At 65.9% G+C, this 55,434-nt stretch carries 60 protein-coding genes, 1 tRNA gene and 1 pseudogene (1 of these 62 only partly in view); 45 read left to right on the top strand and 17 right to left on the bottom strand.

The window, feature by feature from the left end; all coding sequences use genetic code 11:
* Positions 1 to 765: 765 nt before the first annotated feature.
* A complete protein-coding gene (locus E3N94_RS12690) occupies positions 766 to 1,515 on the bottom strand; it encodes a hypothetical protein (protein ID WP_134570350.1) in 750 nt (249 codons plus the stop codon).
* A 102-nt stretch (positions 1,516 to 1,617) separates the two neighbouring features.
* Here E3N94_RS12690 and E3N94_RS12695 point away from each other — a divergent pair, with 102 nt between their 5' ends.
* The 9 genes from E3N94_RS12695 to xerD all read left to right on the top strand — a co-directional run bounded on the left by E3N94_RS12695 (position 1,618) and on the right by xerD (position 10,914).
* Complete coding sequence (locus E3N94_RS12695) at positions 1,618 to 2,706, top strand: hypothetical protein (RefSeq protein WP_241987124.1); 1,089 nt, start codon at positions 1,618 to 1,620, stop codon at positions 2,704 to 2,706.
* Positions 2,681 to 3,712 carry an HAD-IIA family hydrolase gene (locus tag E3N94_RS12700; RefSeq protein ID WP_134401395.1) on the top strand — a complete coding sequence of 344 codons (1,032 nt, stop codon included), beginning with the start codon at positions 2,681 to 2,683 and terminating at the stop codon, positions 3,710 to 3,712. Before E3N94_RS12695 ends, E3N94_RS12700 begins: the two co-directional genes overlap by 26 nt.
* A gap of 10 nt (positions 3,713 to 3,722) precedes the next feature.
* Complete coding sequence (locus E3N94_RS16640; protein WP_158250237.1) at positions 3,723 to 3,893, top strand: hypothetical protein; 171 nt, start codon at positions 3,723 to 3,725, stop codon at positions 3,891 to 3,893.
* Positions 3,894 to 3,988: 95 nt separating this feature from the next.
* Positions 3,989 to 4,795, top strand: a complete 807-nt coding sequence (locus E3N94_RS12705; RefSeq protein WP_134570379.1) for a TlyA family RNA methyltransferase — start codon at positions 3,989 to 3,991, stop codon at positions 4,793 to 4,795.
* Complete coding sequence (locus E3N94_RS12710) at positions 4,792 to 5,712, top strand: NAD kinase (protein ID WP_104100385.1); 921 nt, start codon at positions 4,792 to 4,794, stop codon at positions 5,710 to 5,712. The genes E3N94_RS12705 and E3N94_RS12710 overlap by 4 nt, the downstream gene beginning before the upstream one ends.
* 9 nt (positions 5,713 to 5,721) lie before the next feature.
* Entirely contained in the window at positions 5,722 to 7,419 is a 1,698-nt protein-coding gene (recN, locus tag E3N94_RS12715) for a DNA repair protein RecN (protein ID WP_134570351.1), read from the top strand.
* Positions 7,420 to 7,430: 11 nt separating this feature from the next.
* A complete protein-coding gene (locus E3N94_RS12720; RefSeq protein WP_104194538.1) occupies positions 7,431 to 9,152 on the top strand; it encodes a CTP synthase in 1,722 nt (573 codons plus the stop codon).
* Positions 9,153 to 9,236: 84 nt separating this feature from the next.
* Positions 9,237 to 9,860: an NUDIX hydrolase gene (locus tag E3N94_RS12725; RefSeq protein WP_174720203.1), complete on the top strand. Its 624-nt coding sequence runs from the start codon at positions 9,237 to 9,239 to the stop codon at positions 9,858 to 9,860.
* A 67-nt stretch (positions 9,861 to 9,927) separates the two neighbouring features.
* Positions 9,928 to 10,914 carry a site-specific tyrosine recombinase XerD gene (xerD, locus tag E3N94_RS12730; protein WP_241987125.1) on the top strand — a complete coding sequence of 329 codons (987 nt, stop codon included), beginning with the start codon at positions 9,928 to 9,930 and terminating at the stop codon, positions 10,912 to 10,914.
* Positions 10,915 to 11,696: 782 nt separating this feature from the next.
* Here xerD and E3N94_RS12735 read toward each other — a convergent pair.
* Both E3N94_RS12735 and E3N94_RS12740 read right to left on the bottom strand, forming a co-directional pair.
* Entirely contained in the window at positions 11,697 to 12,488 is a 792-nt protein-coding gene (locus E3N94_RS12735) for a PIG-L family deacetylase (RefSeq protein ID WP_134570353.1), read from the bottom strand.
* Positions 12,485 to 13,756, bottom strand: coding sequence for a glycosyltransferase (locus tag E3N94_RS12740; protein WP_233191335.1), 1,272 nt, complete (start codon positions 13,754 to 13,756; stop codon positions 12,485 to 12,487). The genes E3N94_RS12735 and E3N94_RS12740 overlap by 4 nt, the downstream gene beginning before the upstream one ends.
* Before the next feature lie 207 nt (positions 13,757 to 13,963).
* On the opposite strand from E3N94_RS12740, the gene E3N94_RS12745 reads away from it, so the two are divergent.
* From E3N94_RS12745 to der, 7 genes are read left to right on the top strand one after another with little or no spacing between them, the layout of a single operon-like run.
* The gene (locus E3N94_RS12745) at positions 13,964 to 14,851 is read left to right on the top strand and encodes a ParA family protein (protein ID WP_233191344.1); all 888 of its coding nucleotides are present in this window, start codon (positions 13,964 to 13,966) and stop codon (positions 14,849 to 14,851) included.
* Positions 14,835 to 15,644 carry a ScpA family protein gene (locus tag E3N94_RS12750; RefSeq protein WP_134401390.1) on the top strand — a complete coding sequence of 270 codons (810 nt, stop codon included), beginning with the start codon at positions 14,835 to 14,837 and terminating at the stop codon, positions 15,642 to 15,644. The genes E3N94_RS12745 and E3N94_RS12750 overlap by 17 nt, the downstream gene beginning before the upstream one ends.
* Positions 15,634 to 16,275, top strand: coding sequence for an SMC-Scp complex subunit ScpB (locus E3N94_RS12755; RefSeq protein ID WP_134570354.1), 642 nt, complete (start codon positions 15,634 to 15,636; stop codon positions 16,273 to 16,275). Before E3N94_RS12750 ends, E3N94_RS12755 begins: the two co-directional genes overlap by 11 nt.
* Positions 16,272 to 17,069: a pseudouridine synthase gene (locus tag E3N94_RS12760; protein WP_134570355.1), complete on the top strand. Its 798-nt coding sequence runs from the start codon at positions 16,272 to 16,274 to the stop codon at positions 17,067 to 17,069. Before E3N94_RS12755 ends, E3N94_RS12760 begins: the two co-directional genes overlap by 4 nt.
* Positions 17,070 to 17,088: 19 nt before the next feature.
* Complete coding sequence (locus E3N94_RS12765; protein WP_134570356.1) at positions 17,089 to 18,171, top strand: prephenate dehydrogenase; 1,083 nt, start codon at positions 17,089 to 17,091, stop codon at positions 18,169 to 18,171.
* Between the two features lie 2 nt (positions 18,172 to 18,173).
* Entirely contained in the window at positions 18,174 to 18,860 is a 687-nt protein-coding gene (gene cmk, locus E3N94_RS12770; protein WP_134416729.1) for a (d)CMP kinase, read from the top strand.
* Positions 18,857 to 20,374 carry a ribosome biogenesis GTPase Der gene (gene der / locus E3N94_RS12775; RefSeq protein WP_104100397.1) on the top strand — a complete coding sequence of 506 codons (1,518 nt, stop codon included), beginning with the start codon at positions 18,857 to 18,859 and terminating at the stop codon, positions 20,372 to 20,374. Before cmk ends, der begins: the two co-directional genes overlap by 4 nt.
* A 12-nt stretch (positions 20,375 to 20,386) precedes the next feature.
* Here the strand turns inward: der and E3N94_RS12780 are convergent, their stop codons facing one another.
* Positions 20,387 to 20,923 (bottom strand): hypothetical protein, encoded by a 537-nt coding sequence (locus E3N94_RS12780; protein ID WP_134570357.1) that lies wholly within the window; start codon positions 20,921 to 20,923, stop codon positions 20,387 to 20,389.
* Positions 20,924 to 21,097: 174 nt separating this feature from the next.
* Between E3N94_RS12780 and E3N94_RS12785 the strand changes: the two genes are divergently transcribed.
* The 3 genes from E3N94_RS12785 to E3N94_RS12795 all read left to right on the top strand — a co-directional run bounded on the left by E3N94_RS12785 (position 21,098) and on the right by E3N94_RS12795 (position 22,809).
* Positions 21,098 to 21,174, top strand: a tRNA-Pro gene (locus tag E3N94_RS12785).
* 177 nt (positions 21,175 to 21,351) lie between these two features.
* Positions 21,352 to 21,615, top strand: a complete 264-nt coding sequence (locus tag E3N94_RS12790; protein ID WP_241987126.1) for a helix-turn-helix domain-containing protein — start codon at positions 21,352 to 21,354, stop codon at positions 21,613 to 21,615.
* Between the two features lie 21 nt (positions 21,616 to 21,636).
* Entirely contained in the window at positions 21,637 to 22,809 is a 1,173-nt protein-coding gene (locus E3N94_RS12795) for a tyrosine-type recombinase/integrase (RefSeq protein WP_241987127.1), read from the top strand.
* A 315-nt stretch (positions 22,810 to 23,124) separates the two neighbouring features.
* Here the strand turns inward: E3N94_RS12795 and E3N94_RS12800 are convergent, their stop codons facing one another.
* The 5 genes from E3N94_RS12800 to E3N94_RS12820 all read right to left on the bottom strand — a co-directional run bounded on the left by E3N94_RS12800 (position 23,125) and on the right by E3N94_RS12820 (position 25,820).
* The gene (locus E3N94_RS12800; protein WP_134570359.1) at positions 23,125 to 23,505 is read right to left on the bottom strand and encodes a hypothetical protein; all 381 of its coding nucleotides are present in this window, start codon (positions 23,503 to 23,505) and stop codon (positions 23,125 to 23,127) included.
* Positions 23,506 to 23,669: 164 nt separating this feature from the next.
* Positions 23,670 to 24,221 carry a hypothetical protein gene (locus tag E3N94_RS12805; protein ID WP_134570360.1) on the bottom strand — a complete coding sequence of 184 codons (552 nt, stop codon included), beginning with the start codon at positions 24,219 to 24,221 and terminating at the stop codon, positions 23,670 to 23,672.
* Between the two features lie 257 nt (positions 24,222 to 24,478).
* On the bottom strand, positions 24,479 to 24,724 hold the full coding sequence (locus E3N94_RS12810; protein ID WP_134570361.1) for a hypothetical protein: 246 nt from the start codon (positions 24,722 to 24,724) through the stop codon (positions 24,479 to 24,481).
* A gap of 91 nt (positions 24,725 to 24,815) precedes the next feature.
* On the bottom strand, positions 24,816 to 25,316 hold the full coding sequence (locus tag E3N94_RS12815) for a hypothetical protein (protein WP_134570362.1): 501 nt from the start codon (positions 25,314 to 25,316) through the stop codon (positions 24,816 to 24,818).
* A gap of 54 nt (positions 25,317 to 25,370) precedes the next feature.
* On the bottom strand, positions 25,371 to 25,820 hold the full coding sequence (locus tag E3N94_RS12820; protein WP_134570363.1) for a hypothetical protein: 450 nt from the start codon (positions 25,818 to 25,820) through the stop codon (positions 25,371 to 25,373).
* 259 nt (positions 25,821 to 26,079) lie between these two features.
* Here E3N94_RS12820 and E3N94_RS12825 point away from each other — a divergent pair, with 259 nt between their 5' ends.
* The 7 genes from E3N94_RS12825 (at position 26,080) to E3N94_RS12855 (ending at position 31,248) form a co-directional block, all read left to right on the top strand.
* Positions 26,080 to 26,940 (top strand): hypothetical protein, encoded by an 861-nt coding sequence (locus E3N94_RS12825; protein ID WP_134570364.1) that lies wholly within the window; start codon positions 26,080 to 26,082, stop codon positions 26,938 to 26,940.
* On the top strand, positions 26,937 to 27,203 hold the full coding sequence (locus E3N94_RS12830) for a hypothetical protein (protein ID WP_134570365.1): 267 nt from the start codon (positions 26,937 to 26,939) through the stop codon (positions 27,201 to 27,203). The genes E3N94_RS12825 and E3N94_RS12830 overlap by 4 nt, the downstream gene beginning before the upstream one ends.
* A 296-nt stretch (positions 27,204 to 27,499) precedes the next feature.
* Positions 27,500 to 27,760: a hypothetical protein gene (locus E3N94_RS12835; protein WP_134570366.1), complete on the top strand. Its 261-nt coding sequence runs from the start codon at positions 27,500 to 27,502 to the stop codon at positions 27,758 to 27,760.
* Between the two features lie 224 nt (positions 27,761 to 27,984).
* The gene (locus E3N94_RS12840) at positions 27,985 to 28,413 is read left to right on the top strand and encodes a hypothetical protein (protein ID WP_134570367.1); all 429 of its coding nucleotides are present in this window, start codon (positions 27,985 to 27,987) and stop codon (positions 28,411 to 28,413) included.
* Between the two features lie 66 nt (positions 28,414 to 28,479).
* A complete protein-coding gene (locus E3N94_RS12845) occupies positions 28,480 to 28,929 on the top strand; it encodes a hypothetical protein (RefSeq protein ID WP_134570368.1) in 450 nt (149 codons plus the stop codon).
* A 433-nt stretch (positions 28,930 to 29,362) separates the two neighbouring features.
* Positions 29,363 to 29,884 (top strand): sigma-70 family RNA polymerase sigma factor, encoded by a 522-nt coding sequence (locus E3N94_RS12850; RefSeq protein WP_134570369.1) that lies wholly within the window; start codon positions 29,363 to 29,365, stop codon positions 29,882 to 29,884.
* 68 nt (positions 29,885 to 29,952) lie between these two features.
* Positions 29,953 to 31,248, top strand: a complete 1,296-nt coding sequence (locus E3N94_RS12855) for a hypothetical protein (RefSeq protein WP_134570370.1) — start codon at positions 29,953 to 29,955, stop codon at positions 31,246 to 31,248.
* Between the two features lie 75 nt (positions 31,249 to 31,323).
* Here E3N94_RS12855 and E3N94_RS12860 read toward each other — a convergent pair whose 3' ends face one another.
* A complete protein-coding gene (locus tag E3N94_RS12860) occupies positions 31,324 to 33,048 on the bottom strand; it encodes a formate--tetrahydrofolate ligase (RefSeq protein ID WP_198416291.1) in 1,725 nt (574 codons plus the stop codon).
* Between the two features lie 141 nt (positions 33,049 to 33,189).
* The gene (locus tag E3N94_RS12865) at positions 33,190 to 35,091 is read right to left on the bottom strand and encodes an ABC transporter ATP-binding protein (RefSeq protein WP_104100417.1); all 1,902 of its coding nucleotides are present in this window, start codon (positions 35,089 to 35,091) and stop codon (positions 33,190 to 33,192) included.
* 330 nt (positions 35,092 to 35,421) lie between these two features.
* Here E3N94_RS12865 and E3N94_RS12870 point away from each other — a divergent pair, with 330 nt between their 5' ends.
* The 6 genes from E3N94_RS12870 (at position 35,422) to E3N94_RS12895 (ending at position 39,732) form a co-directional block, all read left to right on the top strand.
* Positions 35,422 to 36,066: a helix-turn-helix domain-containing protein gene (locus tag E3N94_RS12870; protein WP_104194499.1), complete on the top strand. Its 645-nt coding sequence runs from the start codon at positions 35,422 to 35,424 to the stop codon at positions 36,064 to 36,066.
* Entirely contained in the window at positions 36,063 to 36,575 is a 513-nt protein-coding gene (locus E3N94_RS12875; protein ID WP_104194498.1) for a hypothetical protein, read from the top strand. Before E3N94_RS12870 ends, E3N94_RS12875 begins: the two co-directional genes overlap by 4 nt.
* Before the next feature lie 79 nt (positions 36,576 to 36,654).
* Positions 36,655 to 37,239, top strand: coding sequence for a chlorite dismutase family protein (locus E3N94_RS12880; protein WP_134570371.1), 585 nt, complete (start codon positions 36,655 to 36,657; stop codon positions 37,237 to 37,239).
* A 245-nt stretch (positions 37,240 to 37,484) separates the two neighbouring features.
* Positions 37,485 to 37,748, top strand: coding sequence for a hypothetical protein (locus E3N94_RS12885; RefSeq protein WP_104100428.1), 264 nt, complete (start codon positions 37,485 to 37,487; stop codon positions 37,746 to 37,748).
* 331 nt (positions 37,749 to 38,079) lie between these two features.
* The gene (locus E3N94_RS12890; protein WP_104100429.1) at positions 38,080 to 38,736 is read left to right on the top strand and encodes a histidine phosphatase family protein; all 657 of its coding nucleotides are present in this window, start codon (positions 38,080 to 38,082) and stop codon (positions 38,734 to 38,736) included.
* A gap of 705 nt (positions 38,737 to 39,441) precedes the next feature.
* On the top strand, positions 39,442 to 39,732 hold the full coding sequence (locus E3N94_RS12895; RefSeq protein ID WP_174721920.1) for a hypothetical protein: 291 nt from the start codon (positions 39,442 to 39,444) through the stop codon (positions 39,730 to 39,732).
* 405 nt (positions 39,733 to 40,137) lie between these two features.
* Here E3N94_RS12895 and E3N94_RS12900 read toward each other — a convergent pair whose 3' ends face one another.
* Complete coding sequence (locus tag E3N94_RS12900) at positions 40,138 to 40,386, bottom strand: hypothetical protein (protein WP_134341898.1); 249 nt, start codon at positions 40,384 to 40,386, stop codon at positions 40,138 to 40,140.
* 85 nt (positions 40,387 to 40,471) lie between these two features.
* On the opposite strand from E3N94_RS12900, the gene E3N94_RS12905 reads away from it, so the two are divergent.
* Positions 40,472 to 40,765, top strand: coding sequence for a hypothetical protein (locus E3N94_RS12905; protein ID WP_104194495.1), 294 nt, complete (start codon positions 40,472 to 40,474; stop codon positions 40,763 to 40,765).
* On the opposite strand, the gene E3N94_RS12910 is transcribed toward E3N94_RS12905, so the two are convergent.
* Positions 40,731 to 41,315, bottom strand: coding sequence for an XRE family transcriptional regulator (locus tag E3N94_RS12910; RefSeq protein WP_104100433.1), 585 nt, complete (start codon positions 41,313 to 41,315; stop codon positions 40,731 to 40,733). The two genes, E3N94_RS12905 and E3N94_RS12910, sit on opposite strands and share 35 nt — an antisense overlap.
* A gap of 102 nt (positions 41,316 to 41,417) precedes the next feature.
* Between E3N94_RS12910 and speB the strand changes: the two genes are divergently transcribed.
* Genes speB through E3N94_RS12930 form a run of 4 tightly spaced genes read left to right on the top strand, consistent with a single transcriptional unit; the run spans position 41,418 to position 44,921 of the window.
* Positions 41,418 to 42,416 (top strand): agmatinase, encoded by a 999-nt coding sequence (gene speB, locus E3N94_RS12915; protein ID WP_104194494.1) that lies wholly within the window; start codon positions 41,418 to 41,420, stop codon positions 42,414 to 42,416.
* Between the two features lie 42 nt (positions 42,417 to 42,458).
* Positions 42,459 to 42,854, top strand: coding sequence for a nuclear transport factor 2 family protein (locus E3N94_RS12920; RefSeq protein ID WP_104100435.1), 396 nt, complete (start codon positions 42,459 to 42,461; stop codon positions 42,852 to 42,854).
* Between the two features lie 29 nt (positions 42,855 to 42,883).
* The gene (locus E3N94_RS12925) at positions 42,884 to 44,260 is read left to right on the top strand and encodes a cytosine permease (RefSeq protein ID WP_134570372.1); all 1,377 of its coding nucleotides are present in this window, start codon (positions 42,884 to 42,886) and stop codon (positions 44,258 to 44,260) included.
* Positions 44,241 to 44,921, top strand: coding sequence for a cyclase family protein (locus tag E3N94_RS12930; protein WP_134570373.1), 681 nt, complete (start codon positions 44,241 to 44,243; stop codon positions 44,919 to 44,921). The genes E3N94_RS12925 and E3N94_RS12930 overlap by 20 nt, the downstream gene beginning before the upstream one ends.
* Before the next feature lie 104 nt (positions 44,922 to 45,025).
* Here E3N94_RS12930 and E3N94_RS12935 read toward each other — a convergent pair whose 3' ends face one another.
* On the bottom strand, positions 45,026 to 45,706 hold the full coding sequence (locus E3N94_RS12935) for a TetR/AcrR family transcriptional regulator C-terminal domain-containing protein (protein WP_198416292.1): 681 nt from the start codon (positions 45,704 to 45,706) through the stop codon (positions 45,026 to 45,028).
* 80 nt (positions 45,707 to 45,786) lie between these two features.
* Between E3N94_RS12935 and E3N94_RS12940 the strand changes: the two genes are divergently transcribed.
* The 3 genes from E3N94_RS12940 (at position 45,787) to E3N94_RS16905 (ending at position 47,474) form a co-directional block, all read left to right on the top strand.
* Positions 45,787 to 46,362 carry a DUF4386 domain-containing protein gene (locus E3N94_RS12940; RefSeq protein WP_104100439.1) on the top strand — a complete coding sequence of 192 codons (576 nt, stop codon included), beginning with the start codon at positions 45,787 to 45,789 and terminating at the stop codon, positions 46,360 to 46,362.
* Positions 46,363 to 46,506: 144 nt separating this feature from the next.
* Positions 46,507 to 46,863 carry an alcohol dehydrogenase catalytic domain-containing protein gene (locus tag E3N94_RS16900; protein WP_198412245.1) on the top strand — a complete coding sequence of 119 codons (357 nt, stop codon included), beginning with the start codon at positions 46,507 to 46,509 and terminating at the stop codon, positions 46,861 to 46,863.
* Between the two features lie 131 nt (positions 46,864 to 46,994).
* Positions 46,995 to 47,474: a zinc-binding dehydrogenase gene (locus tag E3N94_RS16905; RefSeq protein WP_198416293.1), complete on the top strand. Its 480-nt coding sequence runs from the start codon at positions 46,995 to 46,997 to the stop codon at positions 47,472 to 47,474.
* A gap of 322 nt (positions 47,475 to 47,796) precedes the next feature.
* On the opposite strand, the pseudogene E3N94_RS12950 reads toward E3N94_RS16905, so the two are convergent.
* Positions 47,797 to 48,318 (bottom strand): annotated as a pseudogene (locus E3N94_RS12950) (transposase); the annotation flags it as partial.
* Positions 48,319 to 48,518: 200 nt separating this feature from the next.
* On the opposite strand from E3N94_RS12950, the gene E3N94_RS12955 reads away from it, so the two are divergent.
* A complete protein-coding gene (locus tag E3N94_RS12955; protein ID WP_104100440.1) occupies positions 48,519 to 49,322 on the top strand; it encodes a LysM domain-containing protein in 804 nt (267 codons plus the stop codon).
* 78 nt (positions 49,323 to 49,400) lie between these two features.
* On the opposite strand, the gene E3N94_RS12960 is transcribed toward E3N94_RS12955, so the two are convergent.
* Both E3N94_RS12960 and E3N94_RS12965 read right to left on the bottom strand, forming a co-directional pair.
* Positions 49,401 to 49,955 carry a GNAT family N-acetyltransferase gene (locus tag E3N94_RS12960; protein WP_134570374.1) on the bottom strand — a complete coding sequence of 185 codons (555 nt, stop codon included), beginning with the start codon at positions 49,953 to 49,955 and terminating at the stop codon, positions 49,401 to 49,403.
* A 38-nt stretch (positions 49,956 to 49,993) separates the two neighbouring features.
* Positions 49,994 to 50,740 (bottom strand): phosphotransferase, encoded by a 747-nt coding sequence (locus E3N94_RS12965; RefSeq protein ID WP_104100442.1) that lies wholly within the window; start codon positions 50,738 to 50,740, stop codon positions 49,994 to 49,996.
* 365 nt (positions 50,741 to 51,105) lie between these two features.
* Between E3N94_RS12965 and E3N94_RS12970 the strand changes: the two genes are divergently transcribed.
* The 4 genes from E3N94_RS12970 to nosZ form a co-directional block, all read left to right on the top strand.
* Positions 51,106 to 51,693 (top strand): helix-turn-helix domain-containing protein, encoded by a 588-nt coding sequence (locus E3N94_RS12970; protein WP_104100443.1) that lies wholly within the window; start codon positions 51,106 to 51,108, stop codon positions 51,691 to 51,693.
* A 12-nt stretch (positions 51,694 to 51,705) separates the two neighbouring features.
* Entirely contained in the window at positions 51,706 to 52,989 is a 1,284-nt protein-coding gene (locus E3N94_RS12975) for an MFS transporter (protein WP_134570375.1), read from the top strand.
* A gap of 458 nt (positions 52,990 to 53,447) precedes the next feature.
* Positions 53,448 to 53,708 carry a hypothetical protein gene (locus tag E3N94_RS12980; RefSeq protein ID WP_104100445.1) on the top strand — a complete coding sequence of 87 codons (261 nt, stop codon included), beginning with the start codon at positions 53,448 to 53,450 and terminating at the stop codon, positions 53,706 to 53,708.
* Between the two features lie 397 nt (positions 53,709 to 54,105).
* Positions 54,106 to 55,434 carry the 5' portion of a Sec-dependent nitrous-oxide reductase gene (gene nosZ / locus E3N94_RS12985; protein WP_134416693.1) on the top strand. Its footprint extends 672 nt past the window's final position, so 1,329 of the gene's 2,001 nt are visible here — the first part of the coding sequence; it begins with the start codon at positions 54,106 to 54,108; the stop codon falls past the right edge of the window.

Consider the following 55,434-nt stretch of genomic DNA (forward strand, 5'->3'; position numbering starts at 1 on the left):
CAGCGCCGATGGTACTGCAGGGGGGACCCTGTGGGAGAGTAGGACACCGCCGGACTCAACGTAGCAACACACACAATGGCCACCCCAACGGGTGGCCATTGTGCGTTAACCACCACCCCGGCGCCCACCAACTGCGACAGCCCCGCCCCAACCGTTCACCGGCGCACACGACCCCGCGGTACACCAGCCGAACCCACACAAACCAAGCGCGCACCACCCCCACCCCGCGGCGCACATCCGGCAGCGGTCGTGGCCAACTCAGGAGATCCAACCGGGCCGTGCCGGGCATCCGCACCAATGCCGCACTAATCCGCGGCGGCCGTCTACTGCGGGCAACAGATGTCCTGAGTTAGCCACACACACACGGGCCCTGGCCAAGCCGCCCCGCGGCGCACGCTCTACCTGCGCCCACCTCCATACCGTGCGTCCACCTCCACACCTTGCGCCACGAACCACACCACCCCGTGGGAGGGCACACCTGCACCAACGACAGTTGGCCACCCCTCGAGGTGACTTCCATGTGGTGAGCGAGAGTGAATGTCTTCATTCCGGTCGAAAGTGCCCGGTAGAGCCACCACTCTCGACCGGAGAGGGACACTCGCCGCGACCCGGTATGACACCGCCGGACTCGATTCAGAATCAACCAAAATGGCCTCCCAGACGGGTGGTCATTTGGCGTTGAGTTACTGTTGATAGGTCTGTCGAAATGACAGGTCAAATTACACAGGAGACACAGTGAGCCCTTCAGGAACGCACGATAACGAATCACGCGACGGCGGACGAGACGATCGTCGTTCCAACGGGGGTTACCAGGGCCGGTCCGACCGTCCGCAGCGTGACGGTGAGCGTCCCCCTTACCGCGGTAATTCCGAGCGTCCGAAGCAGGGAGGCGAGCGTCCTCCCTACCGCGGGAACTCCGATCGTCCCTCCACGGGCGGTTACCGTGCAAATTCCGAGCGTCCGGCCAACGGTGGCGAGCGTCCTTCGTACCGTGGCGATACCGAGCGTCCGCAGCGTGATGGTCAGCGTCCTCCCTATCGCGGCAACTCCGACCGCCCGGCCACGGGTGGTTACCGTGGCAATACTGACCGTCCCCAGCGTGATGGTGAACGTCCCCCTTATCGTGGCAACTCCGAGCGTCCGCAGCAGGGTGGCGAGCGTCCCCCTTATCGTGGCAACTCCGAGCGTCCGCAGCAGGGTGGCGAGCGTCCCCCTTATCGTGGCAATTCGGACCGTCCCTCTGCCGGTGGCTACCGGGGCAACTCTGAACGCCCGCAGGGTGGCGAGCGTCCTCCTTACCGTGGCAATTCCGACCGTCCGCAGCAGGGTGAGCGTCCTTCCTACCGTGGCAATTCCGACCGTCCGCAGCAGGGTGAGCGTCCCCCTTACCGTGGCAATTCGGACCGTCCCTCTACCGGTGGCTACCGGGGCAATCCCGATCGCCCGCAGGGCGGCGAGCGTCCCCCGTACCGGGGCAACTCCGATCGCCCGCAGGGCGGCGAGCGTCCCCCGCACCGGGGCAACTCCGATCGCTCCTCCGGCGGCGGGGAGCGCAAGCCCTGGGCCAAGGACGGCGCCCGTCCCGAGCGCACCGATCGCCCGCAGCAGGGTGGCGAGATGCCCTGGACCCAGCGCGGCGGTTCGCCGAACCGTGCCGGAGCTCCGCGCGGAGACGCCGGTAAGAAGCTGTGGACCCGTGACGGTGCCCCGGCCCGCGGTGACCGCGATGCCCGTGTCGTCGAAGAGGAGATGACCGAAGAGCAGCGCATGCAGCGTGAGCTTCGTTCGGTGCGCCCGCGCCACGACGACCCCGAGCTGCCCGACGACATCACGTCGCAGGACCTCGACCGGATCGCCCGCAACGAGCTCAAGACCCTCAGCAAGGACAACGCCGAGGCCGTCGGCCGCCACTTGGCCATGGCCGCCCGCGTCATCGACGAAGACCCCGAGCTGGCTCACCGCCACGTCCTGTCGGCTGCCCGTCGTGCCGGCCGGATCGCCGTGGTGCGCGAGAGCCTCGCAATCACCGCCTACGCCACGGGCGACTTCGCCCTGGCGCTGCGGGAACTGCGCACCTATCGCCGCATCTCCGGTTCCAACGATCAGCTTGCGCTGATGGTGGACAGTGAGCGCGGCGTGGGCCGCCCGGACCGGGCGCTCGAGCTGGGACGCTCCGTCGAGCGCGCCTCGCTGCCGGCATCCGTTCAGGTTGCCCTGGCGATCGCCATGTCCGGGGCGCGTCTGGACCTCGGCGAGACCGAGGCTGCGCTCAGCGAGCTGGAGATCCCGCAGCTGGACCCGAAGACCGCGTTCTCCTACAGCGCCGAGCTGTTCGCCGCCTACGCCGAGGTTCTCGGCGAGCTGGGCCGCGACGACGAGGCCGAACTGTGGAACGAGCGGGCCGAACGGGCCGACGCTGCCGTGTCCGGCGTGACCGATTTCGACGAGACCATGGAGATCCTCGAGATCGACGAGGAGGAGTCCGACGAGGAAGAGTCCGACGACACCGACACCGACACCGACACCGACGACTCCACCGACGACGACGACGCGACTGACGTCTCCGACGAAGAGTCCGCGAATGACGCCGACGACTCCACCGACGACGACGACGCGACTGACGTCTCCGACGAAGAGTCCGCGAATGACGCCGACGACTCCACCGACGAGGCGGAGCACGATGCTCAGGCGTCGCCGCGTGCCTGAGCCGGTCACCCCGCTCACCGGCGTCGACGTGGTTCTGGCCGACCTGGACGGTGTGGTCTACGCCGGTCCAGCGGCCATCCCGTTCGCGGTCGAGAGCCTGAACCGTGCGGCGGAAACCGTGCGGGTCGGCTACCTCACCAACAACGCGTCCCGCACCGACCAGTCCGTGGCGGACCACCTCTCCGAACTGGGCCTGCACACGGTGGCGACGGATGTCGTGACCTCACCGCAGGCCGCCGTGCGTCTGCTCGCGGATGAAGTGCCGGCCGGCTCGCGCATCCTCGTGATCGGCGGCGAAGGTCTTCTGACCGAGGTTGAAAAGGGTGGCTTCGTCGTCACCCGCTCGGCGGATGACGCTCCGGCCGCCGTGATCCAGGGCTTCTCGCCCGACCTCGGCTGGAAGGACCTGGCCGAGGCCGCGTTCGCCCTGCACCCGAACGAGGATGGCGTGGAGATCCCGTGGATCGCCACGAACACCGACTGGACCATCCCGGTGGCCCGGGGGATCGCGCCCGGCAACGGCACCCTCGTCTCCGCCGTGCACAGCGCCGTCGGTCGCCTGCCGATCGTGGCCGGCAAGCCCGAGGTGGCCATCTTCACCGAGGCCGTCACCCGCTTCGAGGCGCAGGCGCCCCTGTTCATCGGCGACCGCCTCGACACCGACATCCTCGGCGCGAACCGGGCCGGCATTCCGGCCGCGCTGGTGCTCACCGGCATCGACAAGGCCAAGCAGACCCTGGCCGCCGACGCCAAGTCGCGGCCGACGTATATCCTCGACGACCTGCGCCAGCTGCACGAGCCTTACCCGCAGACGGTGTTCTCCAAGGACGGCTCCTCCGCCACGGTGAACGGGGCGACGGTGCGCATTGTCGGCGCCGACGTCACGATCGTGGCCGAGGGTGACGGGGCGATCAACCTGCTCCGCGCCGCCTGCGCCGTGATCTGGGCATCCGGTCGGCCCATCTACGGGCTCACTGTTCCGGAGCGACTGTATCTCGGACGGTAACGTGGAGAGGGTGAATCAGCCCCACGTGACGACGGACGACGTAACCCAGGATCTTCCCGCGCGGCTCGCCGCGATCGAAGACCGGCCCCTCGAGGAGCGCGCCGCCGCGTACGTTCAGGAGCACGACGGGCTGCGGGGCCACCTCGAAGGTGGAGACGTTCCCCGGGCGAGCCACCCATGACCGACGTCGACGGAACCCCGATGGGCGCCCCCGATGACGTCGCCCCCGACACCAGTGCCAGCGACCCCAGCGACCCCGGCGTTGCCGGCGAGCGGATGCCCCACCAGCGCCTCGACTCGGCCGTCGCCGAGCGCGGTCTGGCCCGGTCCCGCACCGTCGCCGCGCAGCTGATCGTGGGCGGACTGGTCACGGTCGACGGCACGCCCGTCGTCAAGGCATCCGCCAAGGTGCGGGACACCCAGCTGATCGAGGTGGCGGCCACCGACCGCTACGTCAGCCGCGGCGCCCACAAGCTCATCGCCGCCCTCGACACCTTCGCGGTTCCGGCCCTGGGCCGCACGGTGCTCGACGCCGGAGTGTCCACGGGCGGCTTCAGCCAGGTGCTGCTCGAACGCGGCGCCGGCCAGGTCATCGGGGTGGATGTGGGGCACGGGCAACTGGCCCCTCAGCTGGCGACCGAGCCGCGACTCGTGCTGGTCGAGGGGTTCAACCTGCGCTACGCCACGGCCGAGAAGATCGCGGCCGCCTCCGGGGTGCCGCAGCGGGTGGACCTGGTCGTGGGAGACCTGTCCTTCATCTCCCTGACCACCGTGCTTCCGGCCCTGGTGGCGTCCGCCGCCGACGGTGCCGACTTCGTGCTGCTGATCAAGCCGCAATTCGAGGTCGGCAAGGGCAGCATCCGCGAGGGCGTCGTGCACGATCCGGGCCTCCGTGCCGACGCGATTGCCGGTGTGCTCTGGGCGGCGTGGGATCTCGGCCTCAAGACGAACGGTTTGATCGCCTCGCCCATCGCCGGCGGCGCCGGAAATCGCGAGTACCTGTGCTGGCTGTCGAGCGCGGTCGGCAGCAATCCGACAGAATGGATCGAACGCACAACGGCGCTGGTGGGAGTGACTAAATGAGTGCAGCACCACGCAACATCCTCGTCGTCGCGCACACCGGCCGCACGGATTCCCTCGAGGCCGCCGTCACCGTCTGCCAGCAGCTGCTGGCCGCCGGAGCCGTGCCGGTGCTGGCCCGCAACGAGCGCGCCGACCTGCTCGCGCACTGCCCGGACCTCGACGACCAGATCGCGATCCTGCACGAGTGCGTCGCGACCACCGAACTCGAACTCGTGATCGTGCTCGGCGGCGACGGCACCATCCTGCGTGCCGCCGAAGTCGTGCGCGGCTGTTCGGCCCCATTGCTCGGCATCAACCTCGGCCACGTAGGTTTCCTCGCCGAGAGCGAGCGCGACGACCTCGGTGAGGCCGTGCGCCGGGCTCTGCTGCGCGACTACCTGGTCGAGGAACGCATGGCCCTCGCCGTTCGGGTCAAGCTCGGCGATGAGGTGATCTACGAGACCTGGGCGTTGAACGAGGCCACAGTCGAGAAATCCAGCCGTGAACGGATGCTCGAGGTCGTCATCGAGGTCGACGGCCGCCCGCTCTCCTCCTTCGGTTGCGACGGCGTGGTCATGTCCACGCCCACGGGCTCCACCGCCTACGCCTTCTCGGGCGGCGGCCCGATCGTCTGGCCGACGCTCGACGCGCTGCTGCTGGTGCCGCTCAGCGCTCACGCCCTCTTCGCCCGCCCGCTCGTCGTGGGCCCGGACTCGTCGCTCGCCGTGGAGGTGCTCGCCCGCACCGGCGGGGCCGCGGTGCTCTGCGCCGACGGTCGCCGCGTGCACGACCTGCCGCCGGGCTCCCGTGTGATCGTGCGCCGTTCACCGATTCCCGTTCGGCTGGCCCGCCTGCACAGCGGCCCGTTCACCGACCGACTGGTCAACAAATTCAACCTGCCCGTCACGGGTTGGAGAGGCCCGGTCGGCCGTGAATAGGCGTTCCGCATGATCGAGGAGCTCGTCATCCGTGACCTCGGTGTCATTGCCGAGGCCACCCTGCCGCTCGGCCCCGGCTTCACCGCCGTGACGGGCGAGACCGGCGCCGGCAAAACCATGGTCGTCACCGCCCTTGGCCTGCTGCTCGGCCAGCGTGCCGATCCCGGTCTCGTGCGCCAGGGCCAGTCGCAGAGCTGGGTGGAGGGCCGCTGGCTGATCCCCGCCGACGGCACCGTCGCGACCCGCGTGCGGGACGCCGGGGGAGACCTCGACGGCCCCGAACTCATCCTCAGCCGCTCGGTGTCCGCGGAGGGACGCAGCCGGGCCGTGGTCGGCGGGCGCAGCGCCCCCGCCGGCGTGCTCAGCGACCTCGGCGGCGACCTCGTGGTCGTGCACGGCCAGTCCGACCAGGTGCGTCTGCGTTCGGCCGTCGCCCAGGCTGCAGCCCTGGACCGCTTCGCCGGGCCGACGCTCGCCGAAACCCTCGACCTGTTCCAGAGGGCCTACTACCGCTGGCAGGGCCTTCAGAGTGAGCTCGACCGACTCGTCGACGAGCAGGACCAGCGCGCCCGCGAGGCCGACACGCTGCGCGCCGCCATCGACGAGATCGAACTCGTCGCCCCCCAGCGCGGCGAAGACGAGTCGCTCAGCGAACGCGCCGAACGCCTCGGCAACCTCGAGGAGCTGCGCATCGCGGCCGCCCAGGCCCGGGAGTTGCTCTCGGCGGAGGAGAACCCCGACGAGATGCCCGACGCTGTCGCCCTGCTCGAGTCCGCCCGGCGCCAGCTCGAACGGGCCGGGGAGCACGACCCGGCCCTGCCGCCCCTTGCCGAGGCACTCGCGAACGCCGGCTTCCTGGTTGCCGACATCGCCGCGCAGCTCTCCAGCTACCTGGCCGGCCTCGACGCCGATGGCGCCCGCGAACTCGAGGTCGTGCAGGAGCGCCGCTCGGAGCTCACCGGCCTGGCCCGCAAGTACGCGGGCGGCCTTGACGAGGCCATCGACTTTCTCGACACCGGCAGTGCCCGTCTGCTCGAACTCGACAGCGACTCCGACCGCATAGACACGCTCCGCACCGAAACGGATGCCGCACGCCAGTCGACTGACGGCCTCGCCGACCAGCTCACCGGCATCCGTCGTGCTGCCGCAGAGGCCCTGGGTGCGGCCGTCACAGCCGAACTGGCCGCCCTGGCCATGCCGAACGCGTCGCTGCTGGTCGAGGTCGACGGCCGGGCCGAGATCACCGCCACCGGACGCGACCTCGTGAAGATTCTCCTGCGCCCGCACGCGGGGGCGGAGCCACGGTCGCTGGCGCGCGGGGCCTCCGGTGGCGAACTGTCCCGGGTGATGCTTGCGATCGAGGTCGTCATCAACCAGACCGACCCGGTGCCGACCTTCGTCTTCGACGAGGTCGACGCCGGCGTGGGCGGCGCCGCGGCGATCGAGATCGGCCGCCGGCTGGCCCGGCTCGCCGAAACCGCCCAGGTTATCGTGGTCACCCACCTTGCCCAGGTGGCCGCGTTCGCCGGCAACCACCTCAGCGTCGTCAAGGACAGCGACGGCTCCGTCACCGCCAGCAGCGTGCGCCAGCTGCACGGCGACGAGCGTGCCGCCGAAATGGCCCGCCTGCTCTCCGGCCTGCCCGATTCCGCGAGCGGACTCGAACATGCCCGGGAGCTCATGAACCTCGCCCGCGCCAACCGATAGGTCAGCCCTCAATGCTAGAGTCGAAGCCCGTGGTGGAAAATAAAAGCACGGACGCATCAGTACGCAACGACACGACACGACACATTTTTGTGACCGGTGGTGTCGTTTCTTCTTTGGGCAAGGGCCTGACGGCGGCAAGCCTCGGCAATCTCCTCACGGCCAGCGGTCTCCGCGTGGTCATGCAGAAGCTCGACCCCTATCTCAACGTGGACCCCGGCACGATGAACCCGTTCCAGCACGGCGAGGTCTTCGTGACCGACGACGGTGCTGAGACCGACCTGGACATCGGACACTACGAACGGTTCCTCGACATCAACCTCAACCAGGCCGCGAACGTCACGACCGGTCAGGTCTACTCGCAGGTGATCGCCAAGGAACGCCGCGGCGAGTACCTCGGCGACACCGTGCAGGTCATCCCGCACATCACCGACGAGATCAAGCGCCGCATGCGCCTGCAGGCCAGCGACGAGTTGCGCCCCGACGTGATCATCTCCGAGATCGGCGGCACGGTCGGCGACATCGAGTCCCAGCCGTTCCTCGAGGCGGCACGCCAGGTGCGCCACGAACTCGGCCGCAACAACGTCTTCTTCGTGCACGTCTCGCTGGTGCCGTTCCTCGGCGCCGCGGGGGAGCAGAAGACCAAGCCCACCCAGCACTCCGTCGCCGCCCTGCGTTCCATCGGCATCCAGCCGGATGCGCTCGTGCTGCGCAGCGACCGGCCCGTCTCCGACTCGAACAAGCGCAAGATCGCGCTGATGTGCGACGTCGACGAAGACGCCGTGGTCAACGCGGTCGACGTGCCGAGCATTTACGAGATCCCCACCATGCTGCACGAGCAGGGCCTGGACAAGTACATCACCGACCGCCTCGGCCTGCCCGTCACCAGCGTCGACTGGACCGGTTGGCAGAAGGTGCTCGACGCCGTGCGCGAGCCCCAGCACACCGTCACCATCGGGCTGGTCGGCAAGTACATCGACCTGCCCGACGCCTACCTGTCGGTCACCGAAGCGCTGCGCGCCGGCGGATTCGCCAACCAGACCAGGGTCCAAGTCACCTGGATCGCCTCCGACGACTGCGAGACCGAGGAGGGCGCGAACCGCCTGCTCGGTGAGCTCGACGGCATCTGCGTTCCCGGCGGCTTCGGCGTGCGCGGCATCGAGGGCAAGCTCGGCGCCCTCAAGTTCGCCCGCGAGAACGGCATCCCCGTGCTCGGCCTCTGCCTTGGCCTGCAGTGCATGGTCATCGAATACGCCCGCAACAAGGCCGGCCTCACCGGCGCATCCTCCTCGGAGTTCGACGAGGACACCGAGTTCCCGGTGGTCGCGACCATGGAAGAGCAGGTCGAGATCATCGCGGGCGGCGACCTGGGTGGCACCATGCGCCTGGGTCTCTACCCGGCCGTTCTGGCCGAGGGATCCATCGTGGCCGAGCTCTACGGTGCCTCCGAGGCGTCCGAACGTCACCGCCACCGCTACGAGGTCAACAACGCGTTCCGCTCTCAGATCGCGGATGCCGGACTGTGGTTCTCGGGCACCTCACCCGACCGCCACCTGGTCGAGTACGTCGAGCTGAAGCGCGAGGAGCACCCGTTCTACGTGGGCACGCAGGCGCACCCGGAGCTGCGCAGCCGGCCCAGCCACGCGCATCCGTTGTTCCGCGGCCTGATCAGCGCGGCCCTGGACCGCCAGCAGGCCAGCCGCCTGTTCGAGGTCGAAGCCAAGGAAGAAGCCTGAGCCGTGACCCACCCGTCTGTGCCCGCCGCCAACGTGACCGCTCCTGTGACCGCCGAGAAGTCCGGCGAATCGGCCTCCGCCCCGCTGGCGGATGAGCCGGCCTTCGCGGCGGTCTCGGACAGCGCGATCGTTTTCGACGGCAAGGTGTGGGATGTCCGCCGCGACACCTTCGGCTATAACGGCTCCCGCATCAATCGCGAGTACCTGGACCACCCGGGCGCCGTGGCGATCCTCGCCCTCGACGAGCACAACCAGGTGCTGCTGATCAAGCAGTACCGGCACCCCGTGCGCACGCGCGACTGGGAGCTGCCGGCCGGGTTGCTCGACGAAGACGGCGAGCATCCACTCGTCGGAGCGCAGCGCGAGCTGGCCGAGGAGACCGACCTCGTCGCCACCGAGTGGAATGTGCTCGGTGAGTTCGCCACCTCGCCCGGCGGCAGCAACGAGGTCATCCGCATCTACCTGGCGCGCGGCCTCGCCGCGGCTCCGGAGATCTTCGAGCGCACCGAGGAAGAAGCCGACATCGAGGTGCGCTGGGTGCCGCTTGATGACTGCGTCGATGCCGTGCTGGCCCGCCGGGTGCAGAACCCGTCGCTGGTGATCGGGGTGCTCGCCGCCCAGGCAGCCCGCGCGCGCGGCTGGAGCACCCTCGGGGCGGCGGATGAGCCGTGGCCGCGGCATCCGGTCAATTGGGACCACACGGTGTGACCGGTTGGCCTCGTCTGGTGGTGTGAGCGGTGCGGCTGGTGTTCCTGCTGGCCGGGGCGTCGCGGGTTTGGGCGGTCCGCCTGCACCGGGAGTTGCCGGTGGGGTCGTCGCGGTGGCCGTGGACTCGTATCTGCGGCACGTCGCGATCGAGCGCGGCCTGAGCACCAATACGGTGTCCGCCTACCGGCGTGACCTGGCCATCTACAGCCGGTGGCTTGCCGCGGTCGGGTTGACCGGACTTGCCGACGTCACCCGGCAGCACGTCTCCGACTACGTGCGGTTCTTGGGATCCCGCGAGGAGTCGCCGCTGACCGCGGCGTCGATCGCGCGCATCCTCTCGACCGTGCGCGGGTTTCACCGATTTCTGCTCGAGGAGGGCGTGGTCGACACCGATGTCGCCCACGAGTCCAAGCCGCCCAAGCTCGGCACCCGGCTGCCCAAGGCAATTTCGATCGAGCAGGTCACGCTGTTGCTCGCGGCGACGGACGGCGACGAGGTGCACAACCTGCGCGACAAGGCGCTGCTCGAGCTGCTCTACGCCACGGGCGCCCGCGTCTCGGAGGTGGTCAACCTCAATGTGGACGATGTGCTCGACCCCGAGGTGGTGCGCCTCACCGGCAAGGGCGACAAGCAGCGCATCGTGCCGGTCGGCAGTTACGCGCGCGCGGCCATCGACACGTTCCTGGTGCGGGGGAGACCGCTGCTCTCCGCCCGTGGACCGGCGACGCCGGCCCTGTTCCTGGGCCTTCGCGGCAAGAGGCTCAGCCGGCAGAACGCGTGGTTGATCATCCGGGCCGCGGCCGAACGCGCCGGCCTCGAGGGGCATGTTTCGCCGCACACGCTGCGGCACTCCTTCGCGACGCACCTGCTCGAGGGCGGGGCCGATGTGCGCGTGGTGCAGGAGTTGCTCGGCCACTCCTCGGTGGCCACCACCCAGATTTACACGCTCGTCACCGCGGATACCCTGCGCGACATGTACACGACGGCGCATCCGCGGGCGCGGGTGTCCCGTTCCGTCCCCCCGGTGGTTGAGTCACCCCGCGGTGAAGGTTGAGCCCCCGCCGGTCCTGGACGAGCTCAACCCCGCCTGACTGTTCCCGTTTCGGACAACTGTTGCCCGTGTACCGGCAACAACTGTCCGGAACGGCAACAGTGGCGACCGGGGCCGCCGTGCGCCGCTGACGTTTGAGCTTTCCGGGATATTCCGTTCGAGCAGCCACCGAAGGCTGCGTCTCGCGTTTTCTCCGAAGTTACGTGACGACGGATGCCGAGAGCCGCCCACGCTCGCGGCTGCGGCGGCCCGGCCGGTGGTTGAGCCTCCCGAAACTTGGTGACCTGGCCCTCGAACCCGCCCGTCGGCATCCGTCACCGTCGCTAGCTTCGGAGTTTTTCGGAACCCGCCGGTCGAGCGGCCACCGAATGCGGCGTGTCGCGATTATCCCCGAGGTTACGTGACGCCGGCTGTCGAGAGCCGCCCCCGCTCTGGGCTGCGGCGGCCCCGCCGGTCCGGGATGCGTAGCCTAACCCCGCCTAACTGTTGCCGTTCCGGACAACTGTTGCCCGCGTACCGGCAACAATTGTCCGGAACGGCAACAGTGGCGGCCGGGTCCGCCGCGCGGGGCATCCGTCACCCGCGTCGTCACCCGTCGGAGTCTCGGCGCCCTCCCTGGCATAGCTCCTGCAATTTGGCTGCCGGGAGCCGGTTCCACCGTGTTTTCGGGCCTATTCTGCAGGATTTGCAGGAGTTATGCACGAGGGGCTACACACCAGGCCGGCGGCTGACCAGCGGAAGCCAGTGCAGATCCCGCAGACGGGCGCAGGTCGGTGCGGCCGACCTCAGAGCAGGCGCAGCCCCACCACAGTGATGATCGGCTCGCGCTGCCCGCCGGAGTGCACGATGTGGCCACCGCCCTCGTCGACGGTGAGCTGGCTCGCGTGGCAGCGCAGGGCAGCCGTGACCGTCGCGAGGTGCGCCGACAGGTCGAACCACTCGGCCGCACCCGCACCCGCACCCGCACCCGCAACACCCGCACCCGATGTGGCTCCATCCACCCCCACCTGCACCACCTCGGCAAACGCGACCCCCGCAGCCCGGCTGCCGGCCAGCGCCGCTTCATGCATGCGCACGTGATCCGGATGCCCGTACCCGCCACCGTTGTCGTAGCTGATCACGAGGGCAGGCCGAAGCTGCCCGATCAGCGCGGCCACATCCGCGGTCACTTCGGCCAGGGGCGCCCGCACCAGGGCGTCGCCGTCGATGTCGTCGGCCGGCCCGGCCAGCCCCGGACGAATCCAGGTCATGCCCGAGTCCCGGTACGCGCGCGGCGCGAGGCCCGCGGCGCGCGCGGGCGGCGTGCCCAGCCAGAACCGATCCGCGAGACCGATGCCGAGGGCCGCCGCGGCGCAGGCGAGCTCCCGCTCGCGTTCCCGGGTGAGCGCATCCGTGCCCTCGAGCACCGACAGCGGCCCGCGCACGACCTCGCCTTGCTCGCCGCGCGTGGCGGTCAGCAACGACACCCGGATGCCCCGGGCTGCCATTTCCGCAATCAGCGCACCCGTCGCAATGGTTTCGTCATCGGGATGAGCGTGCACGAACAGAACAGTGGGAACACCGTCCAGCAGACTCACGCGCTGAGCAGTGAGGGGCGGCGGTCGCCGGCACCGGGGCGCACCAGCGACCGGTACACGGTCACGAGGCCTTCTGCCGACCGCGGCCAGTCCAGGTGCTCGGCCCGCTCGCGCGCGGCGAGCGACAGACGCCGGGCGAACGCGGGGTTCGAGAGAATCTGCGTGAGCGCGCCGGCCCAGACCTTCGGATCGCGCGAGTCCAGCACCACGCCGGTGTCGCCGTCGAGCACCGCCTCGCGCAGTCCGCCGGCCGCCGCGGCGACGACGGGAACACCGCTCGCGGCCGCTTCCAGCGCCACGAGCCCATACGTTTCAGAGTGCGAGGGTACGAGCACGACCCGGGCGCCGCTCAGCAGCAGAGCCAGGTCCACGCGGGACTGCGGACCCACGAAACGCACGTTGCGTTCGATTCCGTGCCGGGCCGCGAGGGACCGAAGCTCGTCGATATAGCCGTCGTAGTCGGCTGACGCGTCGCCGGCGATCACGAGTTCGGGCCGGATCGGCTCCGGCACGGCCGCGATCGCCTCGATCGCGAGGTCGAGGCCCTTCAGCGGCTGCAGGCGCCCCGCGACGATCGCGTACCCGCGGATGTCGATCGGTCCAGAAAGCTCGGCAGCCCCAACCGCGGCGGCACCGACACTCCGGATGTCCGTGGGCCGGAACAGAATCCCGTCCACCCCCGGCAGCACGATCGAGATGCGCTCGGGCGCACCGCCGAGCCGCTGCACGATGGTGTCGGCCTCGGACTCGCTGATTGCGACCAGGGCATCCGACTCCTGCGCCAGCCAGGCCTCGCCGGCCATACGCCCGGGGGACTCGGGGCGTTCGCCGGCCGACAACGGCGTCGACGCGTCGGCCGCGATGCTGTGGAAGCTCTGCACGTGCGGGATGCCCCGGCGGCGCGCGAGCGGGAGCGCCGCCATACCCGAGAACCAATGGTGCGAGTGGATGACGTCGTAGGGTCCCAGCGCATCCATCTGCACGCGGAACGCCTCGATGAACTCCTCGTGGTCGCCCTTCGGCACGGGACGGGCCGGTCCGGCCTCGAGAAAGCGGAGCGTCACTCCGGGGCTCAACTGCATCGTCTTCGACACGGGGGAGGAGCGACGGGTGAGGATATCGACGTGGTGGCCGGCGGAGGCAAGAGCCTCCGCCTGGTGCCGCACGACCACGTTCATGCCCCCGGCGTCGCCCGAGCCCGGCTCAGCTCCCGGGGACGTGTGCAGGCAAACGAGCGCGATTCGGAGGGGCGTAAATGGCTGAGGCACTTGAAAATCTTAACGCAAGAGCCTGTGACTCACCCGGTTCCACAGATCAGAGACCGATGACGGACCGATGACAGGCCGATGACAGGCCGAGACACGCCGGATTCACGCGGCAGACCTGCGGTTTTCGGCGATCCGTGCCGCAACATGCCCGATCCGATCGCTACAGTGGGGACAGTGACAGGTGTAAGACGGATCGAGGGCATCTCAGTGGCGCGCAAGCAGGATGACCGGACACGACTTTCCGGTTTAGACGAGGTACCGGTCGGTGCGACCGGTCGACCCAAGCGCGACTTCGATGAACCCGCGGTTCTGCCCAGTCATGGCCCGGCGCGCATCATTTCGCTGTGCAACCAGAAGGGCGGCGTCGGCAAGACGACGACCACCATCAACCTGGGTGCCGCCCTCGCCGGCTACGGCCGCCGCGTGCTAGCCATCGACTTCGACCCGCAAGGCGCCCTCTCCGCCGGTCTCGGTGTGCCCACCCACGACGTCACCACCATCTACGACCTGCTGCTGAGCGGCTCGGTCAGCCCGCACGACGCCATCCAGAAGACGTCGGTGCACAACCTCGACATCATCCCGGCCAACATCGACCTGTCCGCCGCGGAGGTGCACCTCGTCAACGAGGTCGCCCGCGAGCAGATCCTGGCCCGCGTGCTGCGCAAGATCTCCGGCGACTACGACGTCATCCTGATCGACTGCCAGCCGTCGCTGGGTATCCTCACCGTCAACGCGCTCACGGCCAGCCACGGCGTGCTCATTCCGCTCGAGTGCGAGTTTTTCGCCCTCCGCGGTGTGGCGCTCCTGATCGAGACCATCGACAAGGTGCGTGACCGGCTCAACCCGGCCATCGAACTCGACGGCATCCTGGCCACCATGTTCGACTCCCGCACCCTGCACTCCCGCGAGGTGCTCGAGAGGGTCGTCGACGCGTTCGGCGACAGTGTGCTCGAGACGGTCATCGGCCGCACGGTCAAGTTCCCCGACGCGAGCGTCGCCGGTGTCCCGATCACCGAATTCGCACCCGAGCACGCGGCCGCCAAGGCCTACAAGCAGGCGGCGCGGGAACTGATCCAGCGTGGCGCCGTCGCCTGACGCAGACGCACCGAAGTCGTTTTCGGTCGCCCTCGGCAACTTCGAGGGTCCGTTCGACCTGCTCCTGTCCCTGATCGGCAAGCACGAACTCGACATCACCGAGATCTCCCTGAGCCGGGTCACCGACGAGTTCATCGCCTACCTGCGCGGCCTCGACCAGGACGAAGAGCTCGACCAGGCCACCGAATTCCTGGTGGTCGCTGCCACCCTGCTCGACCTCAAGGTCGTCGGGCTGCTGCCGCAGGGTGAGCTTGTCGACGCCGAAGACGTGGCTCTGCTCGAGGCCCGCGACCTGCTGTTCGCCCGGCTACTGCAGTACCGGGCCTTCAAGAGCGCGAGCGCCTGGTTCCAGGGCCGGCTCGACGCCGAGTCCACCCGGCACGTGCGGGCGGTGCGGCTGGAGGAGAAATTCCGCCGCCAGACTCCCGAGCTGGTCTGGACTCTCTCCCTCGGCGACTTCGCCGCCCTGGCCGCCCTCGCACTCACCCCGCGGGTTCTGCCCGGCGTGGGGCTCGACCACCTGCACGCGCCGCTGGTCAGCATCCGTGAACAGGCGGCCTACGTGGTACGGATGCTGCGCGCCGCCGACACGCTCACGTTCCGCGAGCTGATCGTGAGCGCCGAGGTGAAGGGCGTCGTGATCGCCCGTTTCCTGGCCGTGCTCGAGCTGTACCGCCTCGACGCCATCTCTTTCGACCAGCTCGTGCCGCTCGGCGACCTCAGCCTGCACTGGAGTGCCGAGACCTGGACCGATGACACCCTCGCCAACCTCGGAGCCGACTATGAGCATTGACACGACTATGAGCAGTGACACCGCCCCCGCAGCAGAGAACGCAGGGAACACAGAAAACACAGAGGGCACGGATGCCCCGCGCCCCCCGCTCGAGCGCACCCTCGAGGCCATCCTGATGGTCGCCGACGAACCGCAGGGGCTGCTGCAGCTCGCCGCGGCCGTCGACGCCACGCTGGGCGAGGTGCGCGCATCCGTCGCCCGGCTCGTGGCCGACTTCGACGGCCTCGCCGGCACCGTGCGCCGCGGCTTCGAGCTGCGCGAGGTGGCCGGCGGCTGGCGCATCTACGTGCGGCCCGAGCACGATGTGACCGTGGCCGACTTCGTGGTCACCCAGAACCCGAGCCGGCTTTCGCAGGCGGCCCTGGAGACCCTCGCCGTGATCGCCTACAAGCAACCGATCAGCCGCGGGGCTGTAGCCTCGATTCGTGCCGTTAATGTGGATTCGGTCGTGCGCACACTGCTCGGCCGCGGTCTGATCACCGAAGCGTTCACCGACAGTGAGACCGGTGCGATCAATTACGGCACCACAGACCTTCTGCTAGCCCAGCTCGGAATCAACTCGCTCGACGAGTTGCCATACCTATCGCCGTTGCTCAATGACGGCGCGAACGGATTTGAGGAATTGCCATGACAACCGACAACCAGGGGATTCAGGGGACACCCACCAATCTCGAGGCCGCCGCCGACGGCGTGCGCCTGCAGAAGGTCATGGCCTCCGCGGGCGTCGCGTCCCGACGGGTCTCCGAGGAGATGATCGCCGCCGGCCGCGTGCGCGTGAACGGCAAGGTCGTCACCGAGCTGGGCCGCCGGATCCACCCCGACTCCGACCTGATCATGGTCGACAACGTCGCCGTGCAGCTGGACACCAGCCGCCGCTACGTGATGCTGAACAAGCCCGTCGGCGTCGTCTCGTCGATGCAGGACGAGAGTGGACGCCCCGACCTGCGCGAGTTCACCAACCAGTTCGAGGAGCGCCTGTTCAACGTGGGCCGCCTCGACGCGATGACGAGCGGTCTGCTGATCCTGACCAACGACGGCGATCTCGCGCACGTGCTCGCGCATCCGTCGTTCGGGGTCTTGAAGACCTACATCGCCAAGGTCGAGGGCCGCGTGTCGGCGCAGACCATCCAGCTGCTGCAGAGCGGCATCGAACTCGACGACGGGCCCATCTCCTCCGACAAGGCGCGCATCCTGACCAGCCCTCCCGGCGACGGCTTCAGCCTGGTCGAGCTCACCCTGCACTCCGGCCGCAACCGCATCGTGCGCCGCATGATGGAGTCCGTCGGCCACCCCGTCGTCGACCTCGTGCGCCGCCAGTTCGGCCCGCTGCACCTCGGCACGCTGCGCGTGGGCGCCGTGCGCGACCTGACCAAGGTCGAACTCGGGCAGCTGCTCACCGTGTCGCGGGCCGAAACCAAGATCTAGGCCCAGGTCAGGAGTTCCAGTGGTTGAATCTCGCCTGATCGGGCCCGTGCGCGTCGTGGGCACCGGCCTGCTCGGCACCAGCATCGGCCTGGGCCTCCGCGCGCGCGGCATCGACGTCATCCTCGCCGACGCGTCGCCGACCAACCTCAGCATCGCCGTCGACTACGGCGCCGGCCGCGCCGCCACTGCCGGCGACCTGCCGCAGCTGATCGTGGTGTGCGTGCCGCCCGACGTGACGGCCGAGATCGTCGCGCGCGAGCTGGCCGCCCACCCGCAGGCGATTGTGACGGATGTCGCGAGCGTCAAGCTCGCCCCGCTGCAGGAGTTGCGCGCACTGGGGGCCGACGTGTCCCGCTACATCGGCGGTCACCCGATGGCCGGCCGAGAACGCGGGGGACCCCTCGCCGGCCGCGCCGACCTCTTCGTCGGGCGCCCCTGGGTGGTGGCCGCGCACGACGCGATCAGCTACCAGCAGGCCACCGCGATCGACGACTTGATCCTCGACCTCGGCGCGATCCTGGTCGAGATGAGCCCCGAGGAGCACGACAGTGCGGTGGCGCTCATTTCCCATGTGCCGCAGGTTGTCTCCACGATCATGGCGCGCCGGTTGACGGATGCCGCCGGCTCGGCCCTGAACCTCGCCGGCCAGGGTCTGCGCGACGTGACCCGCGTCGCGGCCAGCGACCCCGAGCTGTGGGTGCAGATCCTCGGCGCGAACGCCGAACCCGTGCGGGACATCCTGCTGGCCTACCGCGACGACCTCGACCGCTTCATCGACGCCTTGGAAGCCCCCGCCGCACCGGGCGCGCGCCGCAAGGTGGCCGAGGAACTCGCCGGCGGCAACGCCGGGGTGGCCCGCCTGCCCGGCAAGCACGGCCAGGACCGCCGCTTCGTGTCGCTGAGCGTGATGGTCGACGACACCCCCGGGCAGCTTGCCCGACTCCTCAACGAGGTCGGCGAGGTCGGGGTCAACCTCGAAGACCTCCGCCTCGAGCACTCACCGGGCGCCCAACTGGGCCTGGCCGAAATTTCTGTACTCCCTGAGGCCGTTGGTCGCCTCACCGAAGAGCTGGCCGCCCGCGGCTGGCGGATTGCTGGTTAATCATGGGTCGTCACTCAAGCCCCCACATCGTCGCCATCGACGGGCCGGCCGGCAGCGGCAAGTCCAGCGTCAGCCGCGCCGCCGCCAGGCGCATCGGCTTCGACTACCTCGACACGGGCGCCGCGTACCGGGCCTTCGCCTGGTTCGTCAGCGACCGGGGCATCGACCCGGAGCACACCGACGCCGTCGTGGCCGCCCTGGGCGACTTCGACTACTCCATCGGCATCGCCCCCGACGAGCACGTCGTTCGGGTCGGCCGGGCGGATGTCACCGACGCGATCCGCGACCCCGCCGTCTCCGCCATCGTCAGCTCCGTGGCCCGCATCCCGGAGGTGCGCACGCACCTGACGGAGCTGTTTCGCGCCATCGCGGCAAGCTCCAAGCGCACCGGAATCGTGATCGAGGGCCGGGACATCACCACCGTGGTCGCTCCCACCGCCGAGATCCGCATACTGCTCACGGCTTCCGAGGAGGCTAGAATGACTAGGCGCTCTGCGGAAATATCGACCCAATCGACTGACACCGTGGCGGAACAGCTGCGATCCAGGGATCACGCTGACTCACAGGTTGTCGAATTCATGAGCGCCGCAGACGGTGTGACCACCGTCGACTCCACCCATCTCGACTTCGAACAGACCATTGACGCGGTCCTCGACGTCATCAATACCTACCGCGAGGCCATCGCATGACCAACAACAACGACTTCGACGACACGATCCCCGACCCCGACACCGAACTGGTGACGCGCCTGGACGATCTCGACGACGACCTGGTGACGCAGCGCGCCGCCGCCCTCCGCACCGGATTGAACGAGTACGACCTCGCGGACGAGGACTTCGACGTTCTTGACACGGTGACGGAAGACCCCGACGCCATCCAATACCTGCCGGCCCTGCCGGTCATCGCCATCGTCGGCCGCCCGAACGTGGGCAAGTCCGCGCTCGTGAACCGCATCCTCGGCCGCCGTGAGGCCGTCGTGGAGGACACCCCCGGGGTGACCCGCGACCGCGTCACCTACAAGGGTGAATGGCACGAACGCCGCTTCAGCCTCGTCGACACCGGCGGCTGGGAGCCCGACGCCAAGGGCATCGACGCATCCGTCGCCGCGCAGGCCGAGCTGGCCATCGAACTTTGCGACGTCGTCATGTTCGTCGTCGACGCCAACGTGGGACCGACCTCCACCGACGAGGCCGTCGTGCGCCTGCTGCGCAAGGCCGGCAAGCCCGTCTTCCTCGTCGCCAACAAGGTCGACGACATCCGCCAGGAGCCGGAGGCCGCGAGCCTCTGGGCGCTCGGCCTCGGCCAGCCCTGGCCTGTCTCGGCCCTGCACGGCCGCGGCGTCGCCGACCTGCTCGACGCGATCCTCGAGGAACTCCCCGAGATCTCCGCCGTCGCCAAGCAGGAAGTCGGCGGACCGCGCCGCGTCGCGATCCTCGGCCGACCGAACGTGGGCAAGTCGAGCCTTCTGAACAAGGTCGTCGGCGAGGAGCGCGTTGTCGTCAACGAGCTCGCCGGCACCACGCGCGACCCCGTCGACGAGCAGGTTGAGCTCGGCGGCAGGGTGTGGCGCTTTGTCGACACGGCCGGCATCCGTCGTCGCGTGCACCTCTCGCAGGGCGCCGACTTCTACGCCTCACTGCGCACCAGCGCCGCACTGGAAAAGGCCGAGGTGGCCGTGGTCCTGATCGACGTGACCGAGGTGATCAGCGAGCAGGACGTGCGCGTGATCGACCTGGTGCTCGAATCCGGTCGCGCCCTCGTGCTGGCCTTCAACAAGTGGGACCAGATCGATGACGACCGTCGCCGCTACCTGGAACGTGAGATCGAGCAGGACCTGGCGCACGTTTCCTGGGCGCCGCGGGTGAACATCTCGGCCAAGACCGGCCGCCACATGGAGAAGCTCGTTCCGGCCCTCGAGACCGCTCTCGAAGCCTGGGACACCCGCATCGCCACCGGCAAGTTCAACGCGTTCCTCGCCGAGCTGGCCGCGTCGCACCCGCACCCCGTGCGCAGCGGCAAGCAGCCCCGCATCCTGTTCGGCACCCAGGCCTCCAGCCGCCCGCCGACCTTCGTCATCTTCACCACCGGGTTCCTCGACCCGGGCTACCGTCGCTACATCCAGCGTCGTCTGCGCGAGGTCTACGGCTTCGAGGGAAGCCCGATCAACATCAGCATGCGCGTGCGCGAAAAGCGCAAGCGCTAGCCGCTCCGCGCGTCACAAGGCCCCGTCCGGGAGATGTCTCATCTCCCGGACGGGGCCTTTTCGGTCGTCTGAACCACCAGCTCCATCACGACCCGGCCTTTCCGCACCCGCGCCGCGGGCCTGGGCGGCAGCCGCGCACAGCCGCGCACAGCCGCGCCGCCGCAACTCCGCGCCGCCGATTCCGACCCGCACCACGAAGCATGTGACCGGCCACACGGATGCGTCGTCAGGCTTCTGCCGGCTGCCCACGGTGACCACCGTCGCCCGTTGCAGCCGCGAATACGCCGGCTTCGGCTCAACCGCGCACCAACCGACCGGCTCTCCGTCGAGAAACGCGATGACGCCCGGCCCGGGCGCGCTGGCCTGCACCTGCTCCCGCAGCGTCCCGGCGCACGCTTGCGCTGTAGCGTTCTGGAACTCCCGGTTCGGTAGCTTGAAGTACTGGCACCAGCATCGTGCCGGGTCGCCGCGGGTGGCGAACACCTGGCTCACGTCTTCCCGCAGCACGGATGCGGCGGCTTCGATCCTGATCTCGCTGTCTGCCGGCATGCGCTCACGCTCCGCCCGCGCCGTCGCTGTGCCACTGCATCGGTCGCCCGTGCTCGGTTCAGCACCGCGACTTTCCCTCCGCGGCCCAGACGGTGCGCGAGTGGTTCCCAGACGCGGTAAGATATTCAAGTTGTCTCCTGCTGATTCTGTTCGTTGGAATCGGTGCAAGAGCGGCGGGCTGTGGCGCAGCTTGGTAGCGCACTTGACTGGGGGTCAAGGGGTCGCAGGTTCAAATCCTGTCAGCCCGACCAAATGTCCCGGAAACTCAAGGGTTTCCGGGACTTTTTTGGTTAAAGAATTGACTACCCCATCACAAACCCATCTTTTACTCCTCTCCGGAGCCGCTGAGACGGCCTTCCCATCCGAGGCGGCGACCTCGTTCTCGGTCCATCCCGGTCGTCCGGGAGTGTGGTGCGCACCTTCTGGGTATGAGCATCCACGACGAATACCCAACCTCCTCCTCTACCGCCTCCACCGACGCGTGGGGCCTGGAACCCCTGATGGACATCACCGAGCTGGCGACCTACCTCGGCATCCCGATCTCCACTGTCTACGACTGGCGCGTGCGCGGCAAAGGCCCAACGGCGTACCGGTTCGGCAAACACCTGAAGTTCGCCATCTCCGACGTGCGGGCCTGGATTGCCGAGCAGCGGGAACCCACCAGCCCGCCCCGGCGCACCGATCGGCGGTGAGCTGAGATGTCGCGGCCACGGTTGACGATCAGCACCTTCGGAGACATCACTATCCGGGTGACGCCGTCGGGCCGGTTCGAGGCTCGGACCCGCTACCGGGACTGGGACGGTCAGACGCGCCAGGTTCAGGCCACCGGAGACACCGCCAGGGCTGCTGAGCGATCGCTGAAGAGCAAGCTCACAACGAGATACCTGCAGCAGCCGACGAACTCCTCGCTGACGCCGGACAGCTCGTTCGCAGACTTGGCGACGTACTGGCTTGAGGACATCGACATGGAGAATCGAATCTCGAGGACGACCCGGAACCTGTACGAGCGCAACATGAGAACGCTCGTGCTCCCGGTATTCCGCAGTCTCACGCTGCGAGAGATCGGCGTCGCTCGCTGCGATCACTTCATCAAACAGCTTGCGAAGCTCTCCCACAGTCGAGCCAAGCAAGGTCGCGTCGTTCTACGGCTGGCGCTTGAGCTGGCGGTACGGCATGAGATTCTCCCTAGCAATCCGATGGACCACGTGTCCCGCCTGTACCGCGAGCCCCACATCCCCGATGCGCTCACGGCCCCGGAAGTGAACGTCATCCGCGCGGCCATCGCCCGGTGGGAGAGCGCCGCCGACCACATCTCCGGCCCCAAGCCCGACGGGCAGCTGGGCGCGATCATCGAGGTCATGCTCGGCACATCGGCCCGAATCGGCGAGGTGCTGGCCATCCGCCGCCGGGACATCGACATCACCAGCGCCATACCGTCCATCCGCCTGGCCGGCACCATTGTCAGCCGCAACGGCGAGCAGACCTTCCGGCAGGACCACCCCAAAACCGCCAAGTCGCGTCGCGTTGTGGCACTACCCACGTTCACCGCCGACGCGGTTCGCCGGCGTCTTGCCAATGCCGGGAGCATGGGCCTGGATGATCTGCTTTTCCAATCCCGAGACGGTACACCGCTGACCACCGCGAACGTGCGCCGACAATTGCGTCACGTGCTCGGGGGAGCGGGAATCGAGGGTGTGACCCCGCACATGTTCCACCGCACGGTCGCGACCGCGGTCAACGCCAACGCCAACATCGAACTCGCCGCAGGGCTGCTTGGCCACACCGACACGAAGATTACGGTGCAGCACTACATTCAACGGAGCGAGCTGGTGAACCCGGCGACCGCCGCTCTCCTCGACCGGGCATTCGCAAAAGACGAGGAATAGCGGGCCGTCGCTAACGCCGAACCCGTCCTATTTGTCGTTGGTTGGGCGGGCAGAGAGCCCTAAGACCAACGGATTATGAATCCGCTGGTTGATCGTGACGAGTCGCTATGCTCAACGAGCTCCACTAGACACGGCCTTTGGTAAGTCGAGTACGGATGTGCATCCGCGGGGCGGCCAGTAGATTCGACCTATGAATGAAGCACGTGATCGAAGCGACCTGGACGTCTATGGTGCCGAAGACTTCGAAGAGCTCGATGCAATCTTGGCCGCCATTGACCGGGCTCTTGACACGGACGGGTAGACAACCAGCAGCGCCTAGGGCGTTGGACTCGCGGGCGAAGCAGTGGGGCCTTTCAGTTGCCTGAACTGCCCGGATCGAGCAATCGTCGCTGGGCTTGCAGCTTGACGTTGCCCGAGCATCCAACCGGCACCGAATGCGAGCACTGCCAGCCCGACAATGAACAGCGCGATCCCGACCTGACTCCGTGGCGAGAGTTGTAGGCCTATTGGAGAGAACGTCGTGTTGCTGAGCGGCGCGTAGGCGAACCAGCCGAAGCTCGCTTGGTCACTCGGCACGAGAAGGAGCACGAGCCCGATGACGGCAGCCACGGTGCCGAGGGCGACCATGGATACGCTCACCCGACGCCAGAGGTTTGAGTTGAAAACTCCGCCGTACCCAGCCTGTATCTCGCCCATGTGGCCATGCTAGATGACACACCGGTTCCACGATGTGACAGAGCGCACAGGGGGTCCCTCGTAGGGGAACCGTTGGCGTGCATCGAGCTGATCGCGATCTCGCACTGCGAACCTCACAACACTGGGTGGGCGACGGGCCAGAGACCGGTCGGTCTATCCCGTAATTAGTCGAGAGGCCTGAGGTACGGGATCGAAGTCGGCGGCAGCTGCCACCCGTGGCGCTCATGAGTGCGCTTGGTGAGGTCTCCGGCATGAGACTGCAGCTTCGGTAGCGCCTGCTTGTCATAGCCAGTGGCGCGGAAATGGCGGAGATTTTGGCTGAGCGCGTGCGCCCAGTTCATTAGCGGGTCGAGATTCTCGAGCCGCTGCTCAACGCTGTCGCCGGGCTTCGCTGTGACCATGACCTGCCGTCCGAGGGTTGCGCCGAGGACGCGTTCGGCCTCGAGCCACTCGTCGAGGCCGTCCCAGTCCGTGTACTCGTCGGCGAGGTCGATCATGGCGATGCGCAGGTTTGCTAGACGTTCACCAACCGGCTCAGTTATGGGGTCGAATCCGACGAGGCGCTGTACCGCTTCCTGAACAGCCGACCAAAGCGCGGTTGTAACCGCCTGCCGCGATTCCCGTAGGGCTTCGTTAGCGCGTCTGTTGGCAATGACCGTTCCGAGGCCGGCGATTATGGCAGCCAGGCCGGAGATGACGAGCGCAGCGATGTCCACGACTCAATCCTGGCAGGCTGCGACGAGCGTGGGACATCGACGCGCACCCCGGATCGAGGTGTTCGAGTGGTTCTAGGGATCGCGACCCGGGACCCGAGCCCACTACATAGTTGCGGCTAAGCGCTGCCCGCACGCCGGACGTCCATGGACGCAGATTCGGCGCCAACCCGCCGAAGTTCCGAAGTCTCGGGGAGTGGCGTTTGGGAAGGACTATCGGGCGACGCTCACGAGCGCAAGCACAATCACACGGGCCCAGGTCAGCGGGAGCTTCGGCTTTGGGTCTGAGTTCGAACGATGAGGGCGATGACTACGGTGACGACGCCGACGCACAGGAGAGCGAATGCGGCCGCCATCATCGCCGCATCGCCGGGGAGCATGGCGCACGCTGCCGGCGAATCGTCGTAAGGGCACGTTCGCCAGGGCTGGAAGAAATACAGCACAGTCCCAAACAGTCCAATGACGGCTGCCGCAATGCCGACCAGTAACAACAACCGTGCTGCCATGTCACGAGTAAAGCACAACGAATGACGAGTAGTTGGCGCCTGTTGGCAGTGTTCGACAGGGAACCTTTACGGGGCGATTAGGACCGCTGGGTCAGCTCCGTGCCGCCCGATCTGTCGAGCCGATGCCGATTGCGGCAATTATGCCCGCTGGTAGCGCCAGCAGAAGCCCGACGAATGCGGTGAAGGTGCTGCTCTGCGCGAGCCCCAACGCGATGCCGACGATGCCCACTCCGACTGCTGAGCCCAAGCCGCCCGCGACTATTCTGGCCGCGCTCTCGCGGACTAATCTCCGGTCAACCAAGGCGATTGAAAGAGCCCCTCCGAGCACAGACAAGGCTGCAACCACCAGGCCAACCACGCCGAACTGCGTGGCACCGTTCAAGACTGCGCCTGGCGTCAGATATGCCCGCCAGTCGGGGTTGCCGAAGACCGAAAATCCCAGGAAGACGATTGCTCCTAAGAGGAAACCGCTTGGTAGTGCTGCGATCAGAATGACTCGGTAGCGCCGGGTGAGTTCCATGCCTGCAGTCTCCTGCATCGGAGCGACAACGTCTTCATTCGGGCTGAACCCGTCCGCGAGAGCGTCCGCCATTTCAGTCCAAATGCCAACGTCAAGCGCGCAAAAAGCCTGGCCGTTGGTTGGCGGCTAACGCTTCATGGGCTTCCAGCGCGGCGCTTCTGGCGCTGTCTGCGCGGGTACTCGTCGCAACCGGATCGACGACCTGAAATATAGGAACGACAATGACGCATCGACTAATGCGCCAAGTACGTACGTGAATGCTAGGTCGCGTGATCCTGAGGCCGCCAAGAACACGCCGTTGGCGAAGCTGAGGCTGAGGAGAGATCCAATGACGAAGCCGGCACGCGGCTGAGAGGTCATCGTCCACCAGTCTCGGGGCGGCTCGATCGGTTCGCCTGCACCGCGGAAGGATCGCACCCCTCCGAAGTAGAGCAGGACGGTAAGCACGTTTGCAACCACCGCGTACATCGGCTCCGGCAACAAGTAGGGACGGATTGCCGTACTCAGTATGATGAACAAAACCCCGCCGATCGCAACATAAGCGATCTTCCAACGAGTCTTACGGATGCGGAGCATGGCCTGAGCCTAGCGGGGCGAACAATCTCTGCTGGCGTATGCGCCGCAGCTCAGATCTCAGCCTTCCGCCGCGTAACATGCACAGCTGCCCGCAAGCCGGACGCTGACCGATCCGAATCGCGGCCGGACGACCACACGTTCGCCACGACAGGCCCGGTGTGCCCGCGCAGCCAAAAGTCAGACCCCGAGCGCGGGGCGCACCCGCACTGCTACGGGCAGTGACGCCGACAGCACTCTAACGTGGGCGGATGAAATGTAAATGGCGTTGGCAGTGCGTCGCGAGCAGTACGCCTTGAGTCCGAGGGGCAGCGCGATACTGAGTTTGAGCGTCGGCTTCGTCGTATCCGTACTTCTGGGAGGCGGCTTCCTGCTGACGTTCGTGCGTGATGAGCTGCACTTCCAGTGCAGTTTCCTCCGGATGGGCAGCGATGATCCCGGCTCGTTCTATTGCGCGGACGGTATCAGTTATATCGGCGTGGGGGTGGGTACCTACGGCGTGTACGGCGTGATTCTGCTGGTGGCTCTCGGTATCGCCTCGGTCGGCCGGACAACTGCGGGGATGCTGCGGTCGCGGCTCATGGCAGACATCTCGATTCTTCCCATTGCCATGTTCAGCTGGTCTACCTGGTACGCGACAAGCGCCCGTTCTACTGATCAGGCCCCTGGTGCCAACTATTGGGTCCAGCCCCTTCTCCCCGTGACGGTAGTTCTTGTCACTGCCGTGGTCGCCATCCTGACGGCCGGGCTTATTTCTCGACCGAGGGTCCGCACGGCCGGATTCCTGGTGGCGATGGCCTTGTTCGTCGCGGCCGTTTTCATTCAGCCTGGCAGCCTCTCGGCCGTCGCTGTCGCCGTTGGGATATTGGCTGCGGCAATGGCTCTTGGGCGTCTGGTGCCAAACGAGATCGAAAAGCCCCCCGTCACTTCCGCCAGGAAGAACCTTCAGCACATAAGCTGCGGCATTCGACAATCCAGTCATTTGAGAACCCCATGCGGATTGCTGGAGCGATTCCGTCGTCTGCGGGGGGCGAGACCTGCGAGACTCACCGCATGTCAACTCAGACGGGTACTCAGAAACGACGTGCTGTGTCTCCGGTGCTCATCGGCTTCGTGGGGATGATCATCGTTCCGTTCTGCATCGTGCTCGCGACCAACTCCTGGGATGCTCCAGACGCAGCAGACTTCGTACGGATGGCGTTTGGTACCGTAATCGCCTCCACCTTGGCGTCGGTGGCGGCTTGGTGGCTGGCGTTCAATCGGATGAAAGCGGGTCGGAGTGTCCGTTACTGGTTCTGGGGCGTTGCTGGCATCGTCACTCTTTGCTCAATTGGCAGCATCTCCAGTGCTGCTGAGACTTTGTTGGTGCAATTGAACACTTCATAGATCGCCAATCCGCGGCCGGGTAAGAGTTGGACGCGGAGGCTCTGCAGGTTCTCAGCTCCCGCGTCGAAGGAAGGATATTCATGGCTTCTCGAGCACCCAGGCTTTCTCTGGTCGTACTTGTCGTGTTGGCCCTCAGTGGGTGTTCGGCTGGAGTTGGCACCGGTGACTCAGCGTCGGCTACCGGGGGAGCGATCGAGTTGGCGGTATCGCAGACTTGCGCTGATGGGGCGGACCCGCAATGCGTTCAGGTTAATGGCGAGAAGGTTGTTCTCCCATCCGTACTTGAGCGAGCTGGAGTGAAGGATGCCACCATCGCAGAAAGTAAGGGGCAGAACGCGGTTGATGTGACGTTTACCGAAGACGGGGCGATCGTCCTTAACGCCCTCACGGTGAAGGCTGTCCAAGCCGGGGATTCGGCGCGCCTGATTATCAAGATCGGCGGGGAGATACAGGCTGCCGTCGTGGTGATGGAGGCCATGGAGGGTGATCATGTGCAGATCAGCGTCTCTCCAGACGACAACGCCCAAGAAATCGTAGACCTGATTCATAAAGGCTGAGAAGCGTCGGTGCATCTGGACAAATTCGGGAGAGCGTGGAGGATGAGCTGTGCTGAGCCCAGGTCGTAGGGGGCCCAAGGGGAACCCGTTGCGAGTGGTCATCTTAAGACGAATCGAGACTCTCACCGGCGGCGTCCGCGCCGCCGGTGTCCCGTGGTTGAATCGGGCCGGCGGACGCGGTCTCAATGAAACGTTTTCGGAACAGTGGCTGCAATGATGTGGAAATGGACAAGCAAAGTCGCTCCATCAGGGCTCTCGCAACGCTGCTGGTCGTGACATCAGCAGCGTTGCTTTCGGCGTGCAGTCAGCAGTCAGGTACTGAGGTCACTGCCCTTGGACGCGCTCAGACTTCAACGGATGAGTTGCCGGCCGGCCTCGACGCCGATGAAAAATTGGGAGTGGCACCCAACTCCTCTCGTCTGCTTTCGGAGCAACCAGGAGTGTCGTACTTCGCAGCGCGCTCCGCGTCCGGCAAGGAGGTTTGTCTCATCATGTTCGCGTCACTCTCTGCGTGGACAAGTGCGTGCTCGACTGAGTTGCCGATTGAGCTCAGCCTGACCGGGGTTGGATCTGCGCAGCTGATCTCCGCGTCCAACCTTCCCTCGTCAGATAACTGGACCCAGGTGGCGGACAATCTTGCTATCGGCAAGTGAGCACAGGCGGTTCAAGCAACGAGTTGTGCTGGGCTGCCCGTAAGCCGGACCTTCTTCGACTCAAAGGTGCGAAAGCCTCTGACAAAGCACATCGGGATCCCTGCCGAATTCCAGGACCTCCAACGGCTTGTTGGCGCGTTCAGGAACACCACGATTGCGCATTCCCAGTCTGAGCTCTACACGACCTTCCCCGTTGGAATCCTTGATGCGGGCACCCTGTGGGTGAGAGATGTGACGGCAGCGACCTATTCTCAGACGCTCCCGCCGCCGATGGTGAGCCGCTTCCTTGAACTCGTGGAGGCTGTGGATGATCTCCTCTTCGAGGCGATCGAGCCGGTCCGTCAGAGGCTGATTGAAGAACTAGGCGGGTCGGATCGTGCCGCGATGGTTGCCAGGGGAGCCCGCCCGCTTGTGATCAACGCGTCGGATGCTGACTTCGATCCGCGAACCAAGCGATTGCCCTATCCCACTTCGAACAAGCTGCACTGGACGTCGACGCCGCTGAGCGGCGAATAGATTCGCGCCTCGCGCTGGGTCCGATCCGAGACTGGTCAGGCGCTAGCCTTCCTGGAGGAAAGCAATGAGGGCTGTTGAGGAAATGGAGCTCCACCTTCACCGACGATCCTCTCCCAGCTGGCTTTCGCAAACGGCCCACAAAGGGGCCGTTTACGAAACTCTTCACGAAACGGTCCGGTCGAGACAAGAAGAAATCGCTCCTGAGACGTCTCAGGAGCGATTTCAGGTTCAAGGAGTTCTCGCGTCCGGTTTCGGTCGCGATTCTTGAATTGTGAGCGGGATTTTTGCGGGGGTTGAAGTTCGTCAGCAGGATGGTGACGCGACCTCCGAAAATTCGGGGCGCTGCGTGCAAGACTTACGGCGGAAGCGACATATTCAGTATGTGAGGATCGCCAACACCCCAGCCACCGCCGACATGAGCGAGGGAGCGGCGATGCCTGCTAGCGCGGAACCGCCCAAGACGGCGGCCGACGTCGACTGGTTCACCGTGATCGTCCGGGCGCACTCGACTGCGCTCGTGCGCTACTTCGCCCGCCGCGGACCGCGTCAGGATGCCGAGGACCTGGCCGCTGAGGTCTTCGCGACGGCTTGGCGACGCCGCAATGACCTGCCACGGGAGGCGGTGCTGCCGTGGCTGTATCGCACGGCGGGATTCACGCTCGCGAATTCGCGCAGGAAGCACATCGATCTTCCCGTCGACGAGGTGCCCGAGTCGGGCGTAGTGCGAGTCGACGGCGATCCGGAGTTGAACCTCCTGTTCGATGCGGAACTCCGCGGCGCGCTTGCAAGCGTGGGGGAGCGCGACCGGCAGATCCTTCTCCTCCACGCGTGGGAGGGTCTCGACGGAGCCGAGCTCGCCGGAGTGCTCGGCATCTCCCGATCCGGGGCGGACGCCGCGCTGTCGCGCGCGCGCAAGCGATTGCGAGAAGCCTGGGGCGACCGGATGTCGTTCTAAGGCTTCTGCAAGATTCGGCACGCCCCGCACATATAACAGGTGAACCGAAATTCCGGAGGCTGATCGATATGAACGACGACGACGAACAACGAGACCTGGTTGCCCGGCTGCGTGCCGCCGACCCAGCGGGGGATGTCGAGGCGCGTGCCGGGTTCGCAGACGAGGTCGTCGCTCGGATGACCGGTTCTGAGGCTGAACCGATGGCCGGATCGGCACCCGCGGCCGACCTGGCCCAGGCACGAGCAAGCCGACGGCCACGCTGGCTCCCGTTCGTCGCGGTCGCGGCGTCCATTGTGATCGTGGGTGGCGCGGGATACGGGATCGGAGCGACCACAGGCGGGCCAATGAGCCTCGCCGACGGCGCTGCACCGCCCATCACTCTGCAGTCCAACGGAGGCCCCGAAAGCGTCGCGCAGGGCGGAATTGAGCCTTCCGTGGGCTCTGGCGCCGCTATCGACCAGAAGATGTCTCCCTTGACCTACCCCTACGGATCCGGGCGGAACGCCTTCAGCGCGTCCAGTCTTGGCACACAGGCGGGCACAGCTCAGGCCTACGCCTACGACCCCCGTTCGGCATCCAGCTCAGACAAGGTCACCGCGCTCGCCGCGGCGCTCGGCATCGGGTTACCAATCGAACTGCGCGATGGCAGCTGGGTCGCCGGCCCGCAGGACGGCAGCGCCCCGAGCCTGTCAGTGAGTCTCGACGGCATGCTGTCCTTCTACTTCCAGAACCCGGAGGTGAACCCGTGGCAGTGCGAGGGTGATCAGGTCTGCGAGCCGACCGGCGAACCGCCCAGCGAAGACGCTGCGATGGGAGCACTTCGCGCGCTCCTCGTCGCCGCCGGCCGGGACCCTGCCGCGTTCGAATTTACCTCTCAGGTGTGGGAAGGCTCTCCCACACGCACCGCCGAGGCAAAACCGGTCATCGACGGGCAGCAGCTCGACCAAGGTTGGTCATTGGAGATGGCAGAAGATGGTGTCGTCTCCGCCAACGGTGCCCTCGCCGACGTCGTTGCTCTGGGGATGTACCCGGTGGTAAGTGAGCAAGAGGGCTTCGAAAGACTCTCAGACCCGCGGTTCAGCGGAGCACCGATGGTTCTGCCGATGGCCCTCCGTGATCAGGCGTTGACGACCGAGGAGTGGGTGGCGCCGATGGAGCCGCCCGCGACACCAGTCGCCGGTACCTCGGTCTCATGGCCCGTGAACAAGGTTGAGATCGTCAGCGCACAGCTCGGTCTCGCCAGCCAGTGGCAGCCGGACGGGAGCGTCCTGGTGGTCCCGGCGTACGCGTTCACGGATGCCGAGGGCGGCACCTGGTCGGTTCTCGCCGTCGAGGAATCGATGCTCGACTTCCGGGCTTTTTAGACCATCGTTCACTGCCGGTTCGTGGGCGGGGAAGGCTTCATCGAGAAGCCCGACGTGCCCGGCCGGGTCCGCCGATCAGGACAACCCGACGATCTCGCCGTTGTCGTCGATGTCGATGCGTTCGGCTGCCGGTGCGGACGAGAGACCAGGCATGGTGCGCATGTCGCCGCAGATGGGATAGATGAACCCGGCCCCGATCGACGCACGCACCTCACGCACCGGCAGTCGCCACCCGGTGGGTGCTCCCTTGATTTTGGGGTCGGCCGACAGGGACAGGTGTGTCTTGGCGATGCACACCGGCAGGCTGCCGAAGCCTGCCCGCTCGTACTTGTCGAGTTGCCGAGCTGCCAGAGGCGAGAGGTCCAAGCCGTCGGCGCCGTACATCTCGCGCGCGATCACATCGATCTTGTCGACCAAGGGAAGTTCGTCGGGATAGAGCCGGTGGAAGCTCGACGGTTCAGCGCAGGCCTCCGCAACCGCCTCGGCCAGCTCGACCGCACCCCTGCCGCCTTCGGTGAAGTGGTAGCTGATCGCCGCGCGCACACCTTCCTCTGCCGCGACGTCCATGATCGCTTGATGCTCACTGTCGTAGTCGGTGGGAAATGCGTTCACCGCAATGACCGGCGTCACTCCGTGCCGTCGGATGTTGGTGATCTGCCGGCGCAGGTTCGCTGCCCCGGCGATGACGTCGTCGGGATTCTCGGCGAGCATCTCCGGTGGCAGCGGTCGGCCGGCGACTACCCGGTACTTGTTTGAGTGAGTTTTCAGGTCACGCACGGTCGCGACGATGACGGCGGCATCCGGCGCCAGCCCGGAGGAACGGCACTTGATATTGAAGAACTTTTCCGCGCCGATGTCTGCACCGAACCCCGCCTCGGTGATGAGGTAGTCGCCGGCATGGATGCCGATCAGATCGGCGACGACCGAGGAGTTACCGGTGGCGATGTTCCCGAACGGACCGCTGTGGACGAGCACTGGCGTCTGCTCCACGGTCTGCATCAGGTTCGGCTTGATGGCGTCCTTGAGTATCGCGGTCATGGCGCCGGCCGCCTTGAGCATCTCGGCGGTCACCGGTTCGCCGCCGCGGTTGTAGCCGACGACGATTCTTCCCATCCGTTCACGGAGATCCCGCAACGACGTGCACAGCGACAACAACGCCATCACCTCGCTGGCTGCGGAGATGTCGAAACCGGATTGGAACGGATTGCCGTCGTCAGGACCGCCGAGCCCGGTGATGATGGTGCGCAGCTCGCGATCGTTGACGTCGAGGACACGTCGCCAGGTGATCTCATGGGGGTCGAACCCGAGACGGTTTCCCTTGTGGATGTGGTTGCCGATCATCGCCGACAATAGATTGTGGGCCGCGGTAACGGCGTGCGTGTCGCCGGTCAGGTGCAGGTTCAGTGCCTCCATCGGGACCACCTGAGCGTAGCCGCCACCAGCGGCTCCGCCCTTGATGCCGAACGTCGGCCCCATCGACGGCTGCCGTATCGCGACGATCCCGAGCTTGTCGATGTGCCGGAAGCCCTGACCGAGCCCGACCGCGGTGGTCGTCTTGCCCGACCCGAGTGGAGTCGGCGTGATTGCGGTGACGACGACATACTTGGCCCGTGGACGGTCACGGAGCTCATCGATCGCATCGAGGGAGATCTTCGACGCTGCACTTCCGTGCGGTTCCAGCAGGTGTGGACCGATGCCCATGTCGGCTGCAACCTCTTCAAGCGGGCGACGGGCCGCAGCGCGCGAGATAGCGAGATCCGACGGCATGGCCGTGGTGATTGATCGAGATGGCTTGAACATGGAGCCTCCTCAGCGCCTCAGCGCCTCTGGGGCCTGGTGACCCAAGCGTACTGTCAGGCAAGTCGTCATCAGTCCCCATTAAACGAAACGTGATGAGACGACTTTCCGAGGCGCTCGGGGCAGGGATACCGAGCCCAGCGACTAGGTCCGGCTCAGTGCTTCCTCATCGGCCGCATCATTCTTCTGCACGGCGAATTGGGTCCGGTGCAATTCCTCGTAACGCCCACCCACAGCCAGCAGTTCCTCGTGCGTACCGCGCTCCACGATCGAGCCGTCCTCAACCACGAGGATCAGGTCTGCGCTGCGGATGGTGGAGAGGCGGTGTGCGATCACCATCGCCGTCCTTCCCTCGAGCGCCTCGCTGAGCGCCGCCTGCACGGCGGCCTCAGACGTCGAGTCCAGCGCCGCCGTCGCCTCGTCGAGGATGACGACGCGCGGCTGGGCGAGCAGGAGCCTCGCGATGGTCATCCGCTGGCGCTCGCCCCCGGACAGTCGGTAGCCGCGCTCACCGACCATGGTGTCCAGCTGGTCCGGCAGGGACCGGATGAGCGGCTCGAGCCGCGCACGGCGGACGGCGTCCCACACCTCGTCGTCGGACGCCTCCGGTCTCGCGAGGCGCAGATTGGAGAGGATGGTCTCGTGGAACAGGTGGCCGTCCTGCGTCACCATGCCCAGGGTGTGCCGCATGGAGACGAAAGTGACATCGCGGACATCCGTCCCCGCGAGGCGCACGGCGCCGCTGTCGACGTCATACAGGCGCGAGAGGAGCTGCGCAATTGTGGACTTGCCGGCACCGGACGTACCAACGAGGGCAACGGTCTGCCCCGGCTCGATCCTGAAGGACACGCCGTGCAGCACCTCCTCGCCGCCTCGGGTGTCCAGCGTGGCAACCTCCTCGAGAGAGGCGAGGGAGACTTTGTCCGCGGAGGGGTAGGCGAAGCGGACGTTGTCGAACTCGACGGCCACTGGGCCTTCGGGGACGGCGACGGCGTCGGGCTTCTCCTTGATGAGCGGGTCGAGGTCCAGCACCTCGAAGACGCGCTCGAAGCTGACCACCGCGCTCATGATCTCCACCCGTGCGTTTGCGAGGCTGGTGAGCGGCGCGTAGAGGCGGGTGAGGAGGAGCGCCAGGGTGACCACGTCACCGGTATTCAGCTGGCCGGCGAGTGCGAGGAAGCCGCCGAGCCCATAGACGAGCGCAAGGGCGAGAGCGGAGACGAGCATCAGGGCGGTGAAGAAGACGAACTGCAGCATCGCGGTCCGGACCCCGATGTCGCGGACGCGGGCGGCGCGGACGCGGAACTCCTCGGCCTCCTCGTCGGGCCGACCGAACAGCTTGACGAGGGTGGCGCCGGGCGCCGAGAAGCGCTCGGTCATCTGCGTGCTCATGGCGGAATTGTGATCGGCGGCCTCGCGGCGCAGCGCGGCGAGGCGGCTGCCCATGCGGCGGGCGGGTACCAGGAAGATGGGGAGCATGATCACGGCGAGAACCGTCACGAGCCAGGACGTGCTGAGCATGACGATCAGGGTGAGGATCAGCGCCACGAGGTTCGTAACCACGCCGGACAGCGTGCCGCTGAAGGCCTGCTGGGCGCCGATCACATCGTTGTTGAGGCGGCTCACGAGGGCGCCCGTCCGCGTGCGGGTGAAGAACGCGATCGGCATCTTCTGCACGTGGTTGAAGACGGAGGTGCGGAGGTCCAAAATCACGCCTTCGCCGATCCGCGCCGAGTACCAGCGCGTCACGAGTGACACGGCGGCGTCGGCCACGGCCACGAGGGCGATGACGACGGCGAGCCAAACGATCGTGGTGACCTCGCCCTGGGCGACGATGACGTCGACCACCTGGCCGGCGAGTACCGGCGTCGCGACCGCGAGGAAAGCTCCCACGATAGAGAGGGCGATGAAGATCAGCAGCTTGGACCGGTAGGGCACCGCGAACGTCATGATCCGCCGCACGGACTCACGGGAGAAGCCGCGCTTGCCGTCCCTGGCGGTCGAGATCTTGTGCAGCGAGCTCCAGGCCGCGCCTTCCATGCTCATTGAGGTTCCTTCCGTGGGTACCAACCTCAGTTTAGATGGCGACTTGCCCGAGCTTGGCGACGCTGCTGCCGAGGTGACGCGCGGTGCGCCGGTCAGCGTCATGGACCGCGTCGGGTCCGCGGTCAGTCCACGACTGTGCGCCGGTTCCCCCCGTCATGACCCAGAAACCTCGTGTGACAGGACTGCACAGGGGCTTGGCGGACAAGGGCGCGCCGGAGGTGGTCGCGCTGCGGGGCCGTCAGTTGGGCCGTCCCTCATCTGGACGAGCCTGACACATTCATTTGGTGCTGTCGCTTGTCACAAGGGTTTCAGCGGTTGTACCCTTGTGACATGTTGAGTGTGAAAGAGTACGCCGCCCGCCAGGACATCTCTGTCGCGCGCGTGCACCAGCTGATCCGCGAGGGCAAGGTCGATGCCGAGAAGATCGGCTCAAGCTGGGGAATCGACGAGTCGGAGCTCCGTCGACAGCCTCCGCTCTCCCGCCCGCTGAGCCCGGCCAACTCATGGTCGCTCATCGCTCTGCTGTCGGGCGTCGAACCCGAGAACATGGAGGCGAAGGCTCGCTGGCTCCTGAACCGCAAGTGCGCTGCCCTGGCAGAAAGCAATGCGCCGGCCCTCCTCCTTGCCAGCTGGCTCCGGAATCGCGCACCGGTCCGTGCCTTGCACGCGAACGCCGATGATCTCGGTGACCTCCGCAGCGACAAGCGAATAGTCCTCTCCGGAATCAGTGACGACCGCGCGGGGCTTAGCAGCGAACATGAGGTTGAAGCGTATGTTGACCCCGAGATCGCCCAGCAGCTCATCAACGAGTACCTGTTGGTGAAGGCGAAGAATGCGAATGTCTGGCTCCACCTGGCTCGTGTCCAAGCTGACGCCGACGGGCGAGCGCCGCTGGGCCTTGTCCTCGCTGACCTCGCCGACCACGCCGGGCCACGCGAAAGTCAGCGGATCAAGGAACTGCTGAGCAACCGATGACCGTCATCGACATGCCGGTACTCGGTCAGAGGTCCTCGCTGGCTTGGCACGCCCTTTTCGACCTATCCGAGAAGGTGCCGAATAACTGGTGCCTGGTTGGCGGCCAGATGGTGCACCTCTGGTGCGTCGAACGCGACACCACGCCGAATCGGCCGACCGACGACGCGGATGCTGTTTTGGATGTGCGCGCGCAGCCGACCATCCTCCATCAGGTCACCAAGGCCCTCGTTGACATCGGATTCGAGTCCGCCGGTGAAAGCCCAGAAGGCCATCAGCACCGGTGGACCCGCGGCGATGCCACCATCGACCTCCTCATCGCAGAGCACGTCGGTGAGAAGGCCGCAGCACGACGAGGAGTCACAGGCGGCACCACCCTGGAAGCCCGAGGATCCAACCAAGCAATCGACCGGGCTGAGCTGGTCACCGTCAACCATGATGAACGCCAGGCCCAGATCTGGCGGCCGAACCTTTTTGGGCTGACGCTGGGGCGTCGACCTGAGGATGCCTGATCGCACGCCATCAGAGCCTGCTGGGGCGGTTCTCAAGATGATGTTAGCGTCGAAGTCGCTGATACCGTCAGGAGTTCCAATGACCGACGCCCTACCCGTCACTTTCACTGCAGGCGATGCTGGCCAGTGGCGTATTGATCGCATCATCGCGGTGACCGGTGACGGGCTCCCCGCCGCCGCGCGTCTGCTGATTCGTGAAGGAGCGGCAGAGGATGAATCATGGTTGTCGGGGTCATCGGCCACGGACGCCCCGGGGTGGACCCTGCGCGGCACCGTTAGTCATCAGCGTTACACGACCGCTGCCGAACTGGCCGAGCTGACGGCGCGGTCACCGGCTCTGGGCCGACCCGGCGCGACCGTCGCCTCCTTTATCCCCATCACCAAGTCAAAGGAGTGGTGGGAACTGGCCCAAGACGAACGCCGGCAGATTTTCGAGGAAACCAGTCACCACATCCGACGTTCCATGAACTCGCTGCCAGCTGTGGCCCGGCGGCTCCATCACAGCCGTGATGGGGGTGGGCCGTTCGATTTTTTGACCTGGTTTGAGTACGCGCCCGAAAGTGTCGCGGATTTCGACAAGCTGCTCGATGAGTTGCGGAGCACCGAGGAATGGATCTTCGTCGAACGCGAGGTCGAGGTGCGCTTGTCGCTCGGTTCGCAGTGACGAGCGCCCCGACGCCGGTCAGTTAACCGCAGATGATGAGCAACGGGCGAGAATGTCCCTCCGGTTCTGGCCTTGGCGTGGTGTCCGGTGGCTGGGGCGTTGGTGGGTCGCTAGTTGCTCCGGGACGGTCCCCGTTCTGGAGCCGGCGGGGCTGCGGGCGGTGAGGCCACCCACCCGGACACAAAGTCATCGACGTAGAGGGATTCCCAGCCGGGGTTCTTCGCTATGGGTATGTATGTCTCGGCGTGGGCGTTGAGCCAGTCGCCACCCCGCCCTCGGTTGTCGGCGATCTCGAGGGCCTACTCAAGCGCTCGGGAAGAGGGACGAATCTCAGCGTCGATATCGTCGGTGAGACCACGATCAGGGATGTATCGAAGGGACAATGCGGCGCCTCCAATGAAGTAGACACCGGTGCTCAAACCGTCGCCCTGCAGACGTTGGACAAGGTCCCGGAGGCCGTCGATCAGGTCGGCTCGGCCAAGACGGTTAGCACTCTGCGGCATTTTTAGACACTCGCCAGGACGGACTTGTCTAGTACTATGTTGCGACGGGAGAACCCTGCCGGCACGTTCTCATCCCGAATCGTCCTCGTGTAAGTGCTGCCCGAAACATCCGTTGTTCCGGGGTGGGCGAGCAGCTCTTCGCTTTCCGAGCCGTCTGCGCTCACCATGAACGGCCGTAGCCGCGTGATGGCTGGGATGCCCGTTCCCCCACCCGCTTCGAACACCCGCAGGGATGCCCGTTCCCCCACCCGCTTCGAACACCCGCAGGGGTGAACGTTGGCCTTTCCAGCAATCAAGAACCTCCATCGAAACGGGGGTGCGATACTACTGTTGCCGTATGTTTACGATCGAGCCGCTGCCCAGCCACCCCGCTCCGGATAACCCGTCGGGGAAGCTGATTCTCTTGCGCCATGGGGAGACGGAGTGGTCGAAGGATGGCAAACACACTGGGCTCACGGATATTCCGCTCACTGCCCGGGGAGAGGGACTTGCCCACGGCGCGGGCAGGTTGGTAGCCGACTACGATTTCTCGCTCGTTCTGACGTCGCCGCTGCAGCGTGCGCGACGCACTGCTGAGCTCGCTGGCCTTCAAGCGGAGGTTGATCCGCTCCTCGTCGAATGGGACTACGGCGGGTACGAGGGGCGTACGACGCGGGACATCCGCAGTGAACTCGGCTACAACTGGAGCGCATTCACCCACGGCGTGATTCGTGGTGAAACGCCTGGTGAGACGGTGGAGGAGGTCGCCGCCCGCGCGTCGCGGGTGCTCACGCGGGTGCTGCCTGCCATGGAGGAGGGAGATGTCGCCCTGATCGCGCACGGACATTTCCTGCGCATTCTCACCGCCGTGTACCTGAGGATGGCCCCTCGATTCGGTGCTCAAATCAGCCTGGATGCTGGATCAGTCTCCGTGCTGAGCTATTACCGAGAGCAGCCGGCCATCTTGTCGTGGAACTACGGAGCCGAACTGCCTTTGGTGCCCTCAGAGTCCTAAGTCGCGACCCAAAGTGCTGAAGGACTTGGGATCGCGGTGCCGACCGCGACGGTTCAAATGGTCATCATTTACTCATCACATTCATCTCGATTCGACCCAAATTGACAAAGTACAATTGCAGGTAGTGAACCGCCCGGTTCCCTGTCAACACAGGGGCATCCGCGAGTTTTCCGAGTCATTCGGCGAAGACAAAGTTAAGGTCTGAGCCTTCATGGGGTCGCGGGTTCAAATCCTGTCAGTCCCAACAAAGGGCCATTTGCGAAACTCATTACGAAACGGTCCGGTCGAAACAAAAAGAAATCGCTCCTGAGGCTTCTCAGGAGCCATTTCTGGATTATGGGGTTCTCGCGTCCGTTTCCGGTCGCGATTCTTGAGTTGTGTGCGAGATCTGCGGCGACGGCCAGTCCGGGAAACCGGTGCTTCCCAGGGGTTTCGGAGTCGACGCGGACGGCGATATTGATTTCCCAGCCCCAGCGGAAGTTTGCGTTCCGGGCCTTCTTGATGGGTGTGGTTTTATCGACCTGCCCTTTGGGCGTCGACACCGCTGAGCAGCGAATGAATTTGCCCCTCGCGCTGGGTCCGATCCGAGTCAGTGTCCGCCGGACTATTGCTCGAGCGTCGTTAGTCCATGAGCTCGGGCGCGCGCCAGACTCCAGTGCGGCGGCATCCGTTGCCCTCGATTTGCACGGGTGGGATAGTAACTTCATGGTGTGGATGCGAGGGCTAGCCGGCGCGATGGCGATCGCCCTCGACGGCACGGGCGCCGGAGCGCCCTACGACTTCACGTGGGCGTTTGTCCTTCAACCTCGAACCGACGGGGCGACGCGGCTTGTCGTTCGCGAGCGGTACGCGTACCTCACCGACTGGGCCAAGGTACTCGTGGAGCCGATCGAGATGGTGAGCTTCCTCATGACCGAGCGGATGCTCCGGGGCATCCGGGACCGTGCGGAGCATTCTCCCTCGCGCACCTCCTTGCGGTCGCCGAACCATCGTTGAGCGATTCTTATTGAGATCCCTGTTCCTGGCGATACTCGGAAGGGGACGGGACGACCCCCTTGCTGATGAAGCCGGGAGAGAGTTAGAGGTCACTCGCTGCCGCTTCTGGCATCCGACCGCGTCGACGCGGTGGAGAACGGGTGGCCGCCTCGATGGGCAGTAACCCCGATCCGCTCGCCGAGAGTGGGGTGACCGAAGAGGCTCGCACCCAGGCCGCCCCGTCCAGATTCCGCCGTCGCGATGAGGACTCGCACATGTCGAGGGGTGCTCGGCCGGTAGCGGCGACGCTACTGTTTGTCGCTAGCCTGGGTCCGCGGTTCTGATCCGGTTCCTACGCCGTTCCTGAATGCCCACGCAGAACCCTGTCGGCATCCGCGATGGTGGCGCTGCATCGTCGTTAGGAAGTCACCGTGTTTTGCTGGAGAAATCGTTCGGGTCGAGGCCGGCGATTCGACGCGCATGCTCGTGGAGTGCTTCTTCGCTCACGGTGTGTCCAGCATCTGCGAATCGTTCACGCAGCGCGTCGAGGACTTGGGGCTCACTGTGGCCGGCGAGGTCAGCTTCCTCCTGTGCGAGAATCCCCGCCACCTTGTCCTCGTCCGATTTAGAATGCTGGTCTTGGATCGGTTCACTCTGTGTGCCGTCACCATTCATGCTGCTCCTCCGATCTCAAGGGTTCTGTTAGCAAGCCTAACGTTCAGAGTGAGACGCGGACAGGCTTTAGTGTGAAGCGGTCGACGTGGACCCGGATGTGCTGCGGGCGGCCGAGTTCGACTTCGCCGGCCCGAGCGTCGCCTTCGAACGCGTCGACGAAGCTGTGGCGGACCACCGCGCTGCGGAAGGGACGAAGTGGATGACCGGCCTCGGTCCCGACCTGGACAGGGTTTTATCTGCCGGGCTCCTGGATGCCATCAGCGGATTCCTCAACGATTTCGGGGCGGCCGCGCCCCTGCCTGCGCTGATCTGGACGCTGGGGTTCGAATACGACGCGGTCTCGGTCAGGCCGAGCCGCTCCACGGCGCGGGCACGATGACCCACAGCACGACGGCTGGCTCGCCGCCCTCGACCTGCCAGGTGTGCGGCTCTCGACCGGGGAAAGTCAGTGCGTCGCCGGCGTGGACGGCCACGGTGCGACCGGCGAATCGCACGGTGAGTGATCCCGAGACGACGTGGAGCGCTTCGACGTCGCAGTTGATCGTGTACAGATCGGTCCCGCCGTGCGCGTCCGGCTCGAGTTCTGATCGCAGCAGCTGAACCCGCTCCTCGCCGCGCGGCGACATCAGTCGCTCGTCGGCGTGCACTCCGCCCAAGTTGATCCGCGGAGCGTCGGCGTACGCGACATGGTGAACGTCGGGCTCGGCGAAGAGCGCTCCGACGGGCAACGAGAGCACCTGACACAACTGGACAAGCGTTGCCACGCTCGGTGACGTCTCGTCGCGCTCGACCCGGCTGAGGAAGCCCTTGCTGAGGCCCGTCGTCTGAGCGACCTGGGCGAGTGACATGCCCTGAGCGGTGCGCGCGGAGCGCAGCTTGGCGCCGATGGGTGTCGCGGTGCCTTCGGCGGTGGGGTGGATGGCGCGCACAGTTCCTCCTCGAAGCTGCTCACACATTCGTCCTTGACGATCTGCACGGGACAGCGTACGGTAGCGCTGTAGTTGTCTATAGCGTACCGAAAGTTGTCAAATATGCAACCGCTCAGCAAAGATGCGACGGATGAGCCCCGCGGGCCGGTGGACGCGAGTGTCGTGCCCCGGTTTGCCGGAATCGCGACCTTTGCGCGACTCCCGCGGCTCGACGAGGTCGAGCGGGCAGACATCGCGATCGTCGGGATTCCCTTCGACAGCGGAGTGAGCTACCGACCCGGTGCTCGGTTCGGCCCCGCTCATGTGCGCGAGGCCTCGCGCCTACTGCGACCGTACAACCCTGCGCAGGACGTCTTCCCGTTCGACGCCCAGCAGGTCGCCGACGCCGGCGACATCGCCGCGAACCCGTTCGACATCGCTGCTGCCGTGGCCGAGATCGAGGCGGGCGCGCGCCAGCTCAGCGAGCACGCCGACCGACTAGTCGCCATCGGCGGAGACCACACGATCGCTCTGCCGCTGCTTCGCGTCGCGCACGCGCAGCACGGGCCCGTCGCGGTATTGCACTTCGATGCCCACCTCGACACGTGGGACACGTACTTCGGGGCGCCGATGACTCACGGGACCCCCTTCCGGCGGGCGTCCGAAGAAGGCCTCATCGACCTGACCGCGAGCATGCACGTTGGAATTCGCGGCCCCCTGTACTCGAAGGACGACCTCGAAGACGACGCCCGGCTCGGCTTTGCGATCGTCACGAGCGAATTCGTCGAAGAGCACGGGGTCGCGGCCGCCGTCGAACGCATCCGCGCCAGAGTCGGAGACGCGCCGCTCTACATCTCGATCGACATCGACGTACTCGACCCCGCCCACGCGCCGGGAACAGGAACTCCGGAGGCGGGCGGGCTCACGAGTCGAGAACTACTACGGATGCTGCGTGCCCTGGCCGACCTGCGCATCATCGGCGCCGACGTGGTCGAAGTCGCCCCCGCGTACGACCATGCCCAGCTGACCGCTGTCGCGGCCAGCCACATCGTCTACGAGCTGCTGAGCGCGATGGCGCCTGGGGTGACCCACCCCGACCGACAAAGCCCCGACCTGACATAGAAGTCCCGAACCCGACCGACAAGCCCGACGCAGGAGACACCCATGACACTGCCCACCCCAACGGACGAAGAAGTCCGTGCCGCGGCATCCGCCATCGTCGAGGCGTTCGCCGCCACCGACGGCCCGCGCTACTTCTCACTCTTCGCACCTGACGCAACCTTCGTCTTCCACACCGAACCTGCGCGAATCGAGGACCGGGCTGCCTACGAAGCCATGTGGGAGGAATGGGTGGGCGGCGGCTGGAGCGTGCAATCTTGCGCATCGAGCGCGGCCGCGGTGCAGGCGTTTCCCGGCGGAGCCGTCTTCACCCACTCCGTCAGCACGAGCGTGAGCACCGCGGACGGACCCATGTCTTACCGGGAGCGCGAAACGATCGTCTTTCGGTCTGATTCTGCCGGTCTCATCGCCATCCACGAACACCTGTCACCCCAGCCCTGACCAGTCCCTATTCATCGAGGAGCCCAAAGATGTCGCTCTACACCCGTCTCGACCGCCGACTGGACACCAACTCAGATGACGCGGGCCCGGTTCGCGGAACCTACTCGCTCGGCCGCGTACTCATGATCTGGCTGGCCGCGAACCTTGTGGTCACCACCCTTCTGACCGGCACGCTCTTCGTGCCGGATGTGCCGTTCGGCCTCGTCATCGCTCTGATCGTGGGCGGTACGATCGTCGGAGCAGCAGTGCTCGTGACGGTCGGTGCGATCGGAACGCGCACCGGCCTGCCGACGATGGCAATCACGCGCGGACCGTTCGGGACGCGCGGGAGCCTGCTGCCGGTGGCCGCCAACGTGGTCATCCTCATGGGCTGGAGCTGGGTGCAGGCGATGCTCGCCGGGATCGCCCTCAACTACATCGTCGCGTCGATGACCGGGTTCTCGAACCCCGTCATCTTCGCGGTGCTCTGCCAGACGATCGTCGTGATCCTTGCGATCTTCGGCCACGCCGGAGTCGCTCGGGTGGAACCGTGGTTCGCCGCGGTCATCCTCGCGATCGCCGCCTACATCTTCGTCGTAGCGTTCTCTACGTTCCCGCCGGCAGAGTTCGCGGCCATCCCGGCGACGCTAGAGCCGTTCTACTCCCCGGGACTGGCGTTCGATGTCGTGGTCGCGACCGCCATATCGTGGACGGTGCTCTCGGCCGACTTCAACCGCTTCGCATCGACGACCCGCGCGGGCGTGGTCGGCTCGGGAATCGGTTACACCCTGTCGACGGTGATCTCGATGACGCTCGGCGCGAGCGCGATCGGCTACGTCGTCCTGCGGGGCGGCGACGCGATGGCGTTCGACCCTGTGACGATCATCGAACCCTTCGGCGCCCTGTTCGCGGTCGCGATCTTCCTATCCGTGATGGCGACGAACACGATGGTCGTCTACGGCATGGTCACAAGCGTGGTCAACGCGCTCCCCGGCCGCCGGGTGAAGTTCCTGCCCACCGCGATCGTCCTCGGGCTCATCTCGATCATCGGTTCGACCTTCTTCGGTCTGCTGGCCCAGTTCACGACCTTCCTGGTCACGATCGGTGCCCTGTTCGCACCGATCTTCGCGATCATGATCGTCGACTACTACATCGTCGCGCGCGGCAGCTACAGCGCCGACATCCTGAAGGCTCAAGGCGGTCGCTACTGGTACACCGGCGGCATCAATTGGCTCGCTGTCGCGTCGTGGGTGGTCGGTGCGGTGTCCGCCTACGTGTGGGCGTACGTGTGGCCGCTTCCGTTCGGTGCGACCGTTCCCGCATTCCTCCTGACCTTCGCCGTGTACTTGGCCTTCTCGCTCGCGCGCCGCAGCAGGACGCCTTTCGAGCCCAGCCAGCACCTCGCCGATGCCGACACCCCTCGCTGACGGCCCTGGAGCGCCGCCGCGCACGGCGCTCCGGGACCTCACCCACCCGATCACCGACGGGATGCCGGTGTATCCCGGCGACCCGGCGGTCCACGTCGAAGCCGCGCTGGACCTCGACCGCGACGGGGTGGCCGTGACGGGGCTGCGAATGGGGTCTCATACCGGGACGCACATAGATGCGCCGTCCCATACCGTCCCCGGTGGCCGGACAATGGCCGATGTGGCCCTCGACGAGCTCCTCGGCGATGCGCTGGTGGTTCGGGTGCGAGCGCTCGCCGAGGGCGAGGTATACGGGTGGGACCGGCTGAATGCGGAGCATCCGCTACCGGATCGATTGCCCCCGATCGTCGTGATCGACACGGGCTGGGCGCGGTGGTTCGGCGACGCACGCGCAGTGCGGCATCCGGCCCTCGATGCCGGTGCTGCGAGCGAGCTCGTCGCTCGCGGGATGCGGATCCTCGCGGTCGACACGCTGAGTCCCGACCCGACCGGCACGTCGTCGGCCGCCTTTCCCGTGCACGAGGTCGTGCTGGGCCGCGGCGGGCTGATCGTCGAGAACCTCTGCGGCCTGGATGACCTGCCGTCACAGGTGCGGATCGGCTTCTTCCCCCTGCGACTCGGCGGCGACGGGGCGCCGGTGCGCGCGGTCGCCTTCGTCTGAGGCCGAGCAGCGAATGAATTCGCGCCTCGCGCTGGGTCAGATCGGGAGTCAGTGGTCCGCCGGTCTCATCCGATGGAAGGTGTTTGGCCTTGTCCGGCCGAACGTTACTGACTAGAAGGAACGGAGTCGCTGAGAAGGGCTACTTCGAGACCGTCGAGAATCAGTTCGAGACCGAAGTCAAATTCGTTGCCGAAGGCGTATCCGGGTTGCAGGATCAGCGATACTGCCATCGCGGCGAGGTTCTTAAAGGAGTCGGCCATGGCTTCCTGCTGCGCCATAATGGCTTCGGTCGCGTCGCCGATGTCGCCGGACGGGTCGAGCGGCAGCGAGGCCTCCTGCTGGGCGAAGCCCAGCACGTAACTGTCCAGGATCGACATGGCGTGGCCCGTCATGGCCATCGAGAAGCCCGCAGCCGTTAAGCAGCCGATGACCGAATCGAGGTGACCGAGGGTCGCCGGTCCAGGGGATGTGCGGGCCTTCATGCTGATGGCCCAGGGATGCAGTGCCAGGACACTGCGCGTCGACCCCGCCCGCTTCCGCATGGCCGCCCGCCACTCGTCCCCAGCACTCGGCGTCGCGAATTCGGAGTGCACGATGTCGAGCATCCCGTCGAGAAGATCTTCCTTGTCCTTCAAATGGTAGTAGAGCGACATGGCCGTTATGTCGAGTGCGGCGGCCAGCTTGCGCATGCTGAGCAACTCGATCCCGTCGGCATCGGCCAGCGCCATGGCGACCCTGATCGCTCGCTCACGGGTGACCGGTGTTCTATCTTCAAGCTTCGCCATAGACATCACCATACGCCGTATGGTACTTTCGCACTGTTCACCATACACCGTAAGGTGCGACGACTGGAGATGAGAAACGTATGAGTAATACACGCACAATTGCCCGCACCGTCGGCGCGCTGATGCTTGCCGCCTTTTTCCTTTACGGCACTGGAAGCTCTATCGCGACGACCGCTTCCCCCGGCGGCCTCCTCACCGCAGGAGTGGTGCTCATGGTGTTGAACTCGGTGGCCGTGATCGCGATCGGAGCTGTCATGCTTCCTGTCCTTTGGCCACACGCTCCCGGAATCGCGGCCAGCTACCTCGCCACCCGGATCTTCGAGGGTGGGTTTTTGGCGGTCGGCGCGGTCGCGCTACTCGCAGGCATGGGCGGCACCAACTTCCTTGCATACAACATTGCGATGGCGGGCCTTGGCGTCGGTAGCCTGCTGTTCTGCATTGCGCTCTACCGCTCACGCCTCGTGCCACGGTTCCTGGCCGTGTGGGGATTTATTGGCTACGCGTTATTCGCGGGCGGGTGCTTTCTCGAACTCGCCGGCGTAGTGGGTGCCAGCCTCGTTTTCACCGTTCCGGGTGGCCTGTTCGAGCTGTTCTTCGCCATTTGGCTCATTGTGCGGGGCTTTGGCACGACCGCAGCCGTAACGGCTCGGGCATGACCGTCTCCTGTCCCACAAAAGGCCAGCCGTGATTGGGCACCGCTCCGGCCCGGCCACCGGTCGCGTCACCGCCGCCCGGCTGTGCGCAGCGCCGAAAGACGTTACCGGTAAGCGGTACCCTGCAGCCGAACTAGGAGGCACATCTTGAAGGCAATAGTTCAGCGGGACTACGGCGATGTAGAAGTGCTCAAAGTGGAAGACATCGACCATCCGGTCGTTGGTCAAAACGACGTTCTCGTCCGCGTGGTAGCCGCGAGCCTCAACCATGCCGACTGGATTCACATGTCGGGCACACCGCTTGTCGCGCGATTGGCCTTCGGCACTCGAAGACCGAAAGCGATGACGCGGGGCAAGGATGTCGCGGGCGTCGTCGAGTCGGTCGGCACCAACGTCACGGCCTTCCGCCAGGGCGACGAGGTCTACGAGAGCTCAGTTCAGGAACCTTTGCGGAGTACGTCGCCGCACCCGCCTCCCTTCTGGCGCGAAAGCCGGTCAATTTGACCTTCGAGCAAGCCGCCGCGGTGCCTCTGTCCGGGATGACAGCTTTGGTCGGCTTGCGCGATGCCGGTTCGGTGACGCCCGGTCAGCGGGTGCTGGTCAATGGGGCATCCGGGGGAGTGGGGACTTTCGCTGTGCAGATCGCGAAGGCGCTCGGCGCCGAGGTCACCGCCGTGAGCAGCGCCGCCAACGCTGCGCTCGTGCAATCACTCGGTGCCGACCACGTCGTCGATTACGGCCGCGACGACTTCACCCGTGGAACCGCTCGGCACAACGTCATCTTCGATCTGATCGGGAACCACACGCTGACCGAATTGCGCAGCGCACTCATTTCCAAGGGAGTCCTCGTGCTCTCCAGTGGCACAGGCGGACGCGTGGTCGGGCCTACGGGGCACATCCTCAAAGCCGTTGCCATATCGCCATTCATTGGCCAAAAACTCAAACCATTCACCCAGAATGGCAGCACGAAAACGCTGAACGAGCGACGCGACCTGATTGAGGCCGGGCGGGTGACCCCCGTAATCGATCGCATCTATGGGCTTGCCGAGGTGCCCGCTGCCATGCGGTACTTCGTCGACGAGCACGCCCGTGGAAAGGTCGCGATAAGCGTCTGATCTCGGAAGCGGATGGACCCGACCTCATTTAGCCGTTGGACCGGAGGGCTTCGATGAGCAGCGCGGTGAGCCCCCCCATCGGTCGCGAGCCAGGTGCGCCACGCATCCCACTGAGCGGGCGTCAGCAGCCCAAGGAACCAATCGACCATTGCGAGTAACCATACTCAGCCAATATGCAAACGTGGTGCTGGCCGTTGCCCCTCACCATGTGCTCGTCAACCTCACTAGTGCCATCGCTTTGTAGCTGTCATCGGAGTGGCCAGGGACCCACTCAGGCTTCGAGCTAGAGCGGCGGTCGGAAGTCGGTTCGCGTCTGCGAGTGCCGGCGGAGCGCGGCGAGCTGTTCGGCACGCTTGGGGAGCACGACGTTGGTCTCGTTCGTGCCCGTCACCACTACGGTCTGCTCGCCCAGCGCCCGGGTGATCTCGTCCGCGAGGCGCCGGCCCATTCGCGGTGCCAACTTCAGCAGCTGGTTGCCAAGTCGAGTTGGGCCAGCGGCCTTCATCGCCGCTGGCGTTGGGTAGCGCTGCAGCAGATCCAGCACCGCCGGATGGTCCAGGTGCGGGCCCAGGACCCGCTCCAACGCAGGGTGGATCTGGGCGAGCAGGCCCCGGATACGGTTGCTCGTGGCCGTGATCTGGCCAACGACATCGTCGTCGAAACCGCAAAGCATCGAGAGCTCAGCGACCTGCTCATCGGCCAGCTGCAGCGACCGCAAAGCGGGCGGGAGGCTCCTCGCGGCTTGGGCGATGATCGCGGCATCGCGGGCGTCGGGCTTGGCTTCGCCCGCGTGCAGGTCCGCGACGCGCCTCATTGCCAGCCCCGGCAGGTAGCCCACGAGCACGTCTGAACCGCGGCATCCGGGCAATTCAGGCGACTGAAAAGTCCCCCTGCTTCGCCCGCAAGCCCAACCGCCAACGGGAGGGTTCATAGCGACCGGTGCGTCCGGTGGCGACGTCGGTCGAGCCATCTCGTTTCTCGGGCCCGCGGCTGGACCGGCGACGCGGCCGACTGCCATACTGGGCCCGGCGGGGAGGGGACCTGATGCCACGACTGACGACATCCGTTCTGGGGAGCATCGCTCTGGTGCTCGGACTGGTGGCCTGCTCGCCCCCGACAACCCAGACTCCACCGCTCGACACGGCCGTTCACACTGATGCGTCGGCCCCGCCCGACGGCGCGGTCGACGTCGTCATCCCCGACGGTGTCATCGGCACGGCCGAGCTCACGTCGGCCTCGGGGGACGACACCGTCTCCGGAACCGTCGTCGTCACGGCCGCAGGCGGCGGGTTCGACGTCGCACTGAAAGACTTCCACTCGGACGTTCCCGGAGGCTTGCAACTGTTCTTCAGTCCCTGGTCGGAGACCACGACTTGCCTGGCCGACATGTACAACTTCTCCTTCGGCAACCTATCCACGGACGCCGATCAGCCCGGGCTGAGTTTGGGAGACAGAGACTACTCCCGGGGCAACCCCAGCTACTTCCTGACTGCCGTCATCACGGAGACCGACCCGAGCACGACCGATCCTGACGGCTGCGTGCTCACTCCCCGGGCGGTCGGCACGATCACCTGGGACGTGCCGGACACCCGGCCCGGGCTGCTCGCCGTTGACACCGGTTCCCGGTTCGGCGCCGGCGGCGCCACCGCCACAACCGATGGTGCCCCCATCTCCTACCGGGCGGTCGCTGGCGACACGCTCAACGACATCGCCGACCGCTTCGGCATCACGGTCGACGATCTCGGCTTCCTCAACCCACTGACTAGCCGCCAGCTCCAGGCCGGTGACGATTTGAACCTCCAGGTGGCACTGCGTGGCGGCGCCTCGGTCCCGCCGCCTTGGGCCTGAACGCCGCTTCAGGGCATGAACCGCCGCCCAGGGATAGTGGCCGTGTAGAAACCTCCTCCGAGCGCGTGTGTTCTTGTTCTAATGCGGCACGGTGAGGCTGAGCCAGCGTTCTTCGATGGCGTAGCCGAGGTGTTCGTTCATACGGATGCTGCCGGCGTTGACTTGAGCACCACCCGTGCCGAAGATCCTGACGCCGTCGTGGGCCAACGCCGTGATCGATGCGGCCTTGACGGCAACGGCGAGCCCTCGTCGGCGGTAAGTGCGGTGGACGGAAGTGAATTCGGTTTCCGCGCGCGCGGCAGTCAGTCTCATTACGCTGACGGCCACGAGTTGTCCGTCATGGATGGCGCCAAAGAGACGGCAGCCGAATGTCCACAGGTCGAGCACGTCGGACTCGTCGCGGTGGGGCACGGATGTCGCTGGCGTGTACGGGTAGTCGGCGTGGTTCATGGCTTCGAGTGCTGTGACCTGAGGCGCCCAGCTGGCATCGAGTTCCTCGATCCGGAATCCTTGGCCTGTTGCCGCGACGACGGCGGCGTTCAGGACCGTCAGGTTGGGTGGATCGCTCAGGCGCAGGCGGGCACCCCACGATTCGCCGACAACGAAGTACCCCGCCTCGGTTAGACGCTTCAAGCGTGGATCGTTGACTTGGACTACCTGGATATCCGCGTTCACGGGGCCTTGAGGCTTGCGATCATGTCGAGAAGTCGGTCGCGGTCGCGTCGGTACAGTGCGGCATGCTCCAGGAAATCATTGCGGCCCGTGTCGGCGGCACGTTGATCCGTGAACACGGCCAGATCCTCCATACGGTCCGCTGCCGCCCGAAGAACGGCAGCCTGGTCAAACTCATAGCCGTAGGAACGGATGAGCGCATCGAGCCGGCCCGGGCGAGCATCTCGTCCGGGCGCGTCAGGGTCTGAGTACTCGCCGAGCGGGACGAGTCGATATGCGAGGTAAGCCAGATCCAAAATCCGAGGCCCGGGGGAGGCCATGTCAACGTCGATGAGACCGGTGATGTGCCCGTCTTGGAAAACCATGTTGTACGGTGCGACGTCGTTCAGGCACACCACCTCGATTGGCTCGTGTGCAGGCAACTGCCATGTGGCTGCCGAGTGCGCGAGGGGTGCGCTCGCGTCATGCACCCGTCGGAGCAAGGACCCAGCCTCGTGCAGGATCGTCGACGACCAGATCCAGCTGGGCAACGGGTAGTTGCCGACGATCCCCGGAAGGTAGGAGAGCACTTCGCGGCCCTGCTCGTCCAGACCCAAGGGCTCAGGTACTTCCATCACGCCCGCCGCACGGAGTGTGCTCAGAAGTTGATGTACCGCAGGAGTCCAAGGACCGGCGGGGCGGTGAACGGTATCGCCCACCCGCACGACAATGCTCGAGTTTCCCCCGGCCAGAACCTCTTCATCCATCCCACCAACCTAAAGGCTGCAAGCGGAACCTCAGGGCGAAATGTCGTGCACCCGGGTCAGACGGAGCCTCGCCAGTTCGTGACCGCGGCCCGGTTGGCGTCGTTGAGTCCCGGGGATTCGAGGAGTGTGACCAGGTCGAGGCCGAGAAGTGCGGAGCGAAATGCGCCCTCTATTGTCGTGCCGTGAGTTGTCGTGGGAGGCTACCGAGATCGCGTGCGTTCACCAAACCTTCGATCCGAAGAGCCCGGCCCTCATGTTTCGCCTCGTTGACCATGGGCTCAGCTTAGGAGCGAGAGGGCGCTCGAGTACCAGTTATCGCGCAACAATCATTGCGCAATAACTGTTGTTCTTATAGGGTCAGCGGTATGTCCCCCCGCGACGCTTCACGCACCACGCTCAGCTCGGCTGCATCCATGCGGGTCCTCGCGCATCCGACCCGGTTGCGTCTGCTCGGCCTGCTTCGCGAACGCGGCCCGTTGACCGCAGCCCAGCTCGGCGACATCGTCGATGAGGCTCCCGGTACCATCAGCTACCATCTCGGCAAGCTTGCCTCCATCGCCCTGATCGAGCCCGCCGAGGCTCAGAGCACCGACCACCGCGAACGTTGGTGGAAGGCCACGACCCTACTGACCAGTTGGGAGCCCGCCGATCTGCTCGACGACCCCGATAAGCTCGCGGCGTCTTCTGTTCTGCAGAAGTCGATTGCTCAGGCCTACGCCGCCCGGTTTACGGACTACATCGACGCGACACCTGCCCTGCCTCGTGAGTGGGTCGCGGCAGGCGCGAGCGGGGATCGCAGCCTGCGTCTAACGGTCGAGGAGCTGGGCACTATGCGGGCCGAGCTCGAAGCCCTGGTCACCCGGTGGGTCGACGCGAGCGCTGCTCACGACCCGGCGACGGCCGACGGCGCCGAGCCTGTGGTGCTCGTCTACCAGGCCTATCGCCGTCCCTGAGTCAGACCGCCGATGAGCAAGAACATGAACGAGGCGCTGCCTCGCGACCGCCGCGCAACCGGCGCCCTCTCGGCCCTGCTGGCTGCCCACGCGATCTCGCAAACGGGCAACGTGATCACAGCGTTCGCCATCCCCTTCTACGTCCTCGGCCTCGGCGGGTCGGGCGTCGAGGTGGGAATCGCGGCATTCTTCGCTACCGCCCCGGTTGTGGTCGGCGGGGCGCTCGGCGGGGTTGTCGTGGACCGGGTGGGTCACCGCCGAGCGGCGATCGTTGCGGACCTCGTGAGCGGTGCCACCGTGCTGGCCATGCCGGTACTGGCGCTGACCGTCGGGCTGCCATTCTGGGCCCTTCTCATCCTGGTATTCGCGGGCGGATTGCTCGACACCCCGGGACAGACCGCCCGCCGCGTCATGCTGCCCGGGCTGACGGTACGGGCCGGCGTGCGGATCGAGCAGAGTGTCGGGCTCCTCGACGGCTCTGAGCGCTTCGCCAAGCTGATCGGCGCCTCGATCGCCGGCCTGCTCGTCGCGCTCCTGGGGCCGATCGCAGCCCTCTTCGTCAACGCGGCAACGTTCGCGGTCTCAGCGCTGCTGACCTGGACGTTCGTGGCAGCCGTCCCTGCCACCGTCAGGCTGAGCGGCGACAGCGTTGACACTCCCCATACCTCGTATTGGGCCGACCTGTCTGAAGGCTTTCGCTTCGTCATCCACGACCCGCTGATGCGTTTGGTCGTCGGCCTCGTGCTGGTCACGAACCTGCTCGACGCCGCCCGCGGCTCGACCCTGATGCCCCTCTACGCGAACGATCGTCTGGGAGGCGCGGCCGCTCTGGGTCTGCTGGTGGCGGTCATGGGCGGTTGCGCTCTGGTGGGCAACGTGGCCTTCGGCTTCGTCGCTCACCGTGTGCCCCGCCGCGTGACCCTGGCGGTTTGCTTTGCCGTGGCTGGCGGCCCGTCGAGCGCTGCCTTCGCTATCGGTGCGCCGCTGCCCGTGCTCGTCGCGATGACCGTGCTCTCGGGCCTGGCGGCTGGGGCGATTAATCCGATTCTCGGCGCGGTGGAGCTTGAACGCGTTCCTGAACACATGCGCGGCCGGGTGTTCGGCTTGATCAACGCCGGTGCGTGGGCGGGGGTGCCGTTCGGCGCCCTGCTCGGCGGCCTCGCCGCCGACACGATCGGACTGTCGCTCGCCTTCGGAATCGTCGCGGTCGTCTACACGCTCGTCACGCTGAGTCCACTGACCGGAGGAGCTTGGCGGCACATGGAGCGGCGCCCGGCCGTGATGCCCGCGAAGTGAACGCCCCGAACGCTCGCCAGTCCATGCCTGGTAACCTGTGCCCCGAGATGGAAAGCGCGTCCACTGGTTCTGGGGCGTTGCTGGCATCGTCACTCTCTCCTCAATTGGCAGCATCTCCAGTGCCGCCGAGACGCTGCTGGTGCAAATGACCAATTTGTAGATCGCCAATCCGCGGCGGGCAACAATGGTTGGACGCGGCAGCTGTACCAGCACTCATCTCCCGCGTCTAAGGAAGAATATTCATGGCTTCTCGAACCCCTAGGCTCTCTCTGGTCGTACTTATCGTGTTGGCCCTCAGTGGGTGTTCGGCTGGTGTTGGCGCCAGCGATACAGCGTCGGCTACAGGGGGAGCGATCGAGTTGGCAGTATCGGAGACGTGCGCTGATGGGGCGGACCCGCAATGCGTTCAGGTCAATGGCGAGAATGTTGTTCTCCCATCCGCACTTGAGCGAGCTGGAGTGAAGGATGCCACCATCGCCGAAGGTGAGGGGCAGAACGCGGTTGACGTGACGTTCACCGAAGACGGGGCGATCGTCTTTAACGCCCTCACGGTGAAGGCTGTCCAAGCCGGAGATTCGGCGCGCCTGATTATCAAGATCGGCGGCGAGATACAGGCTGCCGCCGTGGTGATGGAAGCCTTGGAGGATGATCATGTGCAGATCAGCATCGCTCCAGACGACAACGCCCAAAGAATCGTAGACCTGATTCACAAAGGCTGAGAAGCGTCGGCGCTCTGGCTCCGACTGGTGTCGATCCGTTCACCCACGAAATCCACAGTTGTGCCGACGGCGACAGTATGAGAACTACCGCCCTTGTTCCGGAACCGGGGGCGAGACCCGGTATGCTTCGATGAGCATCATCCAATTGGTAGGCTAGAACGCATTCCAAGTGGAGTGCGTCCACCCCATGCCCCCGGCCAAGTCTCGCCGGTCGCATCGTGGGAGCCGCCGCGGCAAACGTGACGACGTGCGTCAAGCGTATTTTGACGCGACCCACTGCCCGTAGTGGCCCGCCTCCTGTTCGGGATCCTCAGCTGGGCGAGCATGACCTGCCATAAGTGCCTGTTTTGCGCGCCGAAAAGCCGTGTGAACCTGCGACAAGTAGGAGGAACATGCCATGAAGATCCCCGCCATGAAACGAAGAGATTTTCTCAAGGTTGGCGGTGGTGTGGTCGCTGGCGCGGCCGTTGGCATCACCGGCACGAACGTTGGCAACAATCTAGGAGCCGGTGGGGAACTCGCGGCTGTGGCCTCAAGCCGGGGACTGACCGGTGCCGAGGCCCGTGCGGCTCTGACGTCGGTGGTGCCACCCGGCAAGTATGATCCGTTCTTCATGTTCGCGTCCGGCGGGCACTCCGGTCAGATCTCGATCATCGGCATCCCTTCGATGCGGCTGCTAAAGATCATTCCCGTGTTCTCTCGCGATTCATTCTCTGGATATGGCTTTGGTACGGACGTTGACGGCGTCATCCCGCGGGGGTCCGATCCGACCAAGAGCAATCTGCTGAGCTGGGGCGACACCCACCATCCCGCCCTCTCGGAAACCGAAGGCCGGTATGACGGCCGCTGGCTGTACGTCAACGACCGTGCCAACGGGCGGATCGGTATGGTTGACCTCGCCGACTACAAGACGAAGCAGATCTACGACATCCCCAACATCGGCAGCGCTCACGGCGGAGTGTTCGTCACGCCCGATTCCGAGTACGCCCATGTGTCGTCCATCACTCCCCGGCCGATTACCGATAACGGATATGCGCCGCTCGAAAGCTACGCGGACCTTTATCGAGGCTTCTCGAGCTGGTGTGCGATCGACCAGACGACGGGCCACCTGGTGCCCGAAAAAAGCTTTCAGATCGAGCTCCCACCCTATAATCAGGACCTCGCGGACATGGGCAAGCTGGCCAGCGCGGGCTACGGGTTCCTGAATTCGTTCAACGCCGAGCTCTCGGTCGGCATGTCTCACAAGAACCCGCCGATTGAAATCGGGGCGGCCAAGAACAAATACGACTACCTCCACGTCATTGACTGGAAGAAAGCCGAAAAGGTCGTCGCTGCAGGCAAGGTCATTATGCGGAACGGCATCCGCGTGATCCCGCTGGAGGTCGCCATCAGCGAGGGTATCCTGCACTTCATTCCTGAGCCGAAGAATCCGCATGGAGTTGAGGTCTCTCCCGACGGAAACTACATCGTGATCGCGGGCAAGCTCGACCCGGCTGTGACGGTGTACTCGATCACGATGATCAAGAAGGCCATCGAGGACAAGAACTTCGAGGGCACGGACCGTTACGGCGTTCCGATCATCCCAATCACGGCCGTTACTGCGGCGCATGTCGAACTCGGTGCCGGGCCGCTCCATACGCAGTACGACGGCAAAGGCAACGCGTACACGAGCCTCTTCATTGACAGTGCGATCATCAAGTGGACCCTGGGTCCCGATGCCGGTGTG

It is taken from the genome of Cryobacterium sp. Sr3 (genome assembly GCF_004402835.1).
GTDB classification, from domain to species: domain Bacteria; phylum Actinomycetota; class Actinomycetes; order Actinomycetales; family Microbacteriaceae; genus Cryobacterium; species Cryobacterium sandaracinum.

Excerpts from the sequence above, each read along its gene's own strand:
- E3N94_RS12695 (WP_241987124.1), top strand. The coding sequence starts at position 1,618 with ATGCCCTGGACCCAGCGCGGCGGTTCGCCGAACCGTGCCGGAGCTCCG.
- E3N94_RS12700 (WP_134401395.1), top strand. The coding sequence starts at position 2,681 with ATGCTCAGGCGTCGCCGCGTGCCTGAGCCGGTCACCCCGCTCACCGGC.
- E3N94_RS12705 (WP_134570379.1), top strand. The coding sequence starts at position 3,989 with ATGCCCCACCAGCGCCTCGACTCGGCCGTCGCCGAGCGCGGTCTGGCC.
- E3N94_RS12710 (WP_104100385.1), top strand. The coding sequence starts at position 4,792 with ATGAGTGCAGCACCACGCAACATCCTCGTCGTCGCGCACACCGGCCGC.
- recN (WP_134570351.1), top strand. The coding sequence starts at position 5,722 with ATGATCGAGGAGCTCGTCATCCGTGACCTCGGTGTCATTGCCGAGGCC.
- E3N94_RS12720 (WP_104194538.1), top strand. The coding sequence starts at position 7,431 with ATGCTAGAGTCGAAGCCCGTGGTGGAAAATAAAAGCACGGACGCATCA.
- E3N94_RS12755 (WP_134570354.1), top strand. The coding sequence starts at position 15,634 with ATGAGCATTGACACGACTATGAGCAGTGACACCGCCCCCGCAGCAGAG.
- E3N94_RS12760 (WP_134570355.1), top strand. The coding sequence starts at position 16,272 with ATGACAACCGACAACCAGGGGATTCAGGGGACACCCACCAATCTCGAG.
- cmk (WP_134416729.1), top strand. The coding sequence starts at position 18,174 with ATGGGTCGTCACTCAAGCCCCCACATCGTCGCCATCGACGGGCCGGCC.
- der (WP_104100397.1), top strand. The coding sequence starts at position 18,857 with ATGACCAACAACAACGACTTCGACGACACGATCCCCGACCCCGACACC.
- E3N94_RS12780 (WP_134570357.1), bottom strand. The coding sequence starts at position 20,923 with ATGCCGGCAGACAGCGAGATCAGGATCGAAGCCGCCGCATCCGTGCTG.
- E3N94_RS12790 (WP_241987126.1), top strand. The coding sequence starts at position 21,352 with ATGAGCATCCACGACGAATACCCAACCTCCTCCTCTACCGCCTCCACC.
- E3N94_RS12800 (WP_134570359.1), bottom strand. The coding sequence starts at position 23,505 with ATGGGCGAGATACAGGCTGGGTACGGCGGAGTTTTCAACTCAAACCTC.
- E3N94_RS12810 (WP_134570361.1), bottom strand. The coding sequence starts at position 24,724 with ATGGCAGCACGGTTGTTGTTACTGGTCGGCATTGCGGCAGCCGTCATT.
- E3N94_RS12815 (WP_134570362.1), bottom strand. The coding sequence starts at position 25,316 with ATGGCGGACGCTCTCGCGGACGGGTTCAGCCCGAATGAAGACGTTGTC.
- E3N94_RS12820 (WP_134570363.1), bottom strand. The coding sequence starts at position 25,820 with ATGCTCCGCATCCGTAAGACTCGTTGGAAGATCGCTTATGTTGCGATC.
- E3N94_RS12825 (WP_134570364.1), top strand. The coding sequence starts at position 26,080 with ATGGCGTTGGCAGTGCGTCGCGAGCAGTACGCCTTGAGTCCGAGGGGC.
- E3N94_RS12830 (WP_134570365.1), top strand. The coding sequence starts at position 26,937 with ATGATCATCGTTCCGTTCTGCATCGTGCTCGCGACCAACTCCTGGGAT.
- E3N94_RS12840 (WP_134570367.1), top strand. The coding sequence starts at position 27,985 with ATGGACAAGCAAAGTCGCTCCATCAGGGCTCTCGCAACGCTGCTGGTC.
- E3N94_RS12850 (WP_134570369.1), top strand. The coding sequence starts at position 29,363 with ATGCCTGCTAGCGCGGAACCGCCCAAGACGGCGGCCGACGTCGACTGG.
- E3N94_RS12855 (WP_134570370.1), top strand. The coding sequence starts at position 29,953 with ATGAACGACGACGACGAACAACGAGACCTGGTTGCCCGGCTGCGTGCC.
- E3N94_RS12860 (WP_198416291.1), bottom strand. The coding sequence starts at position 33,048 with ATGTTCAAGCCATCTCGATCAATCACCACGGCCATGCCGTCGGATCTC.
- E3N94_RS12865 (WP_104100417.1), bottom strand. The coding sequence starts at position 35,091 with ATGAGCATGGAAGGCGCGGCCTGGAGCTCGCTGCACAAGATCTCGACC.
- E3N94_RS12870 (WP_104194499.1), top strand. The coding sequence starts at position 35,422 with ATGTTGAGTGTGAAAGAGTACGCCGCCCGCCAGGACATCTCTGTCGCG.
- E3N94_RS12875 (WP_104194498.1), top strand. The coding sequence starts at position 36,063 with ATGACCGTCATCGACATGCCGGTACTCGGTCAGAGGTCCTCGCTGGCT.
- E3N94_RS12880 (WP_134570371.1), top strand. The coding sequence starts at position 36,655 with ATGACCGACGCCCTACCCGTCACTTTCACTGCAGGCGATGCTGGCCAG.
- E3N94_RS12890 (WP_104100429.1), top strand. The coding sequence starts at position 38,080 with ATGTTTACGATCGAGCCGCTGCCCAGCCACCCCGCTCCGGATAACCCG.
- E3N94_RS12895 (WP_174721920.1), top strand. The coding sequence starts at position 39,442 with ATGGTGTGGATGCGAGGGCTAGCCGGCGCGATGGCGATCGCCCTCGAC.
- E3N94_RS12900 (WP_134341898.1), bottom strand. The coding sequence starts at position 40,386 with ATGAATGGTGACGGCACACAGAGTGAACCGATCCAAGACCAGCATTCT.
- speB (WP_104194494.1), top strand. The coding sequence starts at position 41,418 with ATGCAACCGCTCAGCAAAGATGCGACGGATGAGCCCCGCGGGCCGGTG.
- E3N94_RS12920 (WP_104100435.1), top strand. The coding sequence starts at position 42,459 with ATGACACTGCCCACCCCAACGGACGAAGAAGTCCGTGCCGCGGCATCC.
- E3N94_RS12925 (WP_134570372.1), top strand. The coding sequence starts at position 42,884 with ATGTCGCTCTACACCCGTCTCGACCGCCGACTGGACACCAACTCAGAT.
- E3N94_RS12930 (WP_134570373.1), top strand. The coding sequence starts at position 44,241 with ATGCCGACACCCCTCGCTGACGGCCCTGGAGCGCCGCCGCGCACGGCG.
- E3N94_RS12935 (WP_198416292.1), bottom strand. The coding sequence starts at position 45,706 with ATGGCGAAGCTTGAAGATAGAACACCGGTCACCCGTGAGCGAGCGATC.
- E3N94_RS12940 (WP_104100439.1), top strand. The coding sequence starts at position 45,787 with ATGAGTAATACACGCACAATTGCCCGCACCGTCGGCGCGCTGATGCTT.
- E3N94_RS12955 (WP_104100440.1), top strand. The coding sequence starts at position 48,519 with ATGCCACGACTGACGACATCCGTTCTGGGGAGCATCGCTCTGGTGCTC.
- E3N94_RS12965 (WP_104100442.1), bottom strand. The coding sequence starts at position 50,740 with ATGGATGAAGAGGTTCTGGCCGGGGGAAACTCGAGCATTGTCGTGCGG.
- E3N94_RS12970 (WP_104100443.1), top strand. The coding sequence starts at position 51,106 with ATGTCCCCCCGCGACGCTTCACGCACCACGCTCAGCTCGGCTGCATCC.
- E3N94_RS12975 (WP_134570375.1), top strand. The coding sequence starts at position 51,706 with ATGAGCAAGAACATGAACGAGGCGCTGCCTCGCGACCGCCGCGCAACC.